51 protein-coding genes and 3 pseudogenes are annotated in these 55,940 nt (G+C 71.5%); 22 read left to right on the forward strand and 32 right to left on the reverse strand.

Going from position 1 to position 55,940, the window contains the following annotated elements; genetic code table 11:
- Positions 1-182: 182 nt before the first annotated feature.
- Complete coding sequence (locus ACFVYK_RS22340; protein WP_389776675.1) at positions 183-1,766, reverse strand: MDR family MFS transporter; 1,584 nt, start codon at positions 1,764-1,766, stop codon at positions 183-185.
- Positions 1,767-1,934: 168 nt separating this feature from the next.
- Here ACFVYK_RS22340 and ACFVYK_RS22345 point away from each other — a divergent pair, with 168 nt between their 5' ends.
- Positions 1,935-2,522 (forward strand): TetR/AcrR family transcriptional regulator, encoded by a 588-nt coding sequence (locus ACFVYK_RS22345; protein WP_389776677.1) that lies wholly within the window; start codon positions 1,935-1,937, stop codon positions 2,520-2,522.
- Between the two features lie 89 nt (positions 2,523-2,611).
- Here ACFVYK_RS22345 and ACFVYK_RS22350 read toward each other — a convergent pair whose 3' ends face one another.
- A complete protein-coding gene (locus ACFVYK_RS22350; protein WP_389776679.1) occupies positions 2,612-3,193 on the reverse strand; it encodes a M23 family metallopeptidase in 582 nt (193 codons plus the stop codon).
- A 515-nt stretch (positions 3,194-3,708) separates the two neighbouring features.
- Here ACFVYK_RS22350 and ACFVYK_RS22355 point away from each other — a divergent pair.
- Complete coding sequence (locus ACFVYK_RS22355) at positions 3,709-4,392, forward strand: HAD family acid phosphatase (RefSeq protein WP_389776682.1); 684 nt, start codon at positions 3,709-3,711, stop codon at positions 4,390-4,392.
- A gap of 75 nt (positions 4,393-4,467) precedes the next feature.
- Here the strand turns inward: ACFVYK_RS22355 and ACFVYK_RS22360 are convergent, their stop codons facing one another.
- Positions 4,468-6,996 (reverse strand): ATP-dependent Clp protease ATP-binding subunit, encoded by a 2,529-nt coding sequence (locus ACFVYK_RS22360; protein WP_389776685.1) that lies wholly within the window; start codon positions 6,994-6,996, stop codon positions 4,468-4,470.
- Between the two features lie 430 nt (positions 6,997-7,426).
- Here ACFVYK_RS22360 and ACFVYK_RS22365 point away from each other — a divergent pair, with 430 nt between their 5' ends.
- Entirely contained in the window at positions 7,427-8,131 is a 705-nt protein-coding gene (locus ACFVYK_RS22365; RefSeq protein ID WP_389776687.1) for an SCO3374 family protein, read from the forward strand.
- On the opposite strand, the gene ACFVYK_RS22370 is transcribed toward ACFVYK_RS22365, so the two are convergent.
- The 10 genes from ACFVYK_RS22370 to ACFVYK_RS22415 form a co-directional block, all read right to left on the reverse strand.
- Entirely contained in the window at positions 8,110-8,445 is a 336-nt protein-coding gene (locus tag ACFVYK_RS22370) for an Lsr2 family protein (protein WP_389776690.1), read from the reverse strand. The two genes, ACFVYK_RS22365 and ACFVYK_RS22370, sit on opposite strands and share 22 nt — an antisense overlap.
- 224 nt (positions 8,446-8,669) lie before the next feature.
- Complete coding sequence (locus ACFVYK_RS22375; protein WP_256907243.1) at positions 8,670-9,218, reverse strand: amino-acid N-acetyltransferase; 549 nt, start codon at positions 9,216-9,218, stop codon at positions 8,670-8,672.
- A 9-nt stretch (positions 9,219-9,227) separates the two neighbouring features.
- Positions 9,228-9,698 (reverse strand): BlaI/MecI/CopY family transcriptional regulator, encoded by a 471-nt coding sequence (locus tag ACFVYK_RS22380; RefSeq protein ID WP_389776693.1) that lies wholly within the window; start codon positions 9,696-9,698, stop codon positions 9,228-9,230.
- Between the two features lie 170 nt (positions 9,699-9,868).
- The gene (locus ACFVYK_RS22385) at positions 9,869-10,048 is read right to left on the reverse strand and encodes a hypothetical protein (RefSeq protein WP_389776695.1); all 180 of its coding nucleotides are present in this window, start codon (positions 10,046-10,048) and stop codon (positions 9,869-9,871) included.
- Positions 10,049-10,101: 53 nt separating this feature from the next.
- A complete protein-coding gene (locus ACFVYK_RS22390) occupies positions 10,102-10,803 on the reverse strand; it encodes a hypothetical protein (RefSeq protein WP_389776791.1) in 702 nt (233 codons plus the stop codon).
- A 287-nt stretch (positions 10,804-11,090) separates the two neighbouring features.
- Positions 11,091-11,888 carry a type III pantothenate kinase gene (locus ACFVYK_RS22395; protein WP_389776698.1) on the reverse strand — a complete coding sequence of 266 codons (798 nt, stop codon included), beginning with the start codon at positions 11,886-11,888 and terminating at the stop codon, positions 11,091-11,093.
- Between the two features lie 16 nt (positions 11,889-11,904).
- The gene (gene nadC, locus ACFVYK_RS22400; protein WP_389776700.1) at positions 11,905-12,906 is read right to left on the reverse strand and encodes a carboxylating nicotinate-nucleotide diphosphorylase; all 1,002 of its coding nucleotides are present in this window, start codon (positions 12,904-12,906) and stop codon (positions 11,905-11,907) included.
- 5 nt (positions 12,907-12,911) lie between these two features.
- Complete coding sequence (locus tag ACFVYK_RS22405; RefSeq protein WP_389776703.1) at positions 12,912-14,627, reverse strand: L-aspartate oxidase; 1,716 nt, start codon at positions 14,625-14,627, stop codon at positions 12,912-12,914.
- Positions 14,624-15,616 (reverse strand): pantoate--beta-alanine ligase, encoded by a 993-nt coding sequence (gene panC, locus ACFVYK_RS22410; RefSeq protein ID WP_389776705.1) that lies wholly within the window; start codon positions 15,614-15,616, stop codon positions 14,624-14,626. Before panC ends, ACFVYK_RS22405 begins: the two co-directional genes overlap by 4 nt.
- Complete coding sequence (locus tag ACFVYK_RS22415; protein ID WP_389776708.1) at positions 15,613-16,623, reverse strand: Rossmann-like and DUF2520 domain-containing protein; 1,011 nt, start codon at positions 16,621-16,623, stop codon at positions 15,613-15,615. Before ACFVYK_RS22415 ends, panC begins: the two co-directional genes overlap by 4 nt.
- A 233-nt stretch (positions 16,624-16,856) precedes the next feature.
- On the opposite strand from ACFVYK_RS22415, the gene ACFVYK_RS22420 reads away from it, so the two are divergent.
- Positions 16,857-18,056 carry a threonine aldolase family protein gene (locus ACFVYK_RS22420; protein ID WP_389776710.1) on the forward strand — a complete coding sequence of 400 codons (1,200 nt, stop codon included), beginning with the start codon at positions 16,857-16,859 and terminating at the stop codon, positions 18,054-18,056.
- A 54-nt stretch (positions 18,057-18,110) separates the two neighbouring features.
- A pseudogene (locus ACFVYK_RS22425) lies at positions 18,111-18,206 on the forward strand (DUF5937 family protein); the annotation flags it as partial.
- Positions 18,207-18,272: 66 nt separating this feature from the next.
- On the opposite strand, the gene ACFVYK_RS22430 reads toward ACFVYK_RS22425, so the two are convergent.
- From ACFVYK_RS22430 to ACFVYK_RS22440, 3 genes are all read right to left on the reverse strand, one after another.
- Positions 18,273-18,905, reverse strand: coding sequence for an AAA family ATPase (locus ACFVYK_RS22430; protein WP_389776712.1), 633 nt, complete (start codon positions 18,903-18,905; stop codon positions 18,273-18,275).
- Positions 18,906-18,955: 50 nt separating this feature from the next.
- Positions 18,956-19,624 (reverse strand): response regulator, encoded by a 669-nt coding sequence (locus ACFVYK_RS22435; protein ID WP_389776715.1) that lies wholly within the window; start codon positions 19,622-19,624, stop codon positions 18,956-18,958.
- A 122-nt stretch (positions 19,625-19,746) separates the two neighbouring features.
- Complete coding sequence (locus ACFVYK_RS22440) at positions 19,747-20,949, reverse strand: sensor histidine kinase (RefSeq protein ID WP_389776717.1); 1,203 nt, start codon at positions 20,947-20,949, stop codon at positions 19,747-19,749.
- A gap of 183 nt (positions 20,950-21,132) precedes the next feature.
- Between ACFVYK_RS22440 and ACFVYK_RS22445 the strand changes: the two are divergent.
- Positions 21,133-21,888, forward strand: a pseudogene (locus ACFVYK_RS22445) (SAM-dependent methyltransferase); the annotation flags it as partial.
- A 19-nt stretch (positions 21,889-21,907) separates the two neighbouring features.
- On the opposite strand, the gene ACFVYK_RS22450 reads toward ACFVYK_RS22445, so the two are convergent.
- Positions 21,908-22,009 carry a hypothetical protein gene (locus tag ACFVYK_RS22450; protein WP_389776794.1) on the reverse strand — a complete coding sequence of 34 codons (102 nt, stop codon included), beginning with the start codon at positions 22,007-22,009 and terminating at the stop codon, positions 21,908-21,910.
- Between the two features lie 263 nt (positions 22,010-22,272).
- On the reverse strand, positions 22,273-23,424 hold the full coding sequence (locus ACFVYK_RS22455; protein WP_389776720.1) for an NADH-quinone oxidoreductase subunit D: 1,152 nt from the start codon (positions 23,422-23,424) through the stop codon (positions 22,273-22,275).
- A 31-nt stretch (positions 23,425-23,455) separates the two neighbouring features.
- On the opposite strand from ACFVYK_RS22455, the gene ACFVYK_RS22460 reads away from it, so the two are divergent.
- Together ACFVYK_RS22460 and ACFVYK_RS22465 are read left to right on the forward strand one after the other, a co-directional pair.
- Positions 23,456-23,959: a PH domain-containing protein gene (locus ACFVYK_RS22460; protein ID WP_389776722.1), complete on the forward strand. Its 504-nt coding sequence runs from the start codon at positions 23,456-23,458 to the stop codon at positions 23,957-23,959.
- Positions 23,956-25,380: a PH domain-containing protein gene (locus ACFVYK_RS22465; protein ID WP_389776725.1), complete on the forward strand. Its 1,425-nt coding sequence runs from the start codon at positions 23,956-23,958 to the stop codon at positions 25,378-25,380. The genes ACFVYK_RS22460 and ACFVYK_RS22465 overlap by 4 nt, the downstream gene beginning before the upstream one ends.
- A gap of 25 nt (positions 25,381-25,405) precedes the next feature.
- On the opposite strand, the gene ACFVYK_RS22470 is transcribed toward ACFVYK_RS22465, so the two are convergent.
- Together ACFVYK_RS22470 and ACFVYK_RS22475 are read right to left on the reverse strand one after the other, a co-directional pair.
- The gene (locus tag ACFVYK_RS22470; RefSeq protein ID WP_389776727.1) at positions 25,406-27,091 is read right to left on the reverse strand and encodes a hypothetical protein; all 1,686 of its coding nucleotides are present in this window, start codon (positions 27,089-27,091) and stop codon (positions 25,406-25,408) included.
- A gap of 238 nt (positions 27,092-27,329) precedes the next feature.
- Positions 27,330-28,457 (reverse strand): alpha/beta hydrolase, encoded by a 1,128-nt coding sequence (locus ACFVYK_RS22475; protein WP_389776729.1) that lies wholly within the window; start codon positions 28,455-28,457, stop codon positions 27,330-27,332.
- Positions 28,458-28,692: 235 nt separating this feature from the next.
- Between ACFVYK_RS22475 and ACFVYK_RS22480 the strand changes: the two genes are divergently transcribed.
- The 6 genes from ACFVYK_RS22480 to ACFVYK_RS22505 all read left to right on the forward strand — a co-directional run bounded on the left by ACFVYK_RS22480 (position 28,693) and on the right by ACFVYK_RS22505 (position 34,035).
- Positions 28,693-30,504 carry a phosphatidylglycerol lysyltransferase domain-containing protein gene (locus ACFVYK_RS22480; RefSeq protein ID WP_389776731.1) on the forward strand — a complete coding sequence of 604 codons (1,812 nt, stop codon included), beginning with the start codon at positions 28,693-28,695 and terminating at the stop codon, positions 30,502-30,504.
- 139 nt (positions 30,505-30,643) lie between these two features.
- Positions 30,644-31,630: a dihydropteroate synthase gene (gene folP, locus ACFVYK_RS22485; RefSeq protein WP_389776734.1), complete on the forward strand. Its 987-nt coding sequence runs from the start codon at positions 30,644-30,646 to the stop codon at positions 31,628-31,630.
- Complete coding sequence (locus tag ACFVYK_RS22490; RefSeq protein WP_389776736.1) at positions 31,627-32,139, forward strand: nuclear transport factor 2 family protein; 513 nt, start codon at positions 31,627-31,629, stop codon at positions 32,137-32,139. Before folP ends, ACFVYK_RS22490 begins: the two co-directional genes overlap by 4 nt.
- A gap of 358 nt (positions 32,140-32,497) precedes the next feature.
- Complete coding sequence (gene folB, locus ACFVYK_RS22495) at positions 32,498-32,857, forward strand: dihydroneopterin aldolase (protein WP_256907223.1); 360 nt, start codon at positions 32,498-32,500, stop codon at positions 32,855-32,857.
- A complete protein-coding gene (folK, locus tag ACFVYK_RS22500) occupies positions 32,854-33,465 on the forward strand; it encodes a 2-amino-4-hydroxy-6-hydroxymethyldihydropteridine diphosphokinase (RefSeq protein WP_389776739.1) in 612 nt (203 codons plus the stop codon). The genes folB and folK overlap by 4 nt, the downstream gene beginning before the upstream one ends.
- 84 nt (positions 33,466-33,549) lie before the next feature.
- Positions 33,550-34,035: a DUF3180 domain-containing protein gene (locus ACFVYK_RS22505; RefSeq protein ID WP_389776741.1), complete on the forward strand. Its 486-nt coding sequence runs from the start codon at positions 33,550-33,552 to the stop codon at positions 34,033-34,035.
- A gap of 76 nt (positions 34,036-34,111) precedes the next feature.
- Here the strand turns inward: ACFVYK_RS22505 and folE are convergent, their stop codons facing one another.
- The 6 genes from folE to dacB form a co-directional block, all read right to left on the reverse strand.
- Positions 34,112-34,717, reverse strand: a complete 606-nt coding sequence (gene folE, locus ACFVYK_RS22510) for a GTP cyclohydrolase I FolE (RefSeq protein WP_389776743.1) — start codon at positions 34,715-34,717, stop codon at positions 34,112-34,114.
- 154 nt (positions 34,718-34,871) lie between these two features.
- On the reverse strand, positions 34,872-36,911 hold the full coding sequence (gene ftsH, locus ACFVYK_RS22515; RefSeq protein WP_389776746.1) for an ATP-dependent zinc metalloprotease FtsH: 2,040 nt from the start codon (positions 36,909-36,911) through the stop codon (positions 34,872-34,874).
- Positions 36,912-37,097: 186 nt separating this feature from the next.
- Positions 37,098-37,658, reverse strand: a complete 561-nt coding sequence (hpt, locus tag ACFVYK_RS22520) for a hypoxanthine phosphoribosyltransferase (RefSeq protein WP_069768459.1) — start codon at positions 37,656-37,658, stop codon at positions 37,098-37,100.
- A gap of 71 nt (positions 37,659-37,729) precedes the next feature.
- Complete coding sequence (gene tilS, locus ACFVYK_RS22525) at positions 37,730-38,761, reverse strand: tRNA lysidine(34) synthetase TilS (RefSeq protein ID WP_389776749.1); 1,032 nt, start codon at positions 38,759-38,761, stop codon at positions 37,730-37,732.
- A 192-nt stretch (positions 38,762-38,953) separates the two neighbouring features.
- Positions 38,954-40,087, reverse strand: a complete 1,134-nt coding sequence (locus tag ACFVYK_RS22530; protein ID WP_389776751.1) for a zinc-dependent metalloprotease — start codon at positions 40,085-40,087, stop codon at positions 38,954-38,956.
- A gap of 110 nt (positions 40,088-40,197) precedes the next feature.
- On the reverse strand, positions 40,198-41,835 hold the full coding sequence (dacB, locus tag ACFVYK_RS22535) for a D-alanyl-D-alanine carboxypeptidase/D-alanyl-D-alanine-endopeptidase (protein ID WP_389776753.1): 1,638 nt from the start codon (positions 41,833-41,835) through the stop codon (positions 40,198-40,200).
- A 124-nt stretch (positions 41,836-41,959) separates the two neighbouring features.
- On the opposite strand from dacB, the gene ACFVYK_RS22540 reads away from it, so the two are divergent.
- On the forward strand, positions 41,960-42,451 hold the full coding sequence (locus tag ACFVYK_RS22540) for an inorganic diphosphatase (RefSeq protein WP_007452023.1): 492 nt from the start codon (positions 41,960-41,962) through the stop codon (positions 42,449-42,451).
- A gap of 129 nt (positions 42,452-42,580) precedes the next feature.
- Positions 42,581-44,242, forward strand: a complete 1,662-nt coding sequence (locus ACFVYK_RS22545; protein ID WP_389776756.1) for a threonine/serine exporter ThrE family protein — start codon at positions 42,581-42,583, stop codon at positions 44,240-44,242.
- 24 nt (positions 44,243-44,266) lie between these two features.
- Here ACFVYK_RS22545 and ACFVYK_RS22550 read toward each other — a convergent pair whose 3' ends face one another.
- Complete coding sequence (locus tag ACFVYK_RS22550; RefSeq protein ID WP_389776758.1) at positions 44,267-45,334, reverse strand: DedA family protein; 1,068 nt, start codon at positions 45,332-45,334, stop codon at positions 44,267-44,269.
- Between the two features lie 142 nt (positions 45,335-45,476).
- Here ACFVYK_RS22550 and ACFVYK_RS22555 point away from each other — a divergent pair, with 142 nt between their 5' ends.
- Entirely contained in the window at positions 45,477-45,842 is a 366-nt protein-coding gene (locus ACFVYK_RS22555) for a YbjQ family protein (RefSeq protein WP_389776761.1), read from the forward strand.
- Between the two features lie 31 nt (positions 45,843-45,873).
- Here ACFVYK_RS22555 and ACFVYK_RS22560 read toward each other — a convergent pair whose 3' ends face one another.
- Positions 45,874-46,632: a MerR family transcriptional regulator gene (locus tag ACFVYK_RS22560; RefSeq protein WP_389776764.1), complete on the reverse strand. Its 759-nt coding sequence runs from the start codon at positions 46,630-46,632 to the stop codon at positions 45,874-45,876.
- Positions 46,633-46,758: 126 nt separating this feature from the next.
- Between ACFVYK_RS22560 and ACFVYK_RS22565 the strand changes: the two genes are divergently transcribed.
- Both ACFVYK_RS22565 and ACFVYK_RS22570 read left to right on the forward strand, forming a co-directional pair.
- Positions 46,759-48,042, forward strand: a complete 1,284-nt coding sequence (locus ACFVYK_RS22565; protein ID WP_389776766.1) for an ion channel protein — start codon at positions 46,759-46,761, stop codon at positions 48,040-48,042.
- A 30-nt stretch (positions 48,043-48,072) separates the two neighbouring features.
- The gene (locus ACFVYK_RS22570) at positions 48,073-49,479 is read left to right on the forward strand and encodes a glutamate decarboxylase (RefSeq protein WP_389776769.1); all 1,407 of its coding nucleotides are present in this window, start codon (positions 48,073-48,075) and stop codon (positions 49,477-49,479) included.
- 223 nt (positions 49,480-49,702) lie between these two features.
- Here ACFVYK_RS22570 and ACFVYK_RS22575 read toward each other — a convergent pair.
- The 3 genes and pseudogenes from ACFVYK_RS22575 to ACFVYK_RS22585 all read right to left on the reverse strand — a co-directional run.
- Positions 49,703-49,849 (reverse strand): annotated as a pseudogene (locus tag ACFVYK_RS22575) (PadR family transcriptional regulator); the annotation flags it as partial.
- 78 nt (positions 49,850-49,927) lie between these two features.
- Positions 49,928-51,388 carry an aldehyde dehydrogenase family protein gene (locus ACFVYK_RS22580; protein WP_389776772.1) on the reverse strand — a complete coding sequence of 487 codons (1,461 nt, stop codon included), beginning with the start codon at positions 51,386-51,388 and terminating at the stop codon, positions 49,928-49,930.
- A gap of 164 nt (positions 51,389-51,552) precedes the next feature.
- The gene (locus ACFVYK_RS22585) at positions 51,553-52,377 is read right to left on the reverse strand and encodes a helix-turn-helix domain-containing protein (RefSeq protein WP_389776797.1); all 825 of its coding nucleotides are present in this window, start codon (positions 52,375-52,377) and stop codon (positions 51,553-51,555) included.
- A gap of 353 nt (positions 52,378-52,730) precedes the next feature.
- On the opposite strand from ACFVYK_RS22585, the gene ACFVYK_RS22590 reads away from it, so the two are divergent.
- Complete coding sequence (locus ACFVYK_RS22590; RefSeq protein WP_389776774.1) at positions 52,731-53,237, forward strand: ATP-binding protein; 507 nt, start codon at positions 52,731-52,733, stop codon at positions 53,235-53,237.
- Between the two features lie 105 nt (positions 53,238-53,342).
- On the opposite strand, the gene ACFVYK_RS22595 is transcribed toward ACFVYK_RS22590, so the two are convergent.
- The gene (locus ACFVYK_RS22595) at positions 53,343-53,561 is read right to left on the reverse strand and encodes a DUF397 domain-containing protein (RefSeq protein ID WP_389776800.1); all 219 of its coding nucleotides are present in this window, start codon (positions 53,559-53,561) and stop codon (positions 53,343-53,345) included.
- Between the two features lie 1,118 nt (positions 53,562-54,679).
- Between ACFVYK_RS22595 and ACFVYK_RS22600 the strand changes: the two genes are divergently transcribed.
- Both ACFVYK_RS22600 and ACFVYK_RS22605 read left to right on the forward strand, forming a co-directional pair.
- The gene (locus ACFVYK_RS22600) at positions 54,680-55,195 is read left to right on the forward strand and encodes a hypothetical protein (RefSeq protein WP_389776777.1); all 516 of its coding nucleotides are present in this window, start codon (positions 54,680-54,682) and stop codon (positions 55,193-55,195) included.
- 94 nt (positions 55,196-55,289) lie between these two features.
- Positions 55,290-55,835, forward strand: a complete 546-nt coding sequence (locus ACFVYK_RS22605; protein WP_389776779.1) for a DUF4232 domain-containing protein — start codon at positions 55,290-55,292, stop codon at positions 55,833-55,835.
- Positions 55,836-55,940: the final 105 nt, after the last annotated feature.

Raw genomic sequence — 55,940 nt, forward strand, 5'->3', positions numbered from 1 at the left:
TCCAGCAGCTGATCGCCACGCTCGACGCGGCGACGAAGGACCTGCTGGCCCAGCTGCCCGCGGCGCCGGCGGCGGCCCCCGTGCCCTCGCCCCGCCCTCGCCGGCGGGTTCTGTCGGCGAGGGCGCGGCATGAGGAAGGCCCCCGGGGCGGACACCGCCGGAGGCCTTCGTTCAGTGCGAGGTCAGACTGCCTCGACCATGGGCGGCGGCACCGCGGCCGTGCCCTCGGTCGTCTCGTCCGCCTTCTGCGGTCCCGCCCCCTTCAGCGGAACCTCCTTCACGAACACCGCCGCCACCAGCGCGGCGATCGCCACGACAGCGCCCAGCAGGAACGCCGTGTGGGTGCCGGCCGACACCGCGTGCTGGTAGGCCTCCCGGGCGGCCACGGGCAGCTTGGCCAGGCTGGCCGCGTCCAGCTGCGCGGATCGCTCGGTGATCTTCGAGCCCAGCGCGCCGGCTTGCTCGGACATCACGTCCTGGACGCGGTTGTTGAACAGCGCGCCCATGATCGCGACGCCGAAGGAGGAGCCGAGGGTGCGGAAGAGAGTGGTGGACGAGGACGCGACGCCCATGTCCTTCATCTCGACGCTGTTCTGCGCGACCAGCATCGTGATCTGCATCAGGCAGCCCATGCCGAGACCGACCACGGCCATGAAAACGCCGGAGGTGAGGCGGCTGGTCCCGGTGTCCATCGTCGACAGCAGGTACAGGCCGATCACCATCAGGACGCTGCCGACCACGGGGAAGACCTTGTACTTGCCGCTGTTCGTGGTCACCCGCCCGGCCACCATCGAGGTGACGAGCATCGCGCCGAGCATCGGCAGGAGCAGCAGCCCGGAGTTGGTCGCGGACGCGCCCTGCACCGACTGCTGGTACAGCGGCAGGAAGAGGGTGGCGCCGAACATCACGAAGCCGGTGATGAAGCCGATGAGCGACATGAGGGTGAAGTTGCGGCTGCGGAAGATGTGCAGCGGCACGACCGGCTCCGCGGCCCTGGTCTGCCAGAACACGAACCCGATGAGCGAGGCGACGCCGATGGCGATGAGCTCCATGATCCGAGCGGACGTCCAGGCGTACTCCGAACCGCCCCAGGTGGTGACGAGGACGATGGAGGTGATGCCGAGCGTCAGCAGACCGGCGCCGAGGTAGTCGATACGCGATTGCGAGCGCTTCTTCGGCAGGTGCAGGACGACGCTGATCGCGGTGAGGGCCACCACACCGAGCGGCAGGTTGATGTAGAAGGACCAGCGCCAGCCCCAGTTGTCGGTGATGGTGCCGCCGACCAGCGGACCGCCGATCATCGCGAGCGCCATGACGCCGGCCATCATGCCCTGGTACTTGCCGCGTTCCCGCGGCGGGATCAGGTCACCGATGATGGCCATGACGCCGACCATCAGACCGCCCGCGCCGAGGCCCTGGATCGCGCGGAACCCGATGAGCTCGCCCATGTTCTGGGCCATGCCGCTCAGCGCGGAGCCGATCAGGAAGATCACGATCGACGTCATGAAGGCGCCCTTGCGCCCGTACATGTCGCCGATCTTGCCCCAGAGCGGGGTCGAGGCGGCGGTCGCCAGGGTGTAGCCGGTCACCACCCACGACAGGTGCTCCAGGCCCCCGAGCTCGCCGACGATCGTCGGCATCGCCGTGCCCACGATCATGTTGTCGAGCATCGCGAGCATCATGGTGATCATGAGCGCGAGCAGGACGACCCGCACGCTCCTGGGCTGTTTCTCCGGCTCGGTCTCTGGTGTCTTCGTGTCCGCCATCGTTCCCACTCCCCTGGGTCCCACCCCGGCCGGCTACTTACTTGCCGCCCGGCTAGTTCAGTACACTGGGGAAGGTAGACCCGTCACTAGCCGGGCGTCAAGTAAGTTAGTGGTGTCGCACTAGCCGGACGGCAAGTAAGTTTTCGCGGGAGCCCTAGGAGCACGAGGATGGACCGCACCATGGACGGCACCAAGCAGCAGCGTCGCGGCAACACCCGCCAGCGCATCCAGGACGTGGCCCTCGAACTCTTCGCCGAGCAGGGCTACGAGAAGACCTCCCTCCGCGAGATCGCGGAACGGCTGGAGGTCACGAAGGCCGCCCTGTACTACCACTTCAAGAGCAAGGAAGAGATCATCGTCGGCATCTTCACGGATCTGACGAAACCGATCGAAGACCTGATCGAGTGGGGCAAGGGGCAGCCGCACACCCTGGAGACGAAGCACGAGCTCGTACGGCGCTACAGCAAGGCCCTCTCCGAGGCCGCCCCGCTCTTCCGCTTCATGCAGGAGAACCAGGCGACGGTGCGGGAACTGCAGATCGGCGACTCGTTCAAGGACCGCATGCGCGGCCTGCGCGACATCATCATGGACCCGGAAGCCCCCCTCACCGACCAGGTTCGCTGTGTGAGCGCCATCTTCACGCTGCACGCCGGGATGTTCTTCCTCAACGACCTCGAAGGCGACCCCGAGGACAAGCGGGCAGCTGTCCTGGAGGTCGCCGTCGATCTGGTGACGCAGGCGCATCACGGCCGCTGACCGCACACCCGCGCGGCGGGGTGCTCCCACCCCGCGTCACGGTCGGCCGATCGCCCAGCCGCGGCGCCACACCCGCGGTCGCGCAGGCGTCAGACCTTCACGCCCTTGGCGTGCAGGAAGGTGACCGGGTTGATCGCCGAACCGTAGTTGGGGGTCGTGCGGATCTCGAAGTGCAGGTGCGGACCGCTGGAGTTGCCGGTGTTGCCGGACAGCGCGATCTTCTGGCCGGTCTTCACGACCTGGCCGACCTTCACCTCGATGCGCGAGAGGTGGGCGTACTGCGAGTACACGCCGTTGGCGTGCTTGATCACTATGGCGTTGCCGTAGGCCGGGCCGTCGCCGGCGCCGTCGCCGCCGGCCTTGACCACGGTGCCGCCGTGCGCGGCCATCACCTTGGTGCCGCTCGGCACGGCGAAGTCCTGGCCGCTGTGGGTGGACTGCCACATCTTGCCGGCCTGGGCGAACCCGGCGGACAGCGTGTACTTCTTCACCGGGTCGATCCAGGAAGCGGCGGAGACGGCCGTCTTGGCGGCCGGCGCGGCGGCGGGCGCGGCGGCGGACGCCACTCCGGTCCCCAGCACGACCGAGGCGCCGACGGCGGCAGCCCCGACGGCCACGCGGGTGCGGAGCAGGGACGTACGGGAAGAACGGAACGTGACGCGCTGGAACATCGAAGACCTCATGGGGACGGGGACAGAGGAAACCACCCGGCGGGAACCCCCGCCGAAGTGGCCATCCCTTGGTAACCCCGAGGCCCACGCACGCCCAAACGTGTGATCTACGACTTAAGCTAGTACGTCACCGCAAAACTCCACACTTCTTGACAGATCCCCCGTTCCGGACACTTTCGACACCGGCCACTCCGGAGGCCGTACGACCGCCCCGGACTTCGGCGAAGCTGTCCCTTTTGCCCCATTTCCGCTAGGACTATTCCGCCTAGTAGCGCCCGAATAGCCTGTGCGGCATGTCACCGGCCGCCCGCCCCGAGGGACTTGGGAATGTGACGGCGACTACTCCCTTGCCCCGCACGGCACTTGTGACACCTGTCACGTCCGATGCACGGGTCTGTGACCGGCCTCTCATGCGCCTCTACCGTCCAGTAACCCGCTGGTTCCCCTCAGGCCATCCCCAACGATCAGCATGCTCACGACACCGGCAGCGCAAGGACGCGAGAGGACCCCCACCCATGACCAGAGGCACCTGGACGCGCCGCACAGCCATGACCGCCGTGGCGACGGCAGCCGTCACGGCGCTGGCCGTCCCGGTCGGCGCCCAGGCCGCGACGGCCGCCGGCACCTCCGCCGCGGCCGCCACCTCGGCCACCACCTCGGCCACCGTCTCCACCGCGGTCACCGCCTCCGCGGCGGCCGCGGAAGACGTCGACTACGCCACCTGGCAGAAGGACTGCCAGGCCGTGATGAACCAGGCACTGCCGGCCCTGAAGCAGCGCATCGCCGCCGCCAGGCCGGGCGAGAAGCAGGCGATCGTCTTCGACGTCGACAACACCACCCTGGAGACCGACTTCGGCTTCAGCTACCCGCAGCCGGCCAACAAGCCCGTCCTGGACGTCGCCAAGTACGCCCAGGACCACGGCGTCTCCCTGTTCTTCGTCACCGCCCGCCCGGGCATCATCTCCGGGGTGACCGACTACAACCTCAAGAACGTCGGCTACAAGGTCTCCGGGCTCTATGTGCGCGGCTTCCTCGACCTCTTCAAGGACGTCGCCGCCTACAAGACCGCGCAGCGCGTCACCATCGAGTCCAAGGGCTACACGATCATCGCGAACGTCGGCAACAGCGCCACCGACCTCTCGGGCGGCCACGCCGAGACGACGTACAAGCTGCCGGACTACGACGGCCAGCTCTCGTAGAAGCACGGAAGCGCATGCGAAAGGGGCCGGTGCTGTACAGCACCGGCCCCTTTCGTGGGCTCGACCTCTGGGAGGTCAGGCCTCCTTGCTCAGGTTCGGTCCGGCTCCGCCGGCCGCCTGCTCGATCGGCGGGACGTCGGGCAGCGCCGACTTCTCCTCGCCGCGGAAGGTGAACGTCTTGGCGTCACCCTCGCCCTCGGTGTCCACGACCACGATGTGACCGGGGCGCAGCTCGCCGAAGAGGATCTTCTCCGAGAGCGTGTCCTCGATCTCGCGCTGGATGGTGCGACGCAGCGGACGCGCACCCAGCACCGGGTCGTAACCCTTCTTGGACAGGAGCTCCTTGGCGGACGAGGAGAGCTCGATGCCCATGTCCCGGTCCTTCAGGCGCTCGTCCACCTTGCCGACCATCAGGTCGACGATCCGCAGGATGTCCGCCTGGGTCAGCTGCGGGAAGACGACCACGTCGTCGACGCGGTTGAGGAACTCGGGGCGGAAGTGCTGCTTGAGCTCGTCCGACACCTTGTTCTTCATGCGCTCGTAGTTGGTCTTCGAGTCGCCCGAGGCCGCGAAGCCCAGGTTGAAGCCCTTGGAGATGTCCCGGGTGCCGAGGTTGGTCGTCATGATGATGACCGTGTTCTTGAAGTCCACGACCCGGCCCTGGGAGTCGGTCAGCCGACCGTCCTCCAGGATCTGCAGCAGCGAGTTGAAGATGTCCGGGTGGGCCTTCTCGACCTCGTCGAAGAGGACGACGGAGAACGGCTTGCGGCGGACCTTCTCGGTCAGCTGGCCGCCCTCTTCGTAACCCACGTATCCGGGCGGGGAACCGAAGAGACGCGACACCGTGTGCTTCTCGCTGAACTCCGACATGTCGAGGGAGATCAGTGCGTCCTCGTCACCGAAGAGGAACTCGGCCAGGGCCTTGCTCAGCTCGGTCTTACCGACACCGGACGGGCCGGCGAAGATGAACGAACCACCGGGACGCTTCGGGTCCTTCAGGCCGGCACGCGTACGGCGGATCGCCTTCGAGAGCGCCTTGACGGCGTCCGTCTGGCCGATGACCCGCTTGTGGAGCTCGTCCTCCATGCGCAGCAGGCGGCTCGACTCCTCCTCGGTCAGCTTGAAGACCGGGATGCCGGTGGCGGTCGCGAGGACCTCGGCGATCAGCTCGCCGTCGACCTCGGCGACGACGTCCATGTCGCCGGCCTTCCACTCCTTCTCCCGCTTGGCCTTCGCGGCGAGGAGCTGCTTCTCCTTGTCACGCAGAGAGGCGGCCTTCTCGAAGTCCTGCGAGTCGATCGCGGACTCCTTGTCGCGGCGCACGCCGGCGATCTTCTCGTCGAACTCGCGCAGGTCCGGCGGAGCGGTCATCCGGCGGATGCGCATCCGGGAACCGGCCTCGTCGATCAGGTCGATCGCCTTGTCCGGCAGGAAGCGGTCCGAGATGTACCGGTCGGCCAGGGTCGCGGCCTGGACCAGCGCCTCGTCCGTGATGGAGACACGGTGGTGCGCCTCGTACCGGTCACGCAGACCCTTGAGGATCTCGATCGTGTGCGGCAGCGACGGCTCCGCGACCTGGATGGGCTGGAAGCGGCGCTCGAGGGCCGCGTCCTTCTCCAGGTGCTTGCGGTACTCGTCCAGCGTGGTGGCGCCGATGGTCTGCAGCTCACCGCGGGCCAGCATCGGCTTGAGGATGGAGGCCGCGTCGATGGCGCCCTCGGCGGCGCCCGCACCGACCAGCGTGTGCAGCTCGTCGATGAACAGGATGATGTCGCCGCGGGTGCGGATCTCCTTGAGGACCTTCTTCAGGCGCTCCTCGAAGTCACCGCGGTAGCGGGAGCCGGCGACCAGGGCGCCGAGGTCCAGGGTGTAGAGGTGCTTGTCCTTGAGGGTCTCGGGCACCTCGCCCTTGACGATGGCCTGGGCGAGACCCTCGACGACGGCGGTCTTGCCGACGCCGGGCTCACCGATCAGGACCGGGTTGTTCTTGGTGCGGCGGGACAGCACCTGCATGACCCGCTCGATCTCCTTCTCGCGCCCGATGACCGGGTCGAGCTTGGACTCACGAGCGGCCTGGGTGAGGTTCCGGCCGAACTGGTCGAGGACCAGGGACGTCGAGGGCGTGCCCTCGGCAGGCCCGCCACTGGCGCCGGCGGTCTCCTTGCCCTGGTAGCCGGAGAGCAGCTGGATGACCTGCTGCCGCACCCGGTTGAGATCTGCGCCCAGCTTGACCAGGACCTGGGCGGCGACGCCCTCGCCCTCACGGATCAGGCCGAGCAGGATGTGCTCCGTGCCGATGTAGTTGTGGCCCAGCTGAAGCGCCTCGCGGAGCGACAGCTCCAGGACCTTCTTGGCACGGGGGGTGAAGGGGATGTGCCCGGACGGGGCCTGCTGACCCTGCCCGATGATCTCCTCCACCTGCTGGCGGACCGCCTCGAGCGAAATCCCGAGGCTCTCAAGGGCCTTGGCGGCGACACCCTCACCCTCGTGGATCAGGCCCAGGAGGATGTGCTCGGTGCCGATGTAGTTGTGGTTGAGCATCCGGGCTTCTTCCTGAGCCAGGACGACAACCCGCCGCGCGCGGTCGGTGAACCTCTCGAACATCGTTAATCGCTCCTCAGAGCGGTCAGGCAGTGGGGGGAACTTCCCCTCCCTGTCCTTCCGCAGCTTAGTCCCGCAAGCGGGGACCGCTCATTCCAACTGCCGACACCGTCGATGGCCTCCTGACCCCGAACGCCGACATCTGCTCCAACCCGATGGTGCGAGACGATGTTCCCGCAGGCCAGGCAGATACCCCAGTCGCCAGTACGCCGATGGCGAACGCGAGACGCCCTTTCCTGCGTGTCGCCCCCTCCCACTAGGGATGTCTTACCCGCCAGGACTGACACTCCATGCCGGGTGCCCCCGTTCCCTCCGCTACGGGCGAACAACCTTGCGCCTCCCGGCACCCGCACCCGCCTCCCCTGTCGAAACACTGTGCAGTCACGGAAACACCCAGCGTAACTCGCGGGGCTTTTCGGCGGTTGCACTTGGCATGGTTGGCCCAGTCCCGCCGGCTGCCCGCTCGGACGCCGCTGCGATCACCACGGTTCCCCTCCCCCGACGACCGCCGAACCCGGACGATCCGGCTCGCCCGGCCGGTCCGACCCGCTCGGCCGGTTCGGCCGGTCAGGACGATCGGGACGATCGCGTCCGGGGCTGGTACGAGAACGAACTGGGCTGGGCGACCGTGCCCGGGTCTCCGGTACGACTTTCGGTGGGCGAGCGCTTCGACGTCCTGGACGTCCCGGCCGAGGCGGGCTTCGCGGGGCTGCGCCGCCTGGCGCCGGGCTCGCCGGTGGCCGTGGGGGGCGGCCGGATGCTGCTGCTGGTGGCCGCGGGCGGCGCGGAGGAGGTGCCGGGGATCCTGCAGTGGCTGGAATGGGGAGCGCTGGCGCTGGACCTGACGGCGATCGGCGCGGGCGGGAGCGTCGAGGCTCCCCTGCCTCCCGCTCGCCTGCCGGGCCGTGACCCGGTCCGCCCGCCGGAACCGTGCCGCCCGGGGCCGGTGCAGGGGGCCGCCGTCTGGCTGCGGCCCCCCGTGGCAGGGTGCGAGGTCGCGGCCTCGCTGCCGACGATGTCGGCGTCGGGGGGCGTTGGCGGCGCCCCCGATCTCGTACGGCTGGTGGACACGCTGGCGACGCACTGTCACCGTGTCCGACTGCGGCGCGCGAGCGCTCAGCCGTTGGCCTTCTCGTAGGCCTCGCGAATGGTCGCCGGAACTCGGCCGCGGTCATTGACCTCGAAACCGTTCTCCTTCGCCCACGCGCGGATCTGAGCGGTGTCCTGGCTGCCGCCGGAAGCGGCGCGCGTCTTTCCACGCCCGCCGGAAGCGCGTCCGCCGGTGCGACGGCCGCCCTTCACGTAGGGCTCGAGAAGTCCGCGCAGCTTGTCGGCATTGGTGGTCGTGAGATCGATCTCGTAGGTCTTGCCGTCCAGCGCGAACGTCACGGTCTCGTCCGCCTCGCCGCCGTCGAGGTCGTCGACAAGAAGGACCTGAACCTTCTGTGCCACCGGATTTCCTTTCATCGAAAACGTGAGGGCCGGGGGTCCGCGGCGTCCGCCGTTTAGCCGCACCCTGTTATATCCAGTACTGCACTACGTCGGAAAGCAAACCGCTTTTGCTGGGAAAACACAAACCCCCGGCAGAGACCCGCAGCCCGCCCCCGGCCCGGAAACGTGCGCGTTTCGGACATAGGGAACCCGGGCATGGCGGTCCGCCGGAATGGGCGGGACGATCACAGATGCAGAAGCATCCGGCTGTTGCCCAAGGTGTTCGGTTTCACTCGTTCGAGTCCGAGGAACTCCGCGACGCCCTCGTCATAGGAACGCAGCAGCTCCGCGTAGACATCGGTGTCGACCGGCGTCTCACCGATCTCCACGAAGCCGTGCTTGCCGAAGAAGTCCACTTCGAAGGTCAGGCAGAAAACACGGCGAACGCCGAGCCAACGTGCGGTGTGGAGCAACTTCTCCAACAACTGGTGACCGACGCCGGCGCCCTTGAGCCCGGGCTTCACCGCGAGAGTGCGCACTTCGGCCAGGTCTTCCCACATGACGTGCAGGGCGCCGCAGCCGACCACCTCGGCGTTGTCGTCGCGTTCGGCGACCCAGAACTCCTGGATGTCCTCGTAAAGCGTCACCGTTGCTTTGTCGAGCAGGATGCCGCCGCGGACGTAGGCGTCAAGGAGACGGCGCACGGCGGCGACATCGCCGGTCCGGGCCCGCCGGACGGTGATGGCTTTAGCGGTGACTTCGAGGTTCTCGGCCGAGGGACTCTCTGCTGACATGTGCGGACGCTATCGCCCGCCGCCCTCCGCCGCCGAGGCGGGGTTCTCGCCGGGGCCGCCCGTGTTCGCCCCGCTCGCCGCACTCCCGGGGCTCTCGGCGGTTGCGGCAGTCGCGGGTTCGGCGGGGGCCGCCCGGGTTCCGGCTTCGGCGGTTTCCGGCCCTTGGACGATGCGCACGGCAACGCGCAGTGCGTCGCGTTGTTCGTCGCTCATCATCCCGAAGAAGGCGACGAGAGCGGCGGCGGGGTTGTCGCTCTGCGACCAGGCGTCGTTCATCAGGGCGGCGGCGTAGGCAGCGCGGGTGGAGACCGCCTCATATCGATAGGCCCGGCCTTCCGCTTCGCGACGCACCCAGCCCTTCTGATGGAGATTGTCCAAAACGGTCATCACCGTGGTGTAGGCGATGGACCGTTCCTGCCGAAGGTCTTCCAGGACTTCTCGAACGGTGACCGGGCGGTTCCACTTCCACACCCGCGTCATGACCGCGTCTTCGAGTTCTCCCAATGGGCGAGGCACAACTCAGAACAATAGTGGGAGATCACGTCAATCGCGTGCCGGACGTGCACCTTCATCGCCAAACGGAACAAAAAGGGCGTGCGGCTCCGAAAGGAGACGCACGCCCTGGAAGGCCGCGCAAGCGAGGTGGGTCGTCAGGCGTCCGGGCCGACGGAGGGCTGCCGGGCGCCTTCCGCGCGCGCGAGCGCCGCGTCGACGGCCGCGTCCTCCTTGGCCTTGTTGGCCCCGCCCTGGGTCTTCACGATCACCCTGATCAGGCCGACGAAGAACACGGCCATGACGACGGGAGGCACGAGCGCGGAGACGTAGTCCATGGATTCAGGGTAGCCAGACGGCGGCCGGATCTTTGGGCGGGGGGCGTTCCGCGTCAGCCGACGGCCAGCCGCTGCCGTTGCGGGTCGGCGGGCGGCGGGGCGGGCTTGCGCCGCGGGAAGACCTCGCCGGGCGTGGGGACGGGCCGGCGGCCCGGTTCGGGAGCGGGCTTGACGGGGACGGGTCCCGGCGCGGGTGCGGGCGAGGCGGGCTTCTCTGCGGGTTCCTTCTGGGGCGGGCGCCCCGGACCCTCGCCCGGCTCCTCGGCGGCGACCATGGCGAGGCAGGCGCGGCCCGCGCCGGAAAGGCCCCCGGGAAGGGCCTGGAGGCGCTTACGGGACGCCGGGACGGTGGGCACGGCCGGTTGTTCCGCCCGGCGGGCCGCACGGCGCGCCAGACGGGCGCGTACGTCCTGCTCGGCGAGAACCTGGCAGCGGTCCAGGAGGGCGGCGGCCGTCGGGTTGCCCCGCAGTGCGCGCAGCGCGGCGAGATCGTCCGGTTCGGGCCGGTAGCCGGTGGCCAGCACCTCGCCGAGGAGCGTGAGGTAGCCGGCGGCGGTGCCGGGGAGGGCGGCGCGGTACCGGCCGAGGTCGGCCACCAGGAAGGCCCGCAGCCGGGCGGCCTCGCCCATCGCCTCGTCGAGGGACTCGGCGAGGCGATGGCAGTCCTGGACGTCCTCGGCGGAGACGGGGCCGGGGTGGAGGGCGATGGCGAGGGCGCGGCGGAGCACACGCAGCTCCTCCGCGCCGAACGCCAGGCCGCCACGGGATCCGTATGGCGTGGGCATGGGGCGACGGTACGCGCTAATCAGACAAATTCGACATAGCGGTCGGTCGCGGCGCGCCCGGATCCGCCCTGGTGGCCCACCGCTCACCCCCCGATGGCCCACCGTCGGCTCACCCCGGCCCGCTCACCCCGGCCCGGACGCGGACCCGGACCCGGGCCCGGACCCGCTGTCCGCCTCCGGCACCCGCCCGGTTGCCCGCCGGCCCGCGCCCGCCGACGCGCGCGGCCTACGGCGACCGGTCCGGGAGGCGGCCGGGGTCACATGCGCGAGACGTTGCGTTCGTAGACCAGGCGCAGGCCGATCAGCGTCAGCCAGGGCTCGTGCTCGTCGATGACCGAGGACTCGCCGAGCACCATCGGGGCCAGCCCGCCCGTCGCGATCACCGTGACCTCGTCCGGGTCGTCCGCCAGCTCGCGGGCCATCCGGGTCACCACGCCGTCGACCTGGCCGGCGAACCCGTAGACGATCCCGGACTGCATGGCCTCGACCGTGTTCTTGCCGATCACGCTCCGGGGCCGGGCCACCTCGATCTTGCGCAGCTGTGCCGCTTTGACGCCCAGGGCCTCGACGGAGATCTCGATACCGGGGGCGATGACGCCGCCGACGTACTCCCCGCGCGCGCTGACCGCGTCGAACGTGGTGGCCGTGCCGAAGTCGACGACGATCGCCGGGCCGCCGTAGAGCTCGTTCGCCGCGACGGCGTTGATGATGCGGTCGGCGCCGACCTCCTTGGGGTTGTCGAACAGGATCGGCACGCCCGTCTTCACGCCGGGTTCGACGAGCACCGCGGGCACGTCGCCGTAGTACCGGCGCGTCACCTCGCGCAGCTCGTGCAGCACGGAGGGCACGGTCGCGCAGATCGCGATCCCGTCGATGCCGTCGCCCAGTTCCTCCCCGAGCAGCGGATGCGTGCCCATCAGGCCCTGGAGCAGCACGGCGAGTTCGTCCGCGGTGCGGCGGGAGTCGGTGGAGATGCGCCAGTGCTCGACGATGTCCTCGCCGTCGAACAGCCCGAGCACGGTGTGCGTGTTGCCCACGTCGATCGTCAGCAGCATGGCCGGTTCCCGTTCCCTACTCAGCCGCTCGCAGATCCAGACCGATGTCCAGGATCGGCGAGGAGTGCGTCAGGGCCCCGACGGCGAGGAAGTCCACACCGGTGTCGGCGTACGCCTTGGCGTTGTCCAGGGTCAGCCGGCCGGACGCCTCCAGCAGCGCCCGCCCGCCGACGATGCCCACGGCCTCCGAGCACTCGCCGGGGGTGAAGTTGTCCAGCAGGATCAGGTCGGCGCCGGCGTCGATCACCTCGCGCAGCTGGTGCAGCGTGTCGACCTCCACCTCGATCGGCACGTCCGGGAAGGCCTCCCGGACGGCCTCGAAGGCCTGCGCGACGCCGCCCGCGGCGACCACGTGGTTGTCCTTGACCAGCGCCGCGTCGGACAGCGACATCCGGTGGTTGACGCCTCCGCCGCAGCGGACGGCGAACTTCTCCAGCGAGCGCAGGCCCGGCGTCGTCTTGCGGGTGTCGCGCACCCGCGCCCCGGTGCCCTCCAGGACGTCCGCCCACGCGCGGGTCGCGGTGGCGATCCCGGACAGCCGGCACAGCAGGTTGAGCGCGCTGCGCTCGGCGGTGAGCAGGTCGCGCGTGCGGGTGGTGACCGACAGCAGGGGCTGTCCGGCCTCCACGCGGTCGCCGTCCTCCACGTGCCGCTCGACCTCGAACTCGTCCGTGCAGACGACCGAGACGACCGCCTCGGCGATCCTGAGGCCCGCCACCACGCCCGCCTCGCGTGCGGTGAAGTCGGCGGTGGCGACCGCCTCCTCGGGGATGGTCGCGACGGTCGTCACGTCGACGCCGTGGGCCAGGTCCTCCCCGATCGCGACGTTGGCGATGTCCTCCACCTCGACCGGGTCGAGCCCGGCGTCGGTCAGGAGCTGGGCGAGCGCGGGATCGAGCCCGCACTCCAGGTATTCGGCGTGTTCCTCGTCGGTGAATTCGGTGTCCGCGGCGGCGCCGCAGGCACAACCGGCGCCGCAGCCGCCGCTCTGGGCGAGGGGAAGGTCGGGGGTGCTCACGTCTGTCACTGCTCCTGGTGGTGCTGCCGGGTCGGGGGGAAGTCTGCGGTATCGGTCGTGTGCACGGCGAGCGTGCGGTCCGGATTCAGTCGCACGACGATGTGACGGCGCCAGTTCGCGTCGTCGCGGTCGGCGTGGTCCTCGCGCCAGTGGCAGCCGCGGGTCTCCTCGCGCTGCCGGGCGGCGGCGACCAGGACGCGCGCGACGCACAGGAGGTTGGTCGCCTCCCAGGTGTCGACACCGGGCTCGGCCGTCTTGCCGTTCTCGTCGAGGGCGTCGCGGGCCTCGGCGTGCAGCCGCTGCAGCTGGTCGGCCGCCTTCTCCAGGGACACGGCCGAGCGCAGGACGCCCGCGCCGTCGGTCATCACCCGCTGGATGGAGAACCGGGCCTCGGGGGCGAGCAGCGGGTGCGCCGGCTTCTCGGGGTGCTCGACGGGCGCGGGCACCCGCGCGTGGAGCGCCTCGCCCACCCGGCTCGCGGCGATGTCGGCCACGATGCGTTCGGCGTAGACGAGGCCCTCCAGGAGCGAGTTCGACGCGAGCCGGTTCGCGCCGTGCACACCGGTGCAGGCGACCTCCCCACACGCGTAGAGACCCGGCACGGTCGTGCGGCCGTGGGAGTCGGTGCGCACGCCTCCGGAGGCGTAGTGGGCGGCCGGCGCGACCGGGACGGGCTCGGTGACCGGGTCGATGCCGTGGGCGCGGCAGGCGGCGAGGATCGTCGGGAAGCGGTGCTCCCACATGGCGGCGCCGAAGTGCCGCGCGTCGAGGAACATGTGCTCGACGTCCTGCTCCTGCATGCGCCGCATGATGCCCTTGGCGACGATGTCCCGGGGCGCGAGTTCGGCGAGCTCGTGCTGTCCGACCATGAAGCGCACGCCGTCCGCGTCGACCAGGTGGGCGCCCTCGCCGCGCACGGCCTCCGAGACGAGGGGCTGCTGGCCCTCCGCGTCCGCGCCGAGGAACAGCACGGTCGGGTGGAACTGGACGAACTCCAGGTCGGAGACCTCCGCGCCCGCGCGCAGGGCGAGTGCCACGCCGTCGCCGGTGGACACGGACGGGTTGGTGGTGGCGGAGAACACCTGCCCCATGCCGCCCGTCGCGAGGACGACCGCGGGGGCGTGCACGGCCCCCACGCCGTCGTGCTGGCCCTCGCCCATGACGTGCAGGGTCACGCCGGCGGTGCGGCCGTCGGCGTCCGTGAGGAGGTCCAGGACGAGCGCGTTCTCGATGGTGCGCATGCCCCGCGCGCGGACCGCCTCGACGAGCGCGCGGGAGATCTCCGCGCCGGTCGCGTCGCCGCCCGCGTGGGCGATACGGCGACGGTGGTGGCCCCCTTCGCGGGTGAGCTCCAGGCCGCCTTCCTCGGACTCGTCGAAGTGCGCGCCGGTCGCGATGAGCCGGCGTACGGCGTCCGGGCCCTCGGTGACCAGGATCCGCACGGCGTCCTCGTCGCACAGGCCCGCGCCCGCCACCAGCGTGTCGTCCAAGTGCTGTTCGGGCGTGTCGCCCTCGCCCAGGGCCGCGGCTATGCCGCCCTGCGCCCAGCGCGTGGAGCCGTCGTCGAGGCGGGCCTTGGTGACGACGACCGTCCTCAGGCCGGCGGCCTCGCAGCGCAGGGCCGCGGTCAGACCGGCCACGCCGGAGCCGACGACCACGACGTCCGCGTCGATGTTCCACCCGGGCGCGGGCGCGTGCAGTCGTATGCCTGTGCTGGTCACGAGGCGGCTCCGAAGGTGAGGGGGAGGTTGTCGATCAGCCGGGTCGTGCCGACCCGTGCGGCGACGGCGAGGACGGCCTCGCCGGTGAAGTCGTCCTCGATCTCGGTGAAGTCGGTCGGGTCGACGAGCGCGAGGTAGTCGAGCCGCAGCGGCGGGACGAGGCGGACCGCCTCGTCGAGGACCGCGCGGGCGGCGGCGCGGACCGCTGCGGCGTCGCCGGGGGCGGCCTTGGCGACGGCGTGCGCGTCGGCGGCCGCGCGGGACTCCCCGAGGGCGCTGAGCGCCTCGGCGCGCGCGTGGGTGGCGGGCACCTCTCGCGCGCGGGCCCGGAGCGCCTCCTGCGCGGCGTGCCGGTCGCGGCCGGCGAACAGCGCCCGGGAGAGCGCCAGCGCCGTGCGCCGCTCCTCGGCGGACAGATAGCGGTTACGGCTCGACAGCGCCAGCCCGTCCTCCTCCCGCACGGTCGGCACGGCGACGATCCGCACGCCGAAGTTCAGGTCCCGCACCATGCGGCGGATCAGGGCCAGCTGCTGGGCGTCCTTCTGGCCGAACAGCGCCACGTCGGGCCGGGTGAGGTGCAGCAGCTTCGCGACGACGGTGAGCATGCCGTCGAAGTGCCCCGGGCGGGAGCTCCCTTCCAGGCGCTCGCCCATCGGGCCCGCGGTGATGCGGACCTGGGGCTCCCCGCCGGGGTAGACCTCGTCCACGGACGGGGCGAACACGACGTCCGCGCCCGCCTGCTCGGCGATCTCGAGGTCGGCGTCGAGGGTGCGCGGATAGCGGTCGAGGTCCTCGCCCTGGCCGAACTGCAGCGGATTGACGAAGACCGTGACGACGACTTCGCCGTCCGGCCCGGCGAGCTCGCGGGCGGTGCGCACGAGGGTGGCGTGCCCCTCGTGGAGGGCGCCCATCGTCATCACGACCGTCCGGCGGCCGCCACGCGCGCGTGCGTGCAGTTCGTCGGCGGTGCGCAGCAGGGCGGTGGTCATCCGGCGTCTCCTTCGGTGCCGTCCGTGCCGTCCGGGCTGTCCGGGCTGTCCGGGCCGTCTGTGCTGTCCGGGCCGGGTGGACCCGGTACGCCGGGGACGCCGTGGGCTCCGTCGGCGAGGACCCCGAGGAGGTCCTCGGCCAGTTCGGGCTTGAGCAGTCCATGGGCGAGCGCCCGGTCGGCGGTGGCGCGGGCCATCGCCAGATAGCCGGCGACGGCCTGCGGGGCGTGCTCGCGCAGCTGCGCGACGTGCGCGGCGACGGTGCCGGCGTCCCCGCGCGCGACGGGGCCGGTGAGGGCGCCGTCTCCGGAGCGCAGGGCGTTGTCCAGTGCGGCGCCGAGGAGCGGGCCGAGCATCCGGTCGGGGGCCTCGACGCCGGCCACGCGCAGCAGCTCCATGGACTGGGCGACCAGCGTGACCAGGTGGTTGGCGCCCAGGGCGAGGGCCGCGTGGTAGAGCGGGCGGCTCTCCTCGGCGATCCACTCCGGCTCGCCGCCCATCTCGATCACCAGCGCCTCCGCGGCCAGCCGCAGCTCCTCGGGGGCGGTGACGCCGAAGGAGCAGCCGGCCAGCCGCTGGACGTCGACGGAGGTGCCCGTGAACGTCATGGCCGGGTGCAGGGCCAGCGGCAGCGCGCCCGCGCGCCGGGCGGGGTCGAGGACCTTGGCGCCATAGCGCCCGGAGGTGTGCACGAGGAGCTGACCGGGCCGTACGGCCCCGGTGTCGGCGAGGCCCTCCACGAGCCCGGGCAGGGCGTCGTCGGGGACGGTGAGCAGCACCAGGTCGGCCCGCCGCAGGACTTCGGCGGGCGGCACCAGGGGCACGTCGGGCAGCAACAGCGCGGCCCGCCGCCGGGAGGTGTCGGAGACGCCCGAGACGGCGACCGGACGGTGCCCGGCGAGCTGGAGCGACGCGGCCAGGGCGGGCCCGACCCGGCCGGCGCCGACGACGCCGACGGCGAGCCGCGCGGGGCGATCCCTGGGGTCTGGCTGTTGGGGTGTACTCACTCGACGGCGGCCTTCCGTTCCAGTCCGCTCCGGGTACCGGACGATTTCTCGTCATGTTAACGCGATCTGTTCCGACGGGGCCCGGTTGTCCACAGGCTGTGGGTTTTCCCACCCGTTCCCGCCGTCCTCCGTGCCCTCCGTTCCCACCCGCTTGCGCGACAGGGCCCGGAGCGGTGCGGGGTACCGGCGAATGCGCGTGCCCTCACGCGCCGCCGCACGGCATCATCCGGGGCATGACGCACACGGCGGAGCACAGCGAGGAACAGTCGGCGCAGCAGCGTCGGCGGGAACGGCGGGCGCTGGCCCACCGGCAGGCGGAGCGCGTGCTGTCGCGCGCGGGGTTCCAGGGCACGCTGCGGGAACGGCTCGCCCTGCTGCAGGAGGCCGCGCCCGAGGTGCACGACCTGGACGAACCCGGGGACGTCTACGGGGACGGGGTCGTGGAGGCCCTGGAGAAACGGGTCGCCGCGCTGCTGGGGACGGAGGCCGCCGCGTTCTTCCCGACCGGCACGATGGCCCAGCAGGTCGCCCTGCGCTGCTGGGCCGGCCGCACCGGCGACCCGACCGTCGCGGTGCACGCGCTGAGCCACCCCGAGGTGTGGGAGCGCGGCGCGTTCGGCGCCGTGAGCGGGCTGCGCACGGTCCGGGTGACGCGCGAGCCCCGGCTGCCCACGGCCGACGAGATACGCGGCTTCGACGAGCCCTTCGGTGCGCTGATGCTGGAACTGCCCCTCAGGGACGCCGGTTTCGTGCTGCCCTCCTGGGAGGAGCTGACCGAGGTCGTGGAGGCGGCGCGCGAGCGGGACGCGGTGGTGCACTTCGACGGCGCGCGCCTGTGGGAGACGACCCACCACTTCGGCCGCACCCTGCGGGAGATCGCGGACCTGGCGGACAGCGTCTACGTGTCGTTCTACAAGTCCCTGGACGGCTTCGGCGGCGCCGCGCTCGCCGGCCCGAGAACCCTGGTGGACGAGGCGAAGGCCTGGCGGCACCGCTACGGCGGGACCGTCTTCCAGCAGTTCCCCACCGCGCTGTCGGCCCTCGTCGGCCTGCAACGCGAGCTGCCCCGGCTGCCCGAGTACGTCACCCACGCGCGTGTGGTGGCAAAGGCCCTGCGCGAGGGCTTCGCCGGGACGGACGTGCCGTGGGCGCGCGTGCACCCCGGGGCCCCGCACACCCACCAGTTCCAGGTCTGGCTGCCGTACGAGGCGGACGTGCTCACCGAAGCGGCCGTGCTGCAGGCCGAGGAGACGAAGACGATGCTCTTCGCCGGCGCCTGGGACCGCGGCGGGCCGGGGCTGTCCTTCACCGAGGTCACCGTGCGCGCCGCCGGCCTGGCCTGGACGACGGCGGACGTGAAGGCGGCGGTCGCGGACTTCGCGGCCCGGGTGACCAGGATCCGGGCCGCCGGCCAGACCGGGGCGGCCGGGTGACGGCGGCCGTCCGTCACGAAGGGCGTTGTCCGTGGCGGGGTGCACCATGTGCGCATGAGTCTGAGCCTCGACATCGCGGGGCTGCGGCCGGAGAGGGTCGCCGCCGCGCCCTCGCCCCTGGCCGAGCTCGGCATGGCGCCGCACGCGCTGGAAGGGATACTCCGCTGAGGTTCGGCCGCCGGCTCGCGACGACGAAGGCGGTCACCCTGCGAGCCGTCAGTCGAACCGGATGTGCCGCAAGCCCACGCCGGCCTGTCGCAGCCGCGTCCGCAGCGCGCCCTCGGTGTTGGGGCTGAGCTTCAGCCCGGCCAGCACGGCGATGCGGTCGGCGATCCTCGGCACGGTCGTGTGGTCCGTCCACAGGTGCTCGGCGAACTCCGGCTCCCGCAGCCGCTCCAGGCAGTGGTCGAGCCGCCGGACGGCCCAGCTCTCCCGGCGCAGCCCGGCGTTCCTTCCCGCGACGAACCCGAGGAGGTGCCCGAGGCCGCGTTCCCGCAGCCGCTTCAGCACCGTCTCGCGTTCGGCGAGGAGCGTGAAGTGCCGTACGTCGTGGCCGAGCGCGCGCAGTCGGCCGACGGTCTCGTCGAAGTACCGAGGATCGGTGACGGTCATGGGGGCGATGACCACGCCGTCGTGCGCGCCGAGGGCCAGGTCCAGGACCTCGACGACGCCCTGCCGCCACGAGACGAGGTCCTGGAAGTCCCCGCGCAGCTCGGGCGGCAGCATCCGGCGCAGCCCGAAACCGGCGTGCTCGGGATCGCAGACGACGCTGCCGGGCAGTCGCCGTCGTATCTCGTGCGCGGTCTGTGTCTTGCCGCCCCCGAAGGGGCCGTTGATCCACAGGAGCATGCGCAGACCCTAGTGGCCGCCGGGCTCGCGGACGGCTCGTTCGCGCCGGTTCACCGGCCGCCCGCGCGGACGAGCCCCGTCTCATACGCGAGGACCACGACCTGGACCCGGTCGCGCAGCCCCAGCTTGGTCAGGATGCGGCCCACATGGGTCTTGACGGTGGCCTCGGACAGCACCAGGCGGGCCGCGATCTCCCCGTTGGACAGTCCCTGGGCGACCAGCAACATGACCTCGCGTTCCCGCTCCGTCAGCCGTTCCAGCTCCTTGTGCCGGGGCTCCTTGCCGGCGCTCGGCAGCATCGGCGCGAACCGGTCCAGCAGACGGCGGGTGGTGGACGGGGCGACCACCGCGTCGCCGCTGTGCACGGAGCGGATCGCGGTGAGGAGCTCGCCGGGCGGCACGTCCTTGAGCATGAATCCGGAGGCGCCCGCCTTCAGCCCGGAGAACGCGTACTCGTCCAGGTCGAAGGTGGTCAGGATCAAAACCTTCGGCGCGTCGGGCTCCGCGCAGATGCGCCGGGTGGCCTCCACGCCGTCCAGCTTCGGCATGCGGACGTCCATCAGCACGACGTCGACCGGCGTGGAGCGCACCACCTGCAGGGCCTCGACGCCGTCGCCCGCCTCGGCCACGACCTCCATGTCCGGCTGGGCGGCGAGCACCATCCGGAACCCGGTGCGCAACAGCACCTGGTCGTCGACGAGCATCACGCGGATCGTCATCGAGTCCTCTTCCGTTTCTTTCTGTTTCCGTCGAGTCGAGTGTCCGGCGGACGGTCAGGGCGGGCGTTCGGGGGGTGTGATGCAGGGGGCGTGACAGGTGTCAACAGGGGAGTGCGTCGGCGTCAATGCGCCGGTTTGAGCGGGAGCAGGGCGCTGATGCGGAATCCTCCGCCGGGTCGCGGGCCCGCGTCCAGGGTGCCGCCCACCATGCCGACCCGCTCGCGCATGCCGATCAGGCCGTGGCCCGCGCCGTCGGCGCCGCCCTCCTCGTACAGCTCGTGCGGGGCGCCCTTGCCGTCGTCCTCGACGAGCAGGCCGAGTCCGTCGTCGAAGTAGACCAGGCGCACGCTCGCGCCCGCGTTCGGTCCCCCGTGCTTGCGCGTGTTGGTCAGCGCCTCCTGCACGATGCGGTACGCCGTGAGCTCGACGCCGCTGGGCAGCGGCCGCGCGGTGCCCTCGACCTTGAAGTCCACCGGCAGACCCGAGCCGCGGCACTGCTCGACGAGGTCCTCGATCTGCTCGACGTCCGGCTGGGGCACGTACTCGCCGCTCTCCTGGTGCTCGCCGGTGCGCAGCACGCCCAGCAGGCGCCGCATCTCGGCCAGCGCCTGGCGGCCGGTCGAGGAGATCGTCTCCAGCGCCTTCTTCGCCTGGTCGGGCGCGGCGTCGAGGACGTAGGCCGCGCCGTCGGCCTGCACCACCATCACCGACACGTTGTGCGCGACGACGTCGTGCAGCTCGCGCGCGATCCGGGCGCGCTCGGCGGCGACCGCCACCTTCGACTGCGCCTCGCGTTCCTTCTCCAGGCGCGCCGCGCGCTCCTCCAGCTGGGCGAAGTAGGCGCGTCGGGTGCGCATGGAGTCGCCGAGCACCCAGGCCAGGGCGAACGGCACCGTCTGGAAGACGATGACCGCCACCTGGCCCGGCACGCTCGCGTTGTCGTGCGGCCAGCGCAGCTGCGCCAGGGTGGCCGCGCTCAGCGCCATGACGAGGCCGAGGCGCGAGGCCCAGCGGGCGCCGGTCGCCGCGACCGTGTAGACGATCACCAGCAGGGCGAAGTCGGCTGCCGTGACCCCGACGTTCAGCGCCAGCTGGGCCGTCCCCAGCACGGCGGCGAGCACGAGCATCTGTTCGGGCATGCGCCGGCGCAACGCGATGACCAGGCACAGCAGGAAGACGACCGGCACCAGCAGTGCCATGGAGTCCGTGCCGCCCCGGTCCTGCCCGGCGGTCCCGGCAGCGGCTGAGATCCCGAACAGGACGAGGGCCCAGAAGCCGTCGACCCTGGTGGGGTGTCTGCGGAGGAAGTCATAGAGGCGCTGCACGTAACCCAGCGTAGGGAAGCCCGATGCGTGCAGGGGTCAACCGGAGGACCGATCCGGCTGGGGCGGGCGTACTCCGCAAGGTGGATGCCGTGATCACCTGTACGCCTAGTCTGACCGGGTGGTGAACGACGGGCGGTGGACGAGATGACCGATGCGGGCCGGTGGCGCGGCTGGCGGGCGGCCATGCAGGACGCCCTGTACGGCCCCGAGGCGCCGACCGGAACGGATGCGGCGAACGATCGCCGGCCGGACCTCCATGCCGACCGCGGGGCGGCTGCGGCGAGCGGCGGCTTCTACCGGCGGCCCGAGGGACCGGCCGGGCACTTCCGTACGTCCGTGCACGCCTCGCCGCTCTTCGCCGAGGCCGTGGCCCGGCTGCTGTGCCGCGTCGACGAGGCGCTGGGCCGGCCCCCCGCGCTCGACTTCGTCGACATGGCCGCCGGCCGGGGCGAGTTGGCCACCGGGGTTCTGGCGGCGCTCCCCGCCGACGTGGCCGCCCGCACGCGCGCGTGCGCCGTCGAGATCGCCGACCGCCCCGAGGGCCTCGCTCAACGGATCGAGTGGCTGTCCGAGCCGCCTCGGGAGGTCACCGGGCTGCTCTTCGCCAACGAGTGGCTGGACAACGTCCCCCTCGACGTCGCCGAGGTCGACTCCGCGGGCGTGGCGCGACTGGTGCTCGTCCGGGACGACGGGGCGGAGCGGCTCGGGGAGCCGGTCTCCGGGGCGCAGGCGCAGTGGCTCGCGCGGTGGTGGCCGCTGCCCGGCGAGGAAGGGCTGCGGGCGGAGATCGGGCTCCCCCGGGACACGGCGTGGGCGTCCGCGGTGGCGTGCGTCGTGCGCGGGCTCGCGGTGTCCGTGGACTACGCGCACTCCGCCGACGCACGCCCCCTGTTCGGGACGCTCACCGGCTTCCGGGAGGGACGCGAGACGGCGCCCGTTCCGGACGGCTCCTGCGACATCACCGCCCACGTCGCCCTGGACGCGTGCGCGGCGGCGACGGCACAAGGGCCGCCCGCCGCGCCCCACGCAGGTCCGTCCCACGCAGGTCCGTCCCACGCAGGTCCGTCCCACGCGCGTCTGCTCAGTCAGCGCGCCGCCCTGCACGCCCTGGGCGTGGCCGGCACCCGCCCACCGCTCGCGCTGGCCTCCACGGACCCCCCGGCGTACCTGCGCGCCCTGGCGGGCGCCGCGCAGGCCGCCGAGCTGACCGCCCGCGGCGGTCTGGGCGACTTCGGCTGGCTGCTCCAGCCGGTCGGGATCCCGGACCCGCTCGGCACGGGCGGCGATCAGGAGCCGGCCGCCGGCTGACCGCCCGCCGCCGCCCTACTTGTCGATGTCCCCCACGACGAAGAACATCGACCCCAGGATCGCCACCATGTCCGCCACGAGGGTGCCCGGCAGCAGCTCGGTGAGCGCCTGGATGTTGTTGAACGACGCCGAGCGCAGCTTCAGCCGGTAAGGGGTCTTCTCGCCCTTGCTGACCAGGTAGTAGCCGTTGATGCCGAGCGGGTTCTCGGTCCACGCGTACGTGTGCCCCTCGGGCGCCTTGAGGACCTTCGGGAGCCGCTGGTTGATCGGGCCGGGCGGCAGGTCGGCGAGACGGTCCAGGCAGGCGTCCGCGAGATCGAGCGCGTTGTGCGTCTGCTCCAGCAGGCACTCGAACCGCGCGAGGCAGTCGCCCTCGGTCCGGGTCACCACCTTCAGCGTGTCCTGCAGCTGCCCGTACGCCAGGTACGGCTCGTCCCGGCGCAGGTCGAAGTCGACGCCCGAGCCGCGCGCGATCGGACCGCTCACGCCGTACGCGTGCACGTGCTCCGGCGCGAGGACGCCCACGCCGCGGGTGCGCCCGCGGAAGATCTCGTTGCCGAGCACCAGGTCGTCGTACACGTCCAGACGGGAGCGCACGGCGGCGACGGCCTCCCGCGCGCGGGAGGTCCAACCGGCCGGCACGTCCTCCTTGAGGCCGCCCACGCGGTTGAACATGTAGTGCATGCGTCCGCCGGAGACCTCCTCCATGACGTTCTGCAGCACCTCGCGCTCACGGAAGGCGTAGAAGACCGGCGTGATGCCGCCCAGCTCCAACGGGTAGGACCCGAGGAACATCAGGTGGTTGAGCACCCGGTTCAGCTCGGCGAGCAGCGTGCGCGTCCACACGGCCCGCTCGGGGACCTCCATGCCGAGCATCCGCTCCACCGCGAGGACCACGCCCAGCTCGTTGGAGAACGCCGACAGCCAGTCGTGGCGGTTGGCCAGCATCACGATCTGGCGGTAGTCGCGCGCCTCGAACAGCTTCTCCGCACCCCGGTGCATGTAACCGATCACCGGCTCCGCGTGCCGGATGCGCTCGCCGTCCAGCACGAGCCGCAGCCGCAGCACGCCGTGCGTGGAGGGATGCTGAGGGCCGATGTTGAGCACCATGTCGGTGCTCTCCGCGGCACCGCCGATCCCGACCGTGGTCTCCGTCGTAGGAGTCATGGCGACAGTCTCCCTTACGTACGCTGGCCCCATGGAGACGGGGAGCCCGGGGGGCGCGGAGACGGCGGCGGTCGCACCGGTGTGGAGCGGGCTGCCGCCGGGGCTGTTGCGGATGCGGCGGCTGTTGCTGGTGGTGTGGCTGGGACTGGCGGCCGTCGGCGTCGGCCTGCTGCTCGGCCTGCTCGTCGGCCCCGCGTGGGCGGCGTTCGCCCTGCTGCCCGTGGCGGGCGTCGCCTGGGGCTGGGTGCTGCTCGCCCGCAACTGGCGCTCCTGGCGGTACGCCGAGCGGGCCGACGACCTGCTGATCAGCCGCGGGGTGCTCTGGCGGGAGGAGACCGTGGTGCCGTACGGGCGCATGCAGCTCGTCGAGGTCACCTCCGGCCCCGTCGAGCGGTACTTCGGGCTGGCCGGCGTCCAGCTGCACACCGCGGCCGCCGCGACCGACGCGACCATCCCGGGCCTGGAACCGGCCGAGGCGGAACGGCTGCGCGACCGGCTCACCGCCCTCGGCGAGGCCCGATCGGCGGGACTGTGACGACCCCGGGCGTCGAGGACGACGTGCCGGACGGCCCTCCCGTGCCGGCCGCCCCCGGCGAACCGGCACGGCCGAGACCTCCCGACGTACCCAAAGCACCCGACGCCCTGGAGCCGCGCCTCCAGGGGCCCGTCGTCGAACGGCGGCTGCATCCCGTCACGCCGTTCCGGCGGGCCTGGGCGCCCATCGCCGTCATCGTCGGCTGGGCGGTGCACGACCCGAACCAGGCGCAGGAACAGTTCACGCGGCTGACCACGACCACCTTGCTGATCGCGCTCGCCGTCCTCGTCCCCGCGGCCTCCCTGTACGGCTTCCTGACCTGGTGGTTCACCCACTTCGCGGTGACCGACAGCGAGCTGCGCATCCGCACCGGCCTGCTGTTCCGGCGCGCCGCGCACATCCGGCTGGAACGCATCCAGGCGATCGACGTCAGTCAGCCGCTGCTGGCCCGGATCGCGGGCGTCGCGAAGCTCCGGCTCGACGTCGTCGGCGCCGAGAAGAAGGACGAACTCGCCTTTCTGGGCGAGGAGGAGGCCCGGGCGCTGCGGGCCGAGCTGCTCGCGCGGGCCGCCGGGTTCGCACCGGAGACGGCGCACGAAGTGGGCGAGGCGCCCGCGCGCGAGCTGTTGCGCGTACCGGCGGGCAAGCTCGCGACGGCGCTGGCGCTGACCGGCGCCACCTGGGGAGCGCTGGCCGCCGCGCTCGTCGTGCCGCCGGTGCTGTGGCTGGCCACCCACAGCGTGTGGACGGTGCTGGCGACCGGCGTGCCGCTGCTGGGCGCGGCGGGCGCGACCAGCGTGGGACGGTTCGTCGGCGAGTACGACTGGACGGTCGGCGAGTCGCCGGACGGCCTGCGCATCGACCGCGGACTGCTGGACCGCACGCACGAGACGGTGCCGCCCGGGCGGGTGCAGACGGTGCGCATCGTCCAGCCGCTGCTGTGGCGCCGGCTCGGCTGGGTGCGCGTCGAACTGGACGTGGCCGGCTCCGCCAACTCCGTGCTCGTGCCGGTCGCTCCGCGCGAGGTGGCGCAGGCCGTCGTCGCGCGCGTGCTGCCGGGGGCGAGCGTCCCGGCCGCGGACTCGCTGTCCCGCCCGCCGCGACGGGCCGGACGGTGCGCGCCCGTGTGGTGGCGGGGCCACGGGATCGCCGTCACCGACGCGGTGTTCGCCGCCCGGCACGGGCTGCTGCGCCGGAGACTGGCGCTCGTGCCGCACGCCAAGGTCCAGAGCGTGCGGCTGACGCAAGGTCCCTGGCAGCGCCTCTGGCGGCTCGCGGACGTCCATGTGGACACGGGGGCCGGGAAGACCGTCACAGCCCGCCTGCGGGACGCACAGGAGGCGGCGGAGCTGCTCCGGAGCCAGGCCGAACGATCACGGACCGGACGCCTGGACGCCCGGTCCGACCGGTGGATGGCTTAGACGGCGCGGAGCGCGGTCGTCGCGGTCACGAGACGGCGCTGCGCAGCCCCTTGAGGTCGATGTGCTCCGTCTCGTCGTGCGCGGTCAGGTCGATCACCTGGCTCACTCCGCGCGACGCCTCGTCCGCCGGCTTGAACTCCGCCTCGGACTCGGCCTTGTGCAGGGCGAGAGCCTCCTGACCGACGACGTCGGCGAGGTCCTCGTTCTGCACCGCCTCCAGCGCGTCGGGCTCCGCGTCGCTCTGCGTGCCGAAGAAGTCGAAGCCCCCCTCGGCGGTCGGCCGCCGTACGGGTTCGGCGGCCGGTACCACGGCCACGGCGGTCGGCACGGCGAAGTGCCCGGAGGGACGCTGCACCCGCGTGGCCGGACGTCGGACGACGGCGCCCGCCTCGGCGGCGGCAGCGGGCTCGGCGACGGCGGCGGCCCCACGGCCGGGGCCCGAGCCGGGACCGGGGTCGGGATCGGGGTCGAGTTCGGGGTCGAGTTCGGGCTCGAGGGGCGGCTCGGGACGCGTGGCCCGGACGTCGTCCGCCACCACGGTGAGGGCGGCCTGCGCCGGAACGGCGGTACGGCCGGCCTCGTCCCAGGCGGCCTCACCGTGCGAAGCGATCGCGTCCACGGCGGTTCGCCGCGACGAGGACTCGCCCGCCGCGTCCGCGCGCGGGGCGGCGGAAGCCTCGTTCCCCGGCGTCGCGTCCTTCGAGGCCGCGTCCGTCGTGGGTGCGTCCGTCGGGGGAGCCTCCCTCGGGGGCGCCTCGTCGGCGTACTCACCCTCGGCCGTCCCGTCGTCCTCGGCGGCCGTGCGAGGGGCGGCCGCGCGCGCGTGCTCGTCGACCGCCGCGGGCTTCCCCAGCGCCTCGTCCTCCTGCGCGGCCTCCGCGGAAGTCGCCCGCGCGGGCCCTTCGTCGGCAAGGCTGTCCGGGAGGTCCTGGTCGCCGGCGAGCTCCCCAACGGCGGCCTTGACGCCATCGCCATCGCCATCGGCGTCCGCGTCGAACCGCGCGAGGGCCGCCTGCGCACGCAGGAACAGCTTCGACCCCTGCGGCGAGAACACGGCGGACGTCCTCGGACCCTCCTCACCGGCCTCGTCCGTCATGTCGGTCTGGTCGAACTCGTCGTCCGCGTGGGCCTGGTCGGCCTGGTCGGCCTGCTCGGATGCGGAGGACTCGGACGTCGCACTCGCCTCCGTCGACTCCCGAGCCCCGCCCTCGGCCGCCCCGCGCGCGGCGGGCAACGCGGGGGACGTGGGCGACGGAGCCGCCTCTATCTCCAGCAGTCGGCGGCCTTCCAGGGCGCTGGCCCGCTCGGTCTCCGCCGTGGCGTAGCGGCGCAACAGTGCGGCGTGCTCGTTGCGCAGGCCTGCCAGTTCGGCCCGCTTGGCCCGCAGCCGCTGCTCCAGCTTGACCCGCAGTTCGCGTGATTCGTCGAGGTCGCTCTCCAGCTCGGCGACGCGTTCCTCGAAGCGCCACTCGTCACCGGCCCGCGCGCGCGTGAGGTCGGCTACCTGCTTGCCGGCCTGCACGTCCCAGTGGCGCATCACGACCGCGCCGACGATCGCCGTCACCGCGGCGGCCGCGGCCAGCACCCGCAGCGCCGTCGGATCCGTGAACACCCAGGGGCCCAGCGCGCAGACGAGGGAGACGCCTGCGATCGCCGAGGGGGGCAGCAGCCTGTGCAAAGGAGGGGAATGGCGGTGACGTCCTCGTGGCATGGCCAGAAACTTACCGCGCGTAGGCGATTGTTGGCGCCCCGCCCCACAAAAACACAGCCATAACGAAGCCTTCACACTGCATCAGGAAACAGAGTTGTCGCCGAATTCGACAGGAGCAAGATCATTTCCCGCTGAGGCGGGACCCCGAGGGACGAGGGCCGCCGCCGCGCCCACCCTCGCCCCGCCCCACATGCGCATCCCTGTCCGCGTCCGCGTCCGCTTCCACGTCGGCATCCGCTCAGCGTTCGCTCAGCCGACCGCTGATCCACTGCAGCGTCGGGGGGATCTCCCGCCGCCAGGTGTTGAAGTTGTGCCCGCCGCTTTCCAGGATGATCGAGGAGATCCTGGTCCTGTCGGTGGCCTTCGCCAGGTCAATGAACTTCTGCGTGGCCTTGTAGTTGGATTCTCCGACCTTGCTGCTGGTGACCAGCAGGGAGGTGGCTGGAGCGGAACGATTCTTCAGAAACCAGAGCAGATCCGCCTCTTTGCGCAGCGTCTTGTTCCCGTGGAAGAGGTCTCCGGTGGTCGGGTCGCTCGGCGCCTTGTAGTACGCCGACAGACCCGCGGCCGCCGCGTAGGCCTCCGGATGGTGCATCGCCAGCTTCAGCGCGCAGTACCCGCCCGTTGAGTCCCCGATGATGCCCCAGCTGCCCGCCTTCCTGCCCACCCGGTAGTGGGCCGCCACGGCCTCCGGCAGATCCTTGGCGAAGAACGACTCGGTCTGCGGGCCGCCCGGGATGTCCACGCACTCCGTGTCCCTCGGCGGCGCCACCGTCGGACGCATCATCACCAGGATCATCGGCTGCATGCTCCCGTCCCTCGCGAGCTGCCGCGCGGTGCGCGGGTAGTGCAGCTTGTCGACGAGCGCCTCCGCCGTGCCGGGGTACCCCGTCAGGACCACGGCCGCCGGGAACGTCCGCGTGCGGTAGGCGGGCTCGAAGTACTCCGGCGGCAGATACACGTACGCGGGCGTGCTGATGTGCGTCGTGCGCCCGTTGACGGCGACCTTCTGGACCTGGCCGCCGACCTGCGGCCGTCCGCTGCTCCCGGCGTCCACCCGCCGCGTGTCGACCACCCTCAGCGGTCCCGCCGGGGCGCCGCCCGCCGCATGGTCGACGACTACGCCCTGATCCGTCTCCTGACCGAACAGGTCCGCCCAGCTGGCGTAGAAACCGAACGCCTGATTGGCGGACAACCCTATGGACGCGAAGAGTGCCAGTTGTGTGGCCAGCAGCAGCCCGACCCGTGCGCCGACGGCCCGCCAGCTCCGCGCGGCCAGCCTCGGCCACAGCCAGACCGTGCCGACGAACAGCAGTAAGGCGAACAACACTGACAGCAGCAGCACTTTGTTGCTCGTGAGACCCATGCGGTGGTTTCCTGCCTGCTCTCCGTCCGGGACCGCACCCGCTCCCCCGACTCCTTTGCGGGGGCTTGTCCCGGACTTTCCTTCGCCTTTTCCGTTGCTTTGGCGAGATGAGTGAACCTCTCTCCCCAAGACACCGTCCTAGAGGGCGCAATGTCGCCGGATGCCCGAATCGGCACCGGGTCCAAGGTCTCTCGCGGAACTACGGGATGCGATGTCTGTCACGGAAGATGCGGAAATGTCGGGCGGGGTTCCGCGCCGATCAAGCCGGGTGCGGCGGATAGTGCGAGGTCCGCGCCCTGAGGCCGTTCCCGCCCTCGTCGCGAGGGCCTGCGCCCTCGTGGGCCTGCTGGATGTCGCCGGGGGCGTCTTCCCGCGCTTCCGGCACAGCCGTATGCACACCTTCGCCGAGGTGCTCCCGGGCTCGTTCGGGCCGTTCGCGGCCGCGCTGTCGCTCAGCGCCGGCGTCCTGCTGCTGCTGCTCGCCCACGGCCTCAAGCGCGGCAAGCGGCGCGCCTGGCGGGCGGCGGTGGTGCTGCTCCCGGCCGGCGCGGTCGCCCAGTTCGTGTACCGCCACTCGATCGTGGGCGCGCTCATCTCGATCGCGATCCTGGCGCCGTTGCTGCTGCATCGCGACCAGTTCGCGGCGCTGCCCGACCCGCGCAGCCGCTGGCGCGCGCTCGCCAACTTCGTCCTCATGGGTGCCGGTTCCCTCGGTCTGGGGCTGGTCATCGTCAGCGTCCACCCCAACCGCATGATCGGCGACCCGAGCCTGGCCGATCGCCTGACGCACGTCCTGTACGGCCTCTTCGGCTTCGAGGGCCCGGTCGACTACCAGGGCAACACCTCCTGGACCGTCGCCTTCTCCCTGGGCGCGCTCGGCTGGATCACCGCCGTCACCACCATCTACTTCGCCTTCCGCCCCGAACACCCCGCCGCCCGCCTCACCGAGGAGGACGAGAGCCGCCTGCGGGCCCTGCTGGCCAAGCACGGCCGCCGCGACTCCCTGGGCCACTTCGCGCTGCGCCGCGACAAGGCCGTCGTCTTCTCCCCCAGCGGCAAGGCGGCCGTCACCTACCGCGTCGTCTCCGGCGTCATGCTCGCCAGCGGCGACCCCATCGGCGACGTCGAGGCCTGGCCCGGCGCCATCGAACGCTTCATGGACGAGGCCAAGGCCCACTCCTGGACCCCGGCCGTCATGGGCTGCTCCGAGACCGGCGGCGAGGTCTGGACGCGCGAGACCGGCCTGGACGCCCTCGAGCTGGGCGACGAGGCGGTGGTGGACGTGGCGGATTTCTCCCTCGCCGGCCGCGCGATGCGCAATGTGCGCCAAATGGTCAAGCGCATCGAACGCGCCGGTTACGAAACCCGGGTCCGGCGCGTGGGTGACCTCGGCGAAGCCGAACTGGAACGCATCCGACGCGCCGCGGAGGACTGGCGCGGCACCGACACCGAGCGCGGCTTCTCCATGGCCCTGGGCCGCGTCGGCGACGCCTCCGACGCCGACTGCCTGATCGCCACCGCCCACAAGAGCGACGAGGTCCCCGGCGAGTACGGCGACCTCAAGGCGATCCTGCACTTCGTGCCCTGGGGCCCCGACGGCGCCTCGCTGGACCTGATGCGCCGCGACCGCTCCGCCGATCCCGGCATGAACGAGCTGCTCATCGTCGCCGCCCTCCAGGCCGCCCCGAAGTTCGGCATCACGCGCGTGTCGCTCAACTTCGCCATGTTCCGCTCCGCCCTCGCCCGCGGCGAGAAGATCGGCGCCGGCCCCGTCCTGCGCGCCTGGCGCGGCCTGCTCGTCTTCCTCTCGCGCTGGTTCCAGATCGAGTCCCTCTACAAGTTCAACGCCAAGTTCCAACCCCGCTGGGAACCCCGCTTCGTCGTGTACCGCGCCTCGGGCGACCTCCCCCGCATCGGCTTCGCCGCCATGCAGGCCGAGGGCTTCGTCACTCTCGCCCTCCCCCTGCCCCGCTTCCTGCGCCGCCGCTCCGCACCGGCACGCGCGTGTGCGCACACCGTCGCGGACAGAGACGTACGGGCCGCGTAACCGGGCGGCGTTGCCGGTCCGCCGCCGACCGGACCCGGGCCGACGGGTGCGGCCCGGGCGAAGGCCGTGCCGTGCGGCCCCGCGCGTTGCGCCCGGGCCGCACCACGGCACGGCTCCGGGCTGGGCCTACGCTGAACGCATGAGCAAGCAGAGCGGACGCGCGCGCGTCGTCGGTCTTCCCGCATGGGACCGTTGCGCGGTCATGGGAGTCGTCAACGTGACCCCCGACTCCTTCTCCGACGGCGGCCGCTGGTTCGACACGACGGCGGCCGTCAAACACGGTCTGCAGCTCGTCGCCGAGGGCGCGGACCTGGTCGACGTCGGCGGCGAGTCCACCCGCCCGGGCGCCACCCGCGTCGACGAGGCCGAGGAGCTCCGCCGCGTCGTCCCCGTGGTGCGGGGCCTCGCCTCCGAAGGCGTCGTCGTCTCCGTCGACACCATGCGCGCCACCGTCGCCGCCCAGGCCCTCGCGGCCGGCGCCGCCCTCGTCAACGACGTCAGCGGCGGCCTGGCCGACCCGGCGATGATCCCGGCCGTGGCGGACGCGGGCGCCCCCTTCGTCGTCATGCACTGGCGGGGCTTCCTCGACGGCGGCAACGTCAAGGGCGTCTACGCCGACGTCGTCGCCGAGGTCGTGGACGAGCTCCACGCGCGCGTGGAGGCCGTTCTGGCGGGCGGCGTCGCCCCCGACCGCATCGTCGTCGACCCGGGCCTCGGCTTCTCCAAGGAGGCCGACCACGATGTGCTGCTCCTCGCCCACCTGGACCGGCTGCACGCGCTCGGGCACCCGCTGCTGGTCGCCGCCTCCCGCAAGCGGTTCCTCGGCCGCGTGCTGGCGGGCCCGCAGGGCGCTCCGCCGCCCGCACGCGAGCGGGACGCCGCCACCGCCGCCGTCTCGGCCCTCGCGGCCCACGCCGGCGCCTGGGCGGTCCGGGTACACGAGGTCCGCGCGACGGCGGACGCCGTACGGGTCGCGCGAGCCGTGCAAGGGGCGCGCGAGGAGAACGGCACGCCGGGCGCAGGCCCACCCGGCCGGGCGCGGACGACGCCGAACCCACCCGGAGCGGGAAGCGCGGACGAAGCGCCGACCCCGTCCGGCACGCCCCGCGCAGAGGGAGCCCGGTGAGCGCCCCCCACACCGACGTCGAGCAGGTCGAAGCCGCCAACGCCGCCTTCTACGAGGCACTCGAACAAGGCGACTTCGAAGGCGTCTCCTCCGTCTGGCTCAGCCCCGCCGACCTGGGCGTGGACGAGACCTACCACGATCCCGCGGACGTCGGCGTCGTCTCCTGTGTGCACCCCGGCTGGCCGGTGCTCACCGGCCGGGGCGAGGTCCTCAGGTCCTACGCGCTGATCATGGCGAACACCGACTACATCCAGTTCTTCCTCACCGACGTGCACGTCTCCGTCACCGGCGACACCGCCCTGGTGACCTGCACCGAGAACATCCTCAGCGGTGGCCCCGCCCCCGAGGACGGCGAGGAGCTCGGACCGCTCGTCGGGCAGCTGGTGGTGGCCACCAACGTGTTCCGCCGCACCTCGGACGGCTGGAAACTGTGGTCGCACCACGCCTCCCCGGTCCTGGCCGAGAACGACGACGCGGAGAGCCCCGAGGACGAGGACGCCCCGTCCTGAGGAAACCCTCTTTCTTTTGCGAGCCGGACCCGAGGCGACCCTTCATGGGAACACCTGTTCCGCGGGACACCCGTAACGGGGCGGATGGACGGACCGCGACGGGGCAGCAGGCCTTCAGGCAGCCCAGAGGGACGAAGAAGTGGTTGGAATCACGAACTCACGGGTAGGGGCGGCTACCAACCCGTGAGCCGCCGGGTTCCTCCAGGGAAACACCCGGTGAAAACTCCCGGATCCGGCGCGGGCCACCGCGGCGGGAGCCCGGGACTGTCAGTGCTCACAGGTAGATTCGTTCGAGGCCGAGCCGCCGCCCGCACCCGGAAGGCACCGGCCCCAACCGACGATTGCAGGAGTGATTCGCGTGGATCGTGTCGCGCTGCGCGGCCTGAAGGCCCGCGGGTACCACGGCGTGTTCCCCAAGGAACGCGAGGAGGGCCAGACCTTCATCGTGGACCTCGTCCTGGGCCTGGACACCCGACCGGCCGCGGCCGACGACGACCTGGCGAAGACCGTGCACTACGGCATCGTGGCGGAGGAGGTGGTGGCCGTCGTCCAGGGCGAGGCCGTGGACCTCATCGAGACGCTCGCCGAGCGCATCGCCCAGGCCTGTCTGAAGCACGAAGGGGTCGAGGAGGTCGAGGTCTGCGTCCACAAACCGGACGCGCCGATCACCGTCCCCTTCGACGACGTGACCGTCACCATCACCCGGAGCCGAGCATGACCGCGTTCTTCACCGAGGGACAGAGCGACCCGACCGTACAGCCGGTACCCGCCTCCGTCGTCGAGAAGGTCGACGCCGCCGACACCACCCTGCACAACCCCCAACGGGCCGTGATCTCCCTCGGCTCCAACCTGGGCAACCGGCTGGAGACCCTCCAGGGGGCCGTCGACGCCCTGGAGGACACCCCCGGCGTCCGCATCAAGGCCGTCTCCCCCGTGTACGAGACGGAGCCCTGGGGCGTCGAGCCGGGCAGCCAGCCGTCGTACTTCAACGCGGTGGTGCTGCTGAAGACGACACTCCCGCCCTCCTCGCTCCTGGAACGGGCCCACGCGGTCGAGGAGGCGTTCCACCGGGTACGGGACGAGCGCTGGGGCGCGCGCACCCTGGACGTCGACATCGTCGCGTACGCCGACGTCGTCGACGACGATCCGCACCTCACCCTCCCCCACCCCCGCGCCCACCAGCGCGCCTTCGTGCTGGCGCCCTGGTACGACGTGGAGCCCGAGGCACAGCTGCCCGGCCACGGCGCCGTCGCCGCCCTCCTCGACACCCTCACCCGCGAAGGCGTGGAAGCGCGCAAGGACCTGGAACTCCACCTGCCCGACTAGTCGTTAAGGTCAAGCAGAAAGGTCAACAGGACCACTGCCCGCGAGATCTTCCTGCCGCGGGCTCGGGGGAGCTGAAGGGACACCGTGAGAGAGCTGCGCATCAGGGTGCTGGCCGGCGTGTTCGTCGTGGCCGGGATCCTGTCCTGGGCGGGCGCCCGCCTGTGGAACTCGATCGGGACCCTGCCCAGCGTCCCGCTGGCCGCACCCATCGTCCTCGCCCTGATCGCCGTGGTGCTGACGGCCACGGCGCTCTCGCTGCGCGCCCGCCTCAAGGCCCAGCGCGAGCGGCGCCCCGAGGCCAAGGGCGTCGATCCCCTGATGGCGGCGCGTGCGGTGGTCTTCGGCCAGTCCAGCGCCCTGGTCGCCGCCCTGGTCTCCGGCATGTACGGAGGCACGGGCGTCTTCCTTCTGGAGTCTCTCGACATCCCCGCCCGCCGCGACCAGGCCATCTACGCCGGTTTCTCGGTCCTGGCCGGCATTGCGGTGATAGCGGCGGCCATCTTCCTGGAACGCGTCTGCAGACTCCCGGAGGACGACGACCACGAGAACGGCGCGGCCACACCGGCCTGAAAGGCGCACCCTGTCGCTGACAGGGTGCGCCATCACCACAGGTCCGGGGTGGCCGGGAGGGCGGCCCGGCGGAGTGTCAGCGGGCCATGATCAGGGCCATCGCCTCGTTCCGCGTCGCCGCGTCCCGCAGCTGTCCGCGGACCGCCGAGGTGATGGTCTTGGCGCCGGGCTTGCGGATCCCGCGCATGGACATGCACATGTGCTCGCACTCCACGACGACGATCACGCCCCGCGGCTCCAGAATGTGCATCAGGGAGTCGGCGATCTGCGTGGTGAGACGCTCCTGCACCTGCGGACGCCGGGCGTAGACGTCGACGAGGCGAGCGAGCTTCGACAGCCCGGTGATCTTCCCTGAGGTGGACGGGATGTAACCGACGTGGGCGACTCCCCGGAACGGCACCAGGTGATGTTCACAGGTGCTGAACACCTCGATGTCCTTCACCAGGACCATCTCGTCATGGCCGAGGTCGAACGTCGTGGTCAGCACGTCCTCGGGCTCCTGCCACAGGCCCGCGAATATCTCCCGGTAGGCGCGCGCCACCCGTGCCGGCGTCTGTCGCAGCCCCTCGCGGTCCGGGTCCTCACCGATCGCGAACAACAGCTCGCGTACCGCGTTCTCGGCGCGCTTCTCGTCGAAGTCGCCGACGGAACGATCGCCGTCCATCGTCACGGGGTCGGTCATGGGGGCCTCGTTCCTGTGCGGGTCGCTCGGGTGGTTACGCACCTCATCTGCGAGCCTACGAAATCGGTCATACGGAAAACGCCGCGCCCCCCAGGCTAGAACCTGGGGGGGCGCGGCATCCATTCCGGGCCAGGTGGGGCCTTCGGAGCCGGGATCAGCTCTCGGGGCGGTCCTCCGGGCTGGGCTCGGCGACCGGTCCGGTCTCGACCGCGGTGGACTTCGCGGTGGAGATCGCCGGCGTCGCGCCGTTGGCGCCGTTCGTCAGTGCCAGCTCCCGGGGGGAGAGCACCGGCGGACGGGTGGACGGCGTACGCCGCGAGGAGCCGGTCCAGGCGGGGCGTGCCGGGCGCTTGACGATGGCGGAGAAGATCTCGGCGATCTCCTCCTTGTTCAGCGTCTCCTTCTCCAGCAGCCGGAGCACGAGGTTGTCGAGGACGTCGCGGTTCTCGACCAGGATCTCCCAGGCCTCGTTGTGCGCGTTCTCGATCAGCTTCTTGACTTCCTCGTCCACCAGAGCGGCGACCTCTTCCGAGTAGTCGCGCTGGTGAGCCATCTCACGACCGAGGAAGGGCTCGGTGTTGTCGCCGCCGAACTTGATCGCGCCCAGCCGCTCGGTCATGCCGTACTGGGTGACCATCGCGCGAGCGGTGGCCGTGGCCTTCTCGATGTCGTTCGCCGCGCCCGTGGTGGGGTCGTGGAAGACGAGCTCCTCCGCCGCGCGCCCGCCCAGCATGTAGGCCAGCTGGTCGAGCATCTCGTTGCGGGTGGTGGAGTACTTGTCCTCGTCGGGGAGGACCATCGTGTAGCCCAGGGCACGGCCTCGGGACAGGATCGTGATCTTGTGGACCGGGTCGGAGTTCGGCGAGGCCGCCGCGACCAGGGCGTGTCCGCCCTCGTGGTACGCGGTGATCTTCTTCTCCTTGTCCGACATGATCCGGGTCCGCTTCTGCGGGCCCGCGACCACGCGGTCGATCGCCTCGTCCAGCATGTGGTTGTCGATCAGCTTCAGGTCCGAGCGGGCCGTCAGCAGCGCGGCCTCGTTCAGCACGTTGGCCAGATCGGCACCCGTGAAGCCGGGGGTGCGGCGGGCGACCGCGGCCAGATCGACGTCGGGCGCGACCGGCTTGCCCTTCTGGTGAACCTTGAGGATCTCCAGACGGCCCTGCATATCCGGACGGTCGACCGCGATCTGGCGGTCGAAGCGGCCGGGGCGCAGGAGCGCGGGGTCGAGGATGTCGGGCCGGTTCGTGGCGGCGATCAGGATCACGCCGCCCTTCACGTCGAAGCCGTCCATCTCGACGAGCAGCTGGTTCAGGGTCTGCTCGCGCTCGTCGTGACCGCCGCCGAGGCCGGCGCCGCGGTGACGGCCGACCGCGTCGATCTCGTCGACGAAGACGATCGCCGGGGCGTTCGCCTTGGCCTGCTCGAAGAGGTCACGGACCCGGGAGGCGCCGACGCCGACGAACATCTCGACGAAGTCGGAACCGGAGATCGAGTAGAAGGGGACGCCCGCCTCGCCGGCGACGGCGCGTGCGAGCAGGGTCTTGCCGGTGCCGGGCGGCCCGTAGAGCAGCACGCCCTTGGGGATCTTGGCGCCGACGGCCTGGAACTTCGCCGGTTCCTGCAGGAACTCCTTGATCTCGTGGAGTTCCTCGACGGCTTCGTCCGAGCCGGCGACGTCGGCGAACGTCGTCTTCGGGGTGTCCTTCGTGATGAGCTTGGCCTTGGACTTCCCGAAGTTCATGACTCGGGAGCCGCCGCCCTGCATCTGATTCATCAGGAACAGGAACACGACCACGATGAGGACGAAGGGGAGCAGGGACAGCAGGATCCCGACGAAAGCGTTCTGCTTCGTCGGCGAGACCGTGTACCCGTCCGGAATCTGCTTGTCCTGGTACTTGGTCTGCAGCGTGTTGGCGATGGTGACGCCCTGATCGCCGATGTAGCTCGCCTGGATCTTCGAGCTGCCCTGGATCTTTGTGCCGTCTTTGAGCGTCGCCTTGATGGTCTGCTCGTCACCGGTGGTGAGCTTGGCCGACTCGACCTTGTTGTCGTTGATCGCGGCAATGACCTGGCCGGTGTCCACCGTCTTGTAGCCGCCGGACGAGCCGACGACCTGCATCAACACGACCACGGCAAGGACGGCCAGCACGATCCACATGACCGGCCCACGGAAGTATCGCTTCACGTCCATCCATACGGAGCGGTGTCGCCCCGTCCCTCCTGCCATAGTGAGTTTGATAAGACAGTTCTTCTGACGGTACCCCAGCTTCGTCGCACGAAGCCGCACGGAGCGGCTGGCGCACCCGTCTGCATGCTCCAACGGCGCGAGGCCCGCCGGGGTTCCCGATCTTCGTACAGGGCTTGCGCCCTTCGGGTGTCAGCCGCCGTAGACGTGGGGCGCGAGCGTACCGACGAACGGGAGGTTGCGGTACTTCTCGGCGTAGTCCAGGCCGTAGCCGACGACGAACTCGTTCGGGATGTCGAACCCGACCCACTCGACGTCGATGGCGACCTTGGCGGCCTCGGGCTTGCGCAGCAGCGTGCACACCTTGAGGGAGGCGGGCTCGCGCGAGCCGAGGTTCGACAGCAGCCACGACAGCGTCAGGCCGGAGTCGATGATGTCCTCGACGATGAGGACGTGCTTGCCCTTGATGTCGGTGTCGAGGTCCTTGAGGATCCGCACCACACCGGAGGACTGGGTGCCCGCGCCGTAGGACGACACGGCCATCCAGTCCATGGTGACGGGGGTGGACAGGGCCCGGGCGAGGTCGGCCATGACCATCACGGCGCCCTTGAGGACGCCGACGATGAGCAGGTCCTTGCCCGCGTACTCCGCGTCGATCTTCGCGGCCAGACCGGCCAGCTTCGCGTCGATCTCTTCCTTGGTGATGAGCACCTCTTTGAGGTCGGTGCCCATGTCTTTCGCGTCCACCCGCATCACTTTCGGTTGTCCCACCAGCCGCCGGGACCGCCCACGACCACGTAAGCGGTCTGCCGGAGGGACCCGATTCAGCCTTGCCGAATCACCAGTCTGCCACCCTGGCGCTGGGCGACGACTTTGCCGGGGAGATTGATGACCCCCTGGCCGCGCCAGCCGGTGATCAGCCGGTCGACCTCCTCGATGTGCCGGGCGAAGAGGGAACCGGCGGGAGCGCCCGCCTCGATGGCGGCGCGGCGCAGGATCCGGCGGCGCACGGCGGGCGGAAGGGCGTAGAGCTTGGCGCACTCCAGGAGGCCGGCCGCGTCGCGCACGGAGGACTCGGCCTGACCGGCCCAGGCGTCGAGGGCGTCGGCGTCGTCGCGGGAGAGCTGGGCCGTGCGGGCGAGGGCTTCGACGACGCCCTTGCCGAGGGCCTTCTCCAGGGCCGGCAGGCCCTCGTGGCGCAGCCGGGAGCGCGTGTAGGCCGGGTCGGCGTTGTGGGGGTCGTCCCAGACGGGCAGGGACTGGACCATGCAGGCCTTGCGGGCGGTCTGCCGGTCGAGGTGGAGGAAGGGCCGGCGGTAGCGGCGGGCGGCTCCCGGTCGCCCGGAGACGGCGGCCATGCCGGACAGGGAGCGGATGCCGGAGCCGCGGGCGAGGCCGAGCAGGACGGTTTCGGCCTGGTCGTCGCGCGTGTGGCCGAGCAGGACCGCGGTGGCGCCGTGGTGTTCGGCGGCGGCGTCGAGGGCGGCGTAGCGCGCGTCTCGGGCGGCGGCTTCGGGGCCGCCTTCGCGGCCCACGGCGACGGCGGTGGACTCCACCGGGTCCAGGCCGAGTTCGCGCAGGCGCAGGACGACCTCCGCGGCGCGTAGGTCGGAGCCGGGCTGTAGGCCGTGGTCGACGGTGACGCCGCCGGCACGGACGCCGAGCCGGGGGGCCTCGAAGGCGAGGGCGGAGGCGAGCGCCATGGAGTCGGCGCCGCCCGAGCACGCCACGAGCACGAGCGGCGAGGGCGGACGCTCGTGCGGGTCTGTCTCGGGGGCGGGGTGGTCGTTGAGGACGTCGTGAAGTACGCGGCGGACCGCCAGGCGTATCGCCGCGACCGCAGGATGGGGACCCATTGTCCGGTTCCCTTCATGAATGTTTTCGGGGGTCAACCCGAGATTCGGTCACGCAGAGTGTGTAGATGGTGACAGAACCCGGCCGTTCCCCGAGCATTGCACGCCTGCCCAGGCCTCACGGTCCCTCGGACGGGTGATTGCCGAGGCGTTCGCCTGCCGACGGCCGGATTCGGTTCACCGCCTGCGACGGGTTCACGACTCGGCCTTGCGGTGCACGCGCGCGACCCACTCCGCGGGCTTGGCGATCTCGGCCTTGGTCGGAAGTGTGTTCGGAGAGGTCCAGACGCGGTTGAAGCCGTCCATGCCGACCTCGTCGACGACGGCGCGTACGAAGCGTTCGCCGTCCCGGTACTGCTTGAGCTTGGCGTCCAGGCCGAGCAGCCTGCGCAGAGCGATGTCGAGCCGGGAGGCGCTCTTGGCGCGGCGTTGCTGGAACTTCTCGCGGATCTCGGCGACCGTCGCCACGACTTCGGGGCCGACGCCGTCCATGACGAAGTCGGCGTGGCCCTCCAGGAGGGACATCACGGCGGTGAGGCGGGCGAGGATCTCGCGCTGGGCGGGCGTCTGCACGAGTTCGACCAGGGAGCGGCCGCCGTCGTCCTCCTCGCCCTCCGGGCGGCCGCCGGCGAGGGACTGGGCGGCGTCGCGCACGCGTTCCAGGAAGGTCATGGGGTCGACGTCGGTCTCGCCCAGGAACGACTGGATCTCGCCCTCCAGGTGGTCGCGCAGCCAGGGCACCGCGGAGAACTGCGTGCGGTGCGTCTCCTCGTGGAGGCAGACCCACAGGCGGAAGTCGTGCGGGTCCACGTCGAGTTCGCGTTCCACGTGGACGATGTTCGGCGCGACGAGCAGCAGGCGTCCGCCGCCGTGGGCGCCGGCGGGCAGTTCGCGGCTGGCGGGGGCGAACGTCTCGTACTGGCCGAGGACGCGGGACGACAGGAAGGACAGCAGCATGCCGAGTTCGACGCCGGTGACCTTGCCGCCGACGGCGCCGAGGACCGCGCCGCCGGGGGTGCTGCCGCGTCGTTCCTGCATCTTGTCGAGGAGGGGCTTGAGGATCTCCCGGAAACCCGCGACGTTCGCTCGCACCCAGCCCGGGCGGTCGACGACGAGGACGGGCGTGTCGTGGATGTCCTCGGCGCCCAGACGAGTGAAGCCCCGGACGTGTGCCTCCGAGGCTTTGGCGTGTCGGCGCAGTTCCGCGACGACGGCACGCGCCTCGTCGCGGCTGACCTCTGGTCCCGGCCGCACGAGCCGGGTCGCGGTCGCCACCGCGAGATTCCAGTCGATCATCCCTGATGAGGCAGCGCCACCGATGCTCGTCATGCGTCAACCGTACGTGAGCGCCGCCGCGGAGGGCAGGGCGCGCAAGGCCGGTCAGGGAGATGTCAGGGTCGGGGCGGGGACGCCTCGGGGGCGTCTCGGGGCGGCGGGGCTCAGCGGCAGCCGCACCCGGCGAGCGCCGTGGCCGCCCGGTCCAGCGCCGCCTGGGCCGCCGCCGGGTCGGTCGTGCCGTCGGCCATGAGGGCGAAGGCGAGGAGCCGGCCGTCCTGGTCGACGACCGTGCCGGCGAGGGTGTTGACGCCGGTCAGGGTGCCCGTCTTGGCGCGGACGACGCCGGCCGCGCCGTCGGCGTACCGGGTGGTGAGGGTGCCGGTGAAGCCCGCGACCGGAAGTCCGGTGAGGACGGGCCGCAGGTCGGGACGGCCGGGCTCGCCGGCCTTGACCAACAGCGCGGTCAGCAGGTTCGCGGTGAGCCGGTCCTGGCGGTCGAGGCCGCTGCCGTCCTTGAAGCGCGTGCCGGCCACGGGCAGTCCGAGCTTCTTCAGCTGGGTCTGGACCGCTCTGCCGGCGCCGGCGAAGTCGGCGCGGATCCCGGTGGCGACGGCGGTCTGGCGGGCCAGGGCCTCCGCGATGTCGTTGTCGCTGTTGGTGAGCATCCGTTCGACCAGCGTGGACAGCGGGGGCGAGGAGACGGTCGCCAGGCTCTGCGCGCGGGTGGTGGCCTTGGAGGGGCCGGGGGCCGTGGTCCGGATGCCGGCGGCCTCCAGGTACCGCGCGAACGTGGCGGTCGCCTCGGCCGCCGGATCGCCCACGCGGGCCGTCGGGCCGCTGTCGGAGTCGTCGGTACGGCCCTCGTCGGCGCTCAGGGCGGTGACGGGGGCGAGGTTGGGGTTGACTCCGATGGGGTGAATTCGCGCGCCGGCGTACAGGGTCGTGTCGTACGACAGCGTCACCTGGGTGAGTCCGCGCTTCTTCAGGGCGGCTGCGGCGGAGGCGGCGAGGGTGCGCAGGCTCGCCCAGCCGTCCGCGGTCGCGCGGGCCGTGAGCGTGGGGTCGCCGCCGCCGACGAGGACGAGTTCCCTGGTGTCCGGTTCCAGCGCGGCACGGGTGGTGAAGCGGTGCTCGCCGCCCATCGCGGAGAGCGCGGCGACCGCCGTGGCGATCTTCGTGGTGGACGCCGGGGTCAGCGCCTGGGCCGCGCCGGCGCCGTAGAGGCGCTTGCCGGTGGCCACGTCGACGACCGCGGCGGTGTGCCGGGCGCCCAGGGCCGGATCGCCCAGCAGGGGGCCCAGGACGCCGGTGAGGCCCGTGCCGCTCGGCAGGGCCCGGGGGGCGGACTTGACGGTGTCGCCGGCCCCGCCCCCGCCCCCACCCCCGCCGCCGAGGGCCGTGAGGACGGAGGCGGCGCTGGGCGCGGGCCGGGGCGCTCCGGCCGCCGTCCCGGACGTACCGGACGAATCATCCGCGCGGCCGTGATCTGTGCCACCCGTCCGTTCCAGGGCGGCGACCCGGTCCCGCTCGGCCGTACGCTGACCGCTGGAGTCCCAGGGGCCGGCGGCGGTCACCACGACGGCGGTCAGCGCCAGCCCGGCGGTCGCCGCACCAGCGGTGTACTGCCACGACCTGGCGTTCGGACCGGTCCTCGTGATCCGCGCGAGTTGCGGTCGCGTCGCCTGCGCGAGTCGCGCGACCTGCGGCTTCGCGGTCGCGGTGAGGAGCGCGAGGCGGGGTCGTACGATTCCTGCGGCCCGTGCCAGACGCGGTCGTAGGGCGTTCGCGACCCGCACCATGTGCGGTCTCGCGGTCCGCCAAGGCCTCAGCTCTGGCACGAACACCAGCCCCTTTCGCGATCACACACCTGCGTGAGGGACACTTAACCACCAGAACTATGTGCTGATCATGGAGGAACCACCGGTGGAGTTCGACGTCACGATCGAGATCCCGAAGGGTTCGCGGAACAAGTACGAGGTGGACCACGAGACCGGTCGGATCCGCCTGGACCGTCGACTCTTCACCTCGACCGCCTACCCGACCGACTACGGCTTCGTCGAGAACACTCTCGGCGAGGACGGCGACCCGCTGGACGCGCTGGTCATCCTGGACGAGCCGACCTTCCCGGGCTGCCTCATCCGCTGCCGCGCGATCGGCATGTTCCGGATGACCGACGAGGCCGGCGGCGACGACAAGCTGCTCTGCGTCCCGTCGACCGACCCGCGCGTGGAGCACCTGCGCGACATCCACCACGTGTCGGAGTTCGACCGCCTGGAGATCCAGCACTTCTTCGAGGTCTACAAGGACCTGGAGCCCGGCAAGTCCGTCGAGGGCGCCGACTGGGTCGGCCGCACCGACGCCGAGGCCGAGATCGAGCGGTCCTACAAGCGCTTCAAGGACCAGGGCGGTCACTGAGCGCTTCGCGGTGTGAAACGCCTGCACAGAGGTAGGTGAAGGGCTGCACGCATGCGCGTGCGGCCCTTTCGCGTGTCTGTGCGCATACTGAGGCCAAACGGAAGGTGTCGTTCCAGGGAGCGTTGCTGAGTGTCGGAGGCGGAGGACCGCAAACCGCAGTCGGACGAGGCGAGGAGTGCCTTCGACCCCGAGATCACGTCCGAGTTCGCGATCCCGGCGGGGCTGGCGGTCGCCAGATCCGGGGTCGAGCCGGAGGCCACGTCGGAGTTCGCCGTCCCGGCGGGGCTGGATGTGCTCCAGCCGGCCGCCGACGAGGCCGAGGGGTCGGCTTTCAGTCCGCCGAGCACGTACAGCGCCCGGCAGGCGCCGGTGGCGTTCACGCCGGCCGACGGCGTCCCGGTGGTGAGTCTGACCAAGGACCTGCCCTGGCAGGACCGGATGCGCACGATGCTGCGGATGCCGGTGGCCGAACGGCCCGCTCCGGAACCGGGGCCGAAGGCGGAGGAGGACGGTCCGGCCGTCCCGAGGGTGCTCGACCTGACGTTGCGCATCGGCGAGTTGCTGCTGGCGGGCGGGGAGGGCGCCGAGGACGTGGAGGCCGCGATGTTCGCGGTGTGCCGCTCCTACGGGCTCGACCGCTGCGAGCCGAACGTCACCTTCACGCTGCTGTCGATCTCGTACCAGCCCTCCCTCGTGGAGGACCCGGTGACGGCGTCGCGGACGGTACGCCGCCGGGGCACCGACTACACGCGCCTGGCGGCCGTCTTCCGGCTCGTGGACGACCTGAGCGACCCGGAGAGCCATCTCTCGCTGGAGGAGGCCTACCGGCGGCTCGCGGAGATGCGCCGCAACCGGCATCCCTACCCGACCTGGGTGCTGACCTCGGCGAGCGGGCTGCTCGCGGGCGCGGCCTCGGTGCTGGTCGGCGGTGACCTGGTGGTGTTCGTCGCGGCCATGCTCGGCGCGATGCTCGGCGACCGGCTGGCGTGGCTGTGCGCGGGGCGTGGACTGCCGGAGTTCTACCAGTTCCTGGTCGCCGCGATGCCCCCGGCGGCGATCGGCATCGCGCTGACGCTGTCCCACGTCGACGTCAAGGCGTCCGCGGTCATCACGGGTGGGCTGTTCGCGCTGCTGCCCGGGCGGGCGTTGGTCGCGGGCGTCCAGGACGGTCTGACCGGCTTCTACATCACCGCGGCCGCGCGTCTGCTGGAGGTCATGTACTTCTTCGTGGGCATCGTGGCGGGGGTGCTGGTGATGCTCTACGTCGGCGTGCAGCTCGGAGCGCATCTCAATCCCGACGCGGCCCTGGGCGTCACGGAGCGGCCGCTGTGGCAGATCGGGGCGTCGATGCTGCTGTCCCTGACCTTCGCCGTCCTGTTGCAGCAGGAACGGTCCACGGTGGTCGCGGTGACCCTCAACGGCGGTGTCGCGTGGTCGGTGTACGGCGCGATGCACTACACCGGCGGGATCTCGCCCGTCGCCTCCACGGCCGTCGCCGCCGGGGTGGTCGGCCTGTTCGGGCAGTTGCTGGCCCGCTACCGGTTCGCCTCGGCGCTGCCGTACACGACGGCGGCGATCGGGCCGCTGCTGCCGGGTTCGGCGACCTACTTCGGGCTGCTGGCCATCGCGCAGAGCAAGGTGGACGCGGGGCTGGTGTCGATCACCAAGGCCGCGGCGCTGGCGATGGCGATCGCCATCGGGGTGAACCTGGGATCCGAGGTGTCCCGGATGTTCCTGCGGATCGGTTCCCTGGAGAAGCGGCGGGCGGCCAAGCGGACGCGGGGTTTCTGAGCCCGGCGTCCGTGGCCGGCGCTTCTAGTAGCCCTGCTCGTCGTAGGGGTACTGGCCGTTGTGGCCGCCGTTGTGCTGGGCGCCGTACGGCTGTTCCTGCTGGTACGGCTGCGGTTGCTGCCGCTGCGGTTGCTGCTGGGGCCAGTCGTCCTGGGGATACCGCCGGGGGTTCTGCTGCTGTTGGGGGTGCTGCTGCGGGTACTGCTGCTGTTGCGGGTACTGCTGCGCGCCGTAGTAGTCGTCCTGCCGGCCCTGGTGGCCTTGGTCCTGCCCCTGCTGACCGTAGTTCTGGCCGTGGTTCTGGCCCTGGTTCTGGCCGTGGTGCTGCCGCCCCGGGTCGCCGTACTGGTACTGCTGGTCGTGCTGGTCGATCCGGCGGAGCTGGGTCGTCGCGTCATCCATGACCGGGGGCTGCTGCTGGTGCGGCCGGCGCTGCTCGGGGGCCTGCGACGAGGCCTGTGACGCAGTCTTCTTGGACTTGGAGCGGGCCCGCAGGAACTCGACGGCGATCGGGACCACGGAGAGCAGCACGATCAGGATGAGCATCGCTTCGATGTTCTTCTTGACCACGTCGATGTTGCCGAGCCAGGAGCCCAGCAGGGTGACGCCCGCGCCCCACAGGACGCCGCCGATGACGTTGAAGGTCACGAAGGAGCGGTACCGCATGCCGCTGACGCCGGCGATGATCGGCGTGAAGGTGCGCACGATGGGCACGAAACGGGCCAGGACCAGGGACTTCGGGCCGTACTTCTCGAAGAACTCGTGCGCCTTGGTGACGTTCTCCTGTTTGAAGAGCCGGGAGTCCGGCCGGTTGAAGAGCGACGGCCCGACCTTCTTGCCGAACATGTAGCCCGCCTGGTCGCCCAGGACCGCGGCGAGGCAGATCAGCGCGATCGCGGCCCACAGCGGGAAGTCCAGCTGGTTGGAGGTGATCAGCAGGCCGGCGGTGAACAGCAGGGAGTCACCGGGCAGGAAGAACCCGATCAGCAGGCCGGACTCCGCGAAGACGATGAGCAGCAGACCCCAGATGCCGAAGGTGTCGAGGAGACGGTCGGGGTCCAGCCAGCTCGGTCCGAGGGCGATCGTCGTCACGGTTCCGGGCTCCTGACGGGGTGGGGGAACGTACAGCGTTCATGGTGCGGCCGCACAAAGCTATCAACGCAATGCGTCCGCCCCAGGTTCCACGGGCGCCTCCGGGATGCGCTGTGCGCCCGCCGGGGCGAAGCTGTGAGCCATGGACATCGAGGATCACGGCGGCGGGCAGGGCCCCCAGTCGGACGTGCTGGTCGTCACCACGAACGACGTGCCCGGGTTCCGGGTGCAGCAGGTCATCGGCGAGGTCTTCGGGCTGACGGTGCGCTCGCGGCATCTGGGCAGTCAGATCGGCGCGGGCCTGAAGTCGATGGTCGGCGGAGAGCTCAAGGGGCTCACCAAGACCCTGGTGGAGACCCGCAACCAGGCGATGGGACGACTGGTCGAGCAGGCACGCGCGCGGGGAGCCAACGGCGTGCTGATGTTCCGCTTCGACGTCACGGAGGCGGCCGACGTGGGCACCGAGGTGTGCGCCTACGGGACCGCCGTGGTCCTGGTCCGGGAGTAGCCCCGGGCCAGGACCGTCGGACGGCCGTTCACTACGGACGCCGGGCCGCGTTCGCCATGATCGCCTCCTTGAGGTGCTCGGCGAGGCCCGGGTGCATGGCGTCGTAGAACGCCTTGAAGCGCTCGTCTGAGACGTACATCTCACCCAGACAGCGGTGCATCTCGTACGGGCAGTCGTAGTACCAAACGTCGATGTGGCGGCGGTGTTCCTCGGCGAGGTCCATGGCCGCCTCGCCGGTCGGCGGCTCCCCGGCGGCCACCAGGGCGCGGTAGCGCTCGCTCCAGGCGTCGACCTCGGCCTGCAGGCGCTTCCAGTCGTCCTTGGTGTAGCGGGCGACGCGGCGCTGCGACTCGGCGTACGCCGCGGTGCCTCCCCAGCGCTGTTCCGCCTCTTCGGCGTACTGGGCGGGGTCCTTGTCCCCGAAGACCTCGAACCGTTCCTCGGGCGTGAGATCGATGCCCATCTTGCGTGCCTCCATCGCGTGTTCCACGGCCGCGGCCATCTTCTGCAGCTTCTCGATCCGGGCGGTCAGCAGTTCGTGCTGGCGGCGCAGGTGCGCGCGCGGGTCGGCCGCCGGGTCGTCGAGCAGGGCCGCGACGTCTTCGAGCGGGAAGCCGAGCTCGCGGTAGAACAGGATCTGCTGCAGCCGGTCGAGGTCGGCGTCGTCGTAGCGCCGGTGGCCCGCGTGGCTGCGCCCGCCGGGGACCAGCAGGCCGATGTCGTCGTAGTGGTGCAGCGTGCGCACCGTGACACCGGCGAATCCGGCGACCTGTCCCACGGAGTAGCTCACTTCGTCCGCTCCCTTCTCTTCGCGCGCTCCACGGTGCGCCCTGACGCCGCGTGAGGTGCAAGCCGGTTCCGCCGAGCGCGGTTCTGCCCGGATGTCATGTCCGTTTCGTCCGCTTATCGTGGGCCCGTGGCCCAGGACACCGAGCAGCAACCGCCCAGCGCTCCGGCGCCCCCGGCACGCACGCTCCTGCCGTCGATCCTGCCCGCCCTCGCCATCGGCGTGCTGGCCAGCCTGCTGCTCCTGGGGGTGGAGGGGGCGGCCGAGCAGCTCCAGCACGTGCTGTGGCAGAACCTCCCGGACGCGCTGGGCGTGGGCCGGTACTCCGTGCTCTGGATGATGGTCATGCTCACCATGACGGGGGTGCTGGTGGGGCTGGTGGTGTGGAAGGCGCCGGGGCACGCGGGTCCCGACCCTGCGACGATGGGGCTGGACGCTCGCGTGCTGCCGCCGGTGGTTCTGCCCGGGCTACTGGTGGCGACCGCGCTGATGCTGGCGGGCGGGCCCAGTCTGGGCCCGGAGAACCCGATCATCGCCGTGAACGTGGCAGTCGTCTTCTGGCTGGGCCACCGGTTGCGGCCGCAGGCGCCGGGCGAGGGGTGGGTGGTGCTCGCGGAGGCGGCGACCATCGGCGCGCTGTTCGGCACGCCGGTGGCGGCGGCCCTGCTGATCTCCGAGGCGCTGGCGGGCCGGCAGACCAGGGGGCCGCTGTGGGACAGCGTCTTCACACCGTTGGTCGCCGCCGCGGCCGGCGCGATGACGACCACCCTGGTGGCCGATCCGAGCTTCGACATGCACCTGCCCCCGTTCGGCCGGCCCGGTTGGGCCGACCTGCTGGCGGCGATGGTGGTCGCGTCCGCAGGGGCGGTGCTGGGCATGTGCGGTGTCTACGCCTTTCCCAGCCTTCACAGCGCGTTCGCGCGGCTGCGGCACCCGATGCTGATCCTCCCGGCCGGCGGGGTCGTGCTGGGGCTGCTGGCGGCCCTGGGCGGCCATCTGACGCTCTTCAAGGGGCTGGACGAGGTCGCGGAGCTCTCCGCCGACCCCGACGGCTGGACGGCCGGGCAGTTCGCCACGATGACGGTGGTGAAAATGGCCGCGATGGTCGTCGCCGCGACCTCCGGCTTCCGGGGCGGGCGGATCTTCCCGGCCGTGTTCGTGGGGTCCGCCCTGGGTTTCACCGCCCATGCGCTCGTGCCGGGCGTCCATCCGGCGGTGGGCGTGGCCACCGGGGTGCTGGGCGTCCTTCTGGCCATCACCCGGCAGGGCTGGGTGAGCCTTTTCGTCGCCGCCGCCCTGGTCTCCTCGCCCTCCATCATCGCCCTGCTCTGCATCGCCTCGCTGCCGGCCTGGCTGCTGGTGACGGGGCGGCCGCAGATGCAGTTGCGCGCGGACGGAACCTCGGTCCGCTGACACCCGTTCGAACCATTAGGAGGCACTCCCATGGCATTGCACGAAGGTCCTCAGAAGCCCGACGAGCGTCCCCTGTCCGTGAACCCCTTCTACGGCGAGGCCGATCCGATCGGCGGCATGACCGAGGCGCCGCCCAAGCACCGGCTGCCGGACGGCCCCACGCCCCCCTCGACGGCGTATCAGCTGGTGCGCGACGAACTCATGCTGGACGGCAACGCCCGCCTCAACCTGGCCACCTTCGTGACCACCTGGATGGAGCCGCAGGCCGGCGTCCTGATGGCGGAGTGCCGGGACAAGAACATGATCGACAAGGACGAGTACCCGCGCACCGCCGAACTGGAGCGGCGCTGCGTGGCGATGCTCGCCGACCTGTGGAACACGCCCGACCCGTCGGCGGCCGTGGGCTGTTCGACGACCGGGTCGAGCGAGGCGTGCATGCTCGCCGGCATGGCGATGAAGCGGCGGTGGACGCGGCGCAACGCCGACCGTTACCCGGGCGCGCGTCCGAACCTCGTGATGGGGATCAACGTCCAGGTGTGCTGGGAGAAGTTCTGCAACTTCTGGGAGGTGGAGGCCCGCCTGGTGCCGATGGAGGGGGAGCGCTTCCACCTGGACCCGCAGCTCGCGGCCGAGCTGTGCGACGAGAACACCATCGGGGTCGTCGGCATCCTCGGGTCCACCTTCGACGGGTCCTACGAACCGATCGCCGAGCTGTGCGCGGCGCTGGACGACCTCCAGGCGCGCACCGGTCTGGACGTACCGGTGCACGTCGACGGCGCGTCCGGCGCGATGATCGCCCCCTTCCTGGACGAGGACCTGGTGTGGGACTTCCGCCTCCCGCGCGTGGCGTCCATCAACACCTCGGGGCACAAGTACGGGCTGGTGTACCCCGGGGTGGGCTGGGCGCTGTGGCGCGACAAGGAGGCGCTGCCGGAGGAACTCGTGTTCCGCGTGAACTACCTGGGCGGCGACATGCCCACCTTCGCGCTCAACTTCTCCCGCCCGGGCGCCCAGGTCGTCGCGCAGTACTACACGCTGCTGCGGCTCGGCCGTGAGGGCTACCGGGCGGTCCAGCAGACCACGCGTGACGTGGCCGGACGCCTGGCGGGACAGGTGGAGGCGCTCGGCGACTTCCGTCTCCTCACCCGGGGCGACGAACTGCCGGTGTTCGCCTTCACCACGGCGCCCGGCGTGGAGTCGTACGACGTCTTCGACGTGTCCCGGCGGATGCGCGAGAGCGGCTGGCTGGTGCCCGCGTACACCTTCCCGGCGAACCGGGAGGACCTGTCCGTCCTGCGGGTCGTGTGCCGCAACGGCTTCTCGGAGGACCTCGCCGACCTGTTCGTGGAGGACCTGACCCGACTGCTGCCGGAGCTGCGGCGGCAGCCGGGGCCGGGGACCCGGGACAAGGGGGCGGCGACCGGTTTCCACCACTAGGAGCCACTAGGAGCCACTAGGAGGCCACCCGGAGACGGAGGCGCGGCACCGGCAGGCGCGGGCGTGGGCGCGGCTCTCGGAGGCGGAAGGGTCACATGGAGGCGGAAGGGTCGCCTGGAGGCGGAAGGGTCGCCTGGAGGCGGAAGGGCGGGGCGTCGGAGCCTCAGCGGCTCATCCGGGCGAACTTCCCCACCGCCAGCGGGAAAGAGGGCCGCCAGCAGGACCAGCGGCCAGCCGACCGCCGCCCACACCGCAGCAGTGAGGCGGCCTCCGCGCGCGGGAGGTCGAGCATGAAGCCGATGGCCGCCGACTTCACGTCGGTCTTCTGGTCGTACGAGGTCAGCGCCTCGCGCAGCAGCCGCGGGTACTGGCCGCCCGACCGTCCGTCGCCGGACCCTCCCCCCGTCCGTCCAGGGGCGGACGGCCCCCCGCCCCGCCCGCGCTCGGCTCAGAACGGGAACGCGCTGCGCCCGTGCTGGACCGAGATCCACTTGGTGGTGGTGAAGGCCTCCAGGGTCGCTTCGCCGTTGAGACGGCCGACGCCGGAGTTCTTCTCGCCGCCGAAGGGCACGATCGGCTCGTCGTGCACGGTGGCGTCGTTGACGTGGAACATGCCGGTGACGATCTGTCGGGCGAAGGCCACACCGCGCTCGACGTCGGCGGTGTGGACGGCGCCGCTCAGCCCGTACGGCGTCTCGTTGACCAGGCGCACGGCCTCCTCCTCGCCGTCGAAGGCGTTGACGAACACGACGGGCCCGAAGATCTCCTGCCGCAGCAGCGCGGAGTCGGTGGGGAGGCCGGCCAGGACGGAGGGCTCCACCAGGTTGCCGACCGTCGTACCGTGCAGCAGCGCCTGCGCGCCCTCGCCGAGCGCCTGCTCGACGACCCCGGACAGGGCCTCCGCCTGGGAGGAGTTGATCACCGGACCGATGGCGGTCCCCGGGTCGCGCGGGTCGCCGGCCTTCAGGGTCCGCACCTTGGCGACGAACTTCTCGGTGAACTCGTCGGCGAGCGACCGGTCGACCAGGATCCGGTTGGCGGCCATGCAGACCTGGCCCTGGTGGACGAAGCGGCTGAAGACGGCCGCGTCGACCGCGTAGTCGACGTCGGCGTCGTCCAGGACCACGAAGGCGCTGTTGCCGCCGAGTTCGATGACGGACCGCTTGAAGTGCGAGGCGGCGACCGTCGCGACATGGCGGCCGACCCGGTCGGAGCCGGTGAAGGAGATGACCCGCGGGATCGGGTGCTCCAGGAACGCGTCGCCGATCTCGGCGATGTCGGTCACGACGACGTTCAGCAGGCCCGGCGGCAGACCGGCGTCCTCGAAGAGCTTGGCGATCACGGTGCCGCCGGAGACCGGGGTGTTCTGGTGCGGCTTCAACACCACGCCGTTGCCGAGGGCGAGCGCCGGTGCCACGGACTTCAGCGACAGCAGGAAGGGCACGTTGAAGGGGCTGATCACCCCGACCACGCCGACCGGCTCGCGGTAGACGCGGTTCTCCTTGCCGTCGATCGGGGAGGGCAGGATGCGGCCCTCGGGGCGCAGCGACAGCTGGATCGACTCGCGCAAAAACTCCTTGGCCAGGTGGAGTTCGAAGGCGGCCTTGCCGAAGGTGCCGCCCGCCTCGTCGACGAGGAGGGCGCTGATCTCGGCTTCGCGCTCCTCGACCAGGCGCAGCACCTTCTCGAAGACCGCGCGCCGCGCATAGGCGTTGGTCGCGGCCCACTGCTTCTGGGCCCGGGCGGCGGCGCGGTAGGCCTCGTCGACCTCCTCGACCGTGGCTATGGTGATCGAGGCCAGCTTCTCGCCGTCATAGGGGTTGAAGGTGATGATGTCCCACGACCCGGTGCCGGGACGCCATGTGCCGTCGATGTACTGCTGAGCCAGGTCGGTGGAGTATGGCGGCATGTGATCCCTCAATCCCCTGCTGCGATCGGCTGCGATCGATCGCCATCACGATCTGATCACGCGTCATCGTACGGCTGATGCAGGGGAGTTGGCGGGGACTTCGGCCGGTCGCCGGATCCGGCGAGTGAATCGCGGGGGATCCCGTGAGGGACCCGGGCGCATCCTTACGACAGCTGGATCAGGCCGCGCAGCAGGTCCCGGCTCGCGTCCGGCCCGGGACTGTCCTGCTGGAGCTCCCGCAGTGCCTGCTCGTACTGGGCGACGTCCTCGCGCTTGTCCAGGTAGAGCGCGCTGGTGAGCTGTTCCAGATAGACGACGTCCTGCAGGTCGGACTCCGGGAAGCTGAGGATCGTGAACGCGCCCGACTCGCCGGAGTGCCCGCCGAGGCTGAACGGCACGACCTGCAGGCGCACATTGGGGCGTTCGGAGATCTCGATCAGGTGCTGGAGCTGTTCGCGCATGACCTCGCGGCCGCCGTACGGCCGGCGCAGCGCCGCCTCGTCGAGGACGATGTGCACGTCGGGCGCGTTCTCCGCGACGAGGTACTTCTGCCGCTCCAGCCGCAGCGCCACGCGCCGGTCGACGTCCGCCGCGGTCGCGCCCTTCATGCCGCGGCTGACGACCGCGTGGGCGTACGCCTCGGTCTGCAGCAGGCCGTGCACGAACTGGACCTCGTACGCCCGGATCAGCGCGGCCGCGCCCTCCAGGCCGACGTAGGTGGGGAACCAGTTGGGCAGGACGTCCGAGTAACTGTGCCACCAGCCCGCGACGTTGGCCTCACGGGCGAGTCCGACGAGCGCCTGGCGCTCCGCGTCGTCCGTGATGCCGTACAGCGTGAGCAGGTCCTCCACGTCCCGGGTCTTGAAGCTCACCCGGCCCAGTTCCATCCGGCTGATCTTCGACTCCGACGCCCTGATCGAGTATCCCGCCGCCTCGCGCGTGATGCCGCGTGTCTCACGCAGCCGCCGTAGTTGCGAGCCGAGCAGCATCCGCCGCACCACCGATCCGGGCTCTCCCGCGCTCACGTTCGCCAGCCTCCCCAACCGTCTTAGGGGCCGCAGTCTGCCACCAAAACACTTCGAGCAGTACTCGTCCGATTACAGAGATGGAAAGAAGCCAAAGGATACGCGCAGAGCGGCGCGAGGGAAGAGTGAGGAGAAAGCAAGAGAAGTGTCCGTGACGAACGAGAAGTTGGCGGAAAAAATGGCCAAGAAGCGGTACGGGCGGGTCCATTTCGGTCACGTGCACGTGCATCTGCCCTTGCATCCACAGTGCGCATCGGAAACCATGGTCCCGCGCCACCGCTGCATCGCAACGACCGCGAATCCCGGGAGTGCCTCGCATGGGGACGAATGGATCGACCATGCTCCAGCCGTTACGGCAGGGCCTTCCGCCGCTTGATCCCGCGGCCGTGTCCAACGCCGCCTCCTGCGCTCTGCCGACCCGCTTCGAAGCGGTGCGCGAGGCACGGCAGTTCACCAAGAGGACGCTCGGCCAGTGGGACGTGGGCGACTGTCTCGACGACGTCTGCCTGGTCGTCTCGGAGCTGGTGACGAACGCGCTGAGGCATGGGCTGTCCCCGGACGACACCCCGATCGCGCAGGACGAACGGCATCCGCCCGTGCGCCTGCATCTGCTGCGGTGGACCGAACGGCTCGTCTGCGCGGTGCGCGACGCCAGTCACGACAGCCCGCTGCCCCGGGAGGGCGAGGACTTCTCCGCCGAGTCGGGCCGCGGCCTCTTCCTCGTCGACTCCTTCGCGGACGGCTGGGGCTGGCACCCGCTCTCCGGCAGCCTGGGCGGCAAGATCGTCTGGGCCCTGTTCCGCCTGCGCACACCGGCTGAATGACGCATCGCGGCGCGTTCCCACGCCGTGTTTCTACGCGCGTCACCCCGGGTGGAGCGGTGCGCCTGCGGCCGGACGGCAGGGCGGCCGCGAGGACGTCGAGCGCCGTCAGCTCGCCACGAGGTGATCGAACTCGCCGTCCTTGACGCCCAGCAGCATCGCCTCGATCTCGGCGCGCGTGTAGACGAGCGCGGGACCGTCGGGAAACCGCGAGTTGCGCACCGCCACGTCACCTCCCGGCAGCCGGGCGAACTCCACGCACGAACCCTGCGAGTTGCTGTGCCGGCTCTTCTGCCAGGCAACCCCGTACAGCTGTGTGGCCGTCATGCCGTTGTGCACGTCGTGCCCCCCGTCAACGTGGTGGTCCACAGGTCGCTCCCTGCTGGTGCACTGGCTCGTGTGGCCATTGGTGCCGTTGTCAACTGTCCCGGATCATAGCCCCGTTCACGTGCACTCGCATGAGCAGATGCACGTGCACGGGCGGTGCCCGTGTGGTTACAGCTTTGACGCCTGCTTTACCCGGCTCGTTCCGCTTCACGGGCCGTCCTGGGCTCCCCCGAAACTCGTTCGGATCGAACCATCCGTGTAGAGAACAGACGCTGTGCAGGCCCGTCCTGTTCCGTCGACGGGCGAACGGTTCGACCGCGGGCGCGCGGCGGCCCTCGGCGGCGGCGGTCCGGGGAACGCCGTTCCGGCGGACTCCCGGCCTCCGCTCCGGGCCCTGCGCGCCTCCCCCGGGCCGGACTCGGCGCCGCCCGCGGACCCGACGACCCCGCGGCCCGGGACACCCGCCGCACGTGACGCCCGGCGGCGACGACCCCGCCGTGGCGTGCGACGGGGAATTCGAGCGCGGAGGGCGAGACCTGGGCGGCCGGGTGCTGGAGCGACGGGTCGGCCCGTCGTCGGATCGGGGGGCGGACGGACGGCCGGAGCGAGTGGACGCAGGGAGTGGATTCGCTCGTACATACGAAGGAGACGGTCGGAGGGGACGGCGGGGGCGCGGCTGCGCAGCATGGGGCCGTCCCGCCTGACCGAAGTGGACGGGAGGGTCGCGTACCGGACAGGCACGGACCGAGTCGCATACCGAGTCGCATACAGGACGCACGGCGAGGTGACCGTCCGGGACGAGCGGGCGTGGGCCGCGACGGGCTCGCCCCGCGATGTGGGGGCACAGCGCGATCGCGTGGACGGACGGACGGCCGCCCGCGCGCGGGAACGTCCGCACGGTCGGGCTGCCCCGAGTGGGACCGGACTGCGCGAGCCGGCGCGCGCCGGACACCCGCTGCCGGGGTGCGCGCGCCCCGCGGGGAGTCACCCGCGGTTCTCACCGCTCTCGGCTGCCCCCGGCTGCCCCCTGCCGCTGCCGGGCCGCTGCCGTGGCTTGCTGGTAGCTTGCTGCGGTCCTTGAGGTCCAGGTTTTTTCGGTCCTAGCTCGGGAGCTTGCAGTGACTTCGGCGAACTTCTCGCGGGACGCGTCCCGCCGTCCGGTGCGGGCCGCGGCGGTGGCCGTCGCGCTGGCGGGCGCGCTCGCGCTGACCGCGTGCAGCGGCGGCGGGGGGTCCGACGACGGCTCCGCCACCCCGGCGGGGACAGCGGACGGCGGCACGAGCGGCTCGTCGGCGCCGGCCACAGCGTCGGTCTCCGCCGCCGGCGAACTGGAGGGGAGCTGGCTGGCCACGACGGACGGCAAGGCCGTCGCCCTGATCATCACCGGGAAGCAGGCCGCCCTCTTCGTGACCGGCGGGGCGGTGTGCAGCGGCACGGCGGGCGAGGAGTCGGGCATGCGGATGCTCCGCCTCAAGTGCAGCACCGGCAAGGACGACCGGACGACCGGCATGGTCGACTCCGTCGACGCCCAGTCCCTTCGGGTGACCTGGTCGGGCGCGGCCGGCAAGGAGACGTTCGCCAAGGCGCAGGGCGGCCAGTGGCCGTCGGGGCTGCCCACACAGGGCCTCGGGTAGCGAAGCGGTCACGGAAACGGGGGGCGCGCGAAGAAGGGCCGCGCGCGTGCGTGATGATCCATCGAGCACCGTCACGAAACCCTAGGAAGCACTCATGCGCGCCGTTCCCATCACCGTCACCGCCCTCGCCGCGGCCCTGCTCCTGACCGCCTGCGGAGGCGGGGACGACAGCGACTCCGGCGGCGACGAGAGCAAGGCCGCCGGCTCGACCGCCCCGAGCGGCGGCGCCTGTGCCGCCGACGGCCTCGGCCGGGAAGTCGGTCCCGTCGACGCGGCGCCCGCCGCCGGGGACACCGGCAACGTCACCGTCACGCTCACCAACAAGGGTGCGCAGTGCACGCTCAAGGGCTTCCCCAAGGTGGTCCTGGAGGCCGACGGCGACTCCGCGACCGTGGCCGAGGACGGAGCCGCCGCGGCGCAGACGTTGACCCTTCCCGCGCAGGGGACCGCCTCCTTCACGATCACCTACGTGCGCGGTGAGAAGGGCGGCGACAAGAGCCTCGCCGTGACGACGGCGAAGTACGGCCTGGCGGACGCCTCGCCCACCGCGAGCTTCGACTGGTCGTACGGCGACGTCGCGCTGAAGAGCAAGGGCGTGCCGGACGCCACGGTGAGCGCCTTCACGCAGGCCGGCGACTGACCTGCGGCGCGGGCGCCGGGGAGACGACCGGGCGGCCCGGACGGCCCGGACGGACGGCCGGGTGAGCCGGACGGCCCGGACGGACGGCCGGGTGAGCCGCACGGC

Source organism: Streptomyces sp. NPDC058291, from assembly GCF_042880855.1.
Lineage (GTDB): Bacteria > Actinomycetota > Actinomycetes > Streptomycetales > Streptomycetaceae > Streptomyces.

Excerpts from the sequence above, each read along its gene's own strand:
- ACFVYK_RS22340 (WP_389776675.1), bottom strand. The coding sequence starts at position 1,766 with ATGGCGGACACGAAGACACCAGAGACCGAGCCGGAGAAACAGCCCAGG.
- ACFVYK_RS22345 (WP_389776677.1), top strand. The coding sequence starts at position 1,935 with ATGGACCGCACCATGGACGGCACCAAGCAGCAGCGTCGCGGCAACACC.
- ACFVYK_RS22350 (WP_389776679.1), bottom strand. The coding sequence starts at position 3,193 with ATGTTCCAGCGCGTCACGTTCCGTTCTTCCCGTACGTCCCTGCTCCGC.
- ACFVYK_RS22355 (WP_389776682.1), top strand. The coding sequence starts at position 3,709 with ATGACCAGAGGCACCTGGACGCGCCGCACAGCCATGACCGCCGTGGCG.
- ACFVYK_RS22360 (WP_389776685.1), bottom strand. The coding sequence starts at position 6,996 with ATGTTCGAGAGGTTCACCGACCGCGCGCGGCGGGTTGTCGTCCTGGCT.
- ACFVYK_RS22365 (WP_389776687.1), top strand. The coding sequence starts at position 7,427 with ATGGTTGGCCCAGTCCCGCCGGCTGCCCGCTCGGACGCCGCTGCGATC.
- ACFVYK_RS22375 (WP_256907243.1), bottom strand. The coding sequence starts at position 9,218 with ATGTCAGCAGAGAGTCCCTCGGCCGAGAACCTCGAAGTCACCGCTAAA.
- ACFVYK_RS22380 (WP_389776693.1), bottom strand. The coding sequence starts at position 9,698 with ATGACGCGGGTGTGGAAGTGGAACCGCCCGGTCACCGTTCGAGAAGTC.
- ACFVYK_RS22385 (WP_389776695.1), bottom strand. The coding sequence starts at position 10,048 with ATGGACTACGTCTCCGCGCTCGTGCCTCCCGTCGTCATGGCCGTGTTC.
- ACFVYK_RS22395 (WP_389776698.1), bottom strand. The coding sequence starts at position 11,888 with ATGCTGCTGACGATCGACGTGGGCAACACGCACACCGTGCTCGGGCTG.
- panC (WP_389776705.1), bottom strand. The coding sequence starts at position 15,616 with ATGACCACCGCCCTGCTGCGCACCGCCGACGAACTGCACGCACGCGCG.
- ACFVYK_RS22420 (WP_389776710.1), top strand. The coding sequence starts at position 16,857 with ATGACGCACACGGCGGAGCACAGCGAGGAACAGTCGGCGCAGCAGCGT.
- ACFVYK_RS22430 (WP_389776712.1), bottom strand. The coding sequence starts at position 18,905 with ATGCTCCTGTGGATCAACGGCCCCTTCGGGGGCGGCAAGACACAGACC.
- ACFVYK_RS22435 (WP_389776715.1), bottom strand. The coding sequence starts at position 19,624 with ATGACGATCCGCGTGATGCTCGTCGACGACCAGGTGCTGTTGCGCACC.
- ACFVYK_RS22455 (WP_389776720.1), bottom strand. The coding sequence starts at position 23,424 with ATGACTCCTACGACGGAGACCACGGTCGGGATCGGCGGTGCCGCGGAG.
- ACFVYK_RS22460 (WP_389776722.1), top strand. The coding sequence starts at position 23,456 with ATGGAGACGGGGAGCCCGGGGGGCGCGGAGACGGCGGCGGTCGCACCG.
- ACFVYK_RS22470 (WP_389776727.1), bottom strand. The coding sequence starts at position 27,091 with ATGCCACGAGGACGTCACCGCCATTCCCCTCCTTTGCACAGGCTGCTG.
- ACFVYK_RS22475 (WP_389776729.1), bottom strand. The coding sequence starts at position 28,457 with ATGGGTCTCACGAGCAACAAAGTGCTGCTGCTGTCAGTGTTGTTCGCC.
- ACFVYK_RS22480 (WP_389776731.1), top strand. The coding sequence starts at position 28,693 with ATGTCGGGCGGGGTTCCGCGCCGATCAAGCCGGGTGCGGCGGATAGTG.
- folP (WP_389776734.1), top strand. The coding sequence starts at position 30,644 with ATGAGCAAGCAGAGCGGACGCGCGCGCGTCGTCGGTCTTCCCGCATGG.
- folK (WP_389776739.1), top strand. The coding sequence starts at position 32,854 with ATGACCGCGTTCTTCACCGAGGGACAGAGCGACCCGACCGTACAGCCG.
- folE (WP_389776743.1), bottom strand. The coding sequence starts at position 34,717 with ATGACCGACCCCGTGACGATGGACGGCGATCGTTCCGTCGGCGACTTC.
- ftsH (WP_389776746.1), bottom strand. The coding sequence starts at position 36,911 with ATGGACGTGAAGCGATACTTCCGTGGGCCGGTCATGTGGATCGTGCTG.
- hpt (WP_069768459.1), bottom strand. The coding sequence starts at position 37,658 with ATGCGGGTGGACGCGAAAGACATGGGCACCGACCTCAAAGAGGTGCTC.
- tilS (WP_389776749.1), bottom strand. The coding sequence starts at position 38,761 with ATGGGTCCCCATCCTGCGGTCGCGGCGATACGCCTGGCGGTCCGCCGC.
- ACFVYK_RS22530 (WP_389776751.1), bottom strand. The coding sequence starts at position 40,087 with ATGACGAGCATCGGTGGCGCTGCCTCATCAGGGATGATCGACTGGAAT.
- dacB (WP_389776753.1), bottom strand. The coding sequence starts at position 41,835 with ATGGTGCGGGTCGCGAACGCCCTACGACCGCGTCTGGCACGGGCCGCA.
- ACFVYK_RS22555 (WP_389776761.1), top strand. The coding sequence starts at position 45,477 with ATGGACATCGAGGATCACGGCGGCGGGCAGGGCCCCCAGTCGGACGTG.
- ACFVYK_RS22570 (WP_389776769.1), top strand. The coding sequence starts at position 48,073 with ATGGCATTGCACGAAGGTCCTCAGAAGCCCGACGAGCGTCCCCTGTCC.
- ACFVYK_RS22580 (WP_389776772.1), bottom strand. The coding sequence starts at position 51,388 with ATGCCGCCATACTCCACCGACCTGGCTCAGCAGTACATCGACGGCACA.
- ACFVYK_RS22585 (WP_389776797.1), bottom strand. The coding sequence starts at position 52,377 with ATGCTGCTCGGCTCGCAACTACGGCGGCTGCGTGAGACACGCGGCATC.
- ACFVYK_RS22590 (WP_389776774.1), top strand. The coding sequence starts at position 52,731 with ATGGGGACGAATGGATCGACCATGCTCCAGCCGTTACGGCAGGGCCTT.
- ACFVYK_RS22595 (WP_389776800.1), bottom strand. The coding sequence starts at position 53,561 with ATGACGGCCACACAGCTGTACGGGGTTGCCTGGCAGAAGAGCCGGCAC.
- ACFVYK_RS22605 (WP_389776779.1), top strand. The coding sequence starts at position 55,290 with ATGCGCGCCGTTCCCATCACCGTCACCGCCCTCGCCGCGGCCCTGCTC.